The following is a 49,353-nucleotide window of genomic DNA, read 5'->3' as shown; positions in this document are numbered from 1 at the left end:
GATATAAGTCAAGAGTGGATAAACGATTACAATTACAATAGACCACATAAATCACTTAAAAATAAATCACCAATTGAATACAGATTAAATGAATAAAAATTCTATTTTTGAATGGATCGAATTTAAGGGAAGCTTACATTTAAATATTGTACAACTTAAAAATTAAATTTATTTTTAAATTTTCAAGTTCAGTTGTTTTTTTTAATATATTATTACTCAATTAACATTATATTTTGACAATAAAAAAACCCTGAACGAAAACAAAATTGTTCAGGGTTTTTGAATTTCAATTACTAAAAACTAACTACAAACAGCTAATCCTTATTTTGGATCTAAAATCATATCAATACGATCTACCACATCTTGGAAATGGTATTTTGATAAAGTAGTTCCTCTAGTTGCTGCCACTTTTGCATCACGCTGAATGCGTTTCAACTCACCTCTCACCACAGCTTTCACATCTGATTGATTTACAGTGATACCACTTTGTTTTGCATACCCACTATTGATTTCACGTTGGTCTTTTGCCTCGTTCAATAAATAATTCATACGTTCTAAATAGGCTCTTTGCAAGTTTCTTCTATAAGTATCAATACTAGCTGCGTTGTACATTTCTGTCCAAACTCCTGCTCTTAAATCGTTCATCATGCTTACTAAAGTGTAGGCTTTTGCACCATTCAATGTTTCGTTTTCAATCATTCGTGCCATTCTTCCTGCATCCAACAAATTGTTTAGATTTCTTGCTTGTAAACCTCTTACACGCTCAACAGATCCTGAAAATTCAATTTTTCCGAAGATATTTTTATCCAACATCCAAGTAGGTGTTTTGAATAAATTATCAATCAAGAATTTCAAGGCTTCTTGTTGTTTTGCTTTGTTAACATGCGTATAAACAGCTCCTTCTTGGTCTGTAGTTTTGTAGTATTCGTACACACCACCCACATTCGCAGTTACATGACCCATATATCTATTAAACTGACCTAACAATTCGCCATACATCGTGCTCAACTCAGCATACGTTTCACCTTTTTCAGATGTCCATTCTTCCAATTTAGGCAAAATACGTTTCAAGTTTTTGATTCCGTACATAGACGCTTTCATTGCATCATCGCCCAAATCTTCAGTTTGTGAACTTGGGTCCACAACTCCTGATGCTTGCTGATGTCCAAAACGATACATAGGGTCACCTGCATGTTTCAAAATCCAAGAATCTAAAATCTCTTTTTCGCCTTTGGCATCTTTGTCTAAAATAGGTCTGTATCCCCATTCAATCGCATATTTGTCATAAATACCAATGTTTGGCATCAATGCAACTCCTTTGTCTTCTGGTTGTGCCACATAATTGAAACGCGCATAATCCATGATAGATGGTGCTGTTCCGAATTTTTCAGTAAACGATGCTGAACGCAAAGAATCTACAGGATAAGCCACAGAACTTCCCATGTTATGAGGCAATCCTAAGGTATGCCCAACTTCGTGAGAGGATACAAAACGAATCAAACGTCCCATTACATCTGTTTTGAATGAATTGCCACGAGCATCTTCATTGATGGCTGCAGTTTGGATAAAAAACCAATTGTGCAATAAGGTCATTACATTATGATACCAGTTGATGTCCGATTCTAAAATCTCTCCTGAACGTGGGTCACTTACGTGTGGACCATTCGCATTCGGAATTGGAGAAGCCAAATATCTCACAACAGAATAACGAACATCTTCTGGAGACCAATCTGGGTCTTCTTCTTTTGTTGGAGGGTCTTTTGCAATGATGGCTTCTTTGAAACCTGCCGCTTCAAAAGCTACTTTCCAGTCTTCAATTCCTTGTTTGATAAAAGGAACCCATTCTTTTGGAGTTGCTCTGTCAATATAATAAACAATTTGTTTTTTAGGCACTACCAATTCACCTCTCTTGAATTTTTCGATGTCTTCGTCTTTCACTTCCAAGCGCCATCTGTCCAAATAAGTTACTGTTTTACTACGTTGATCTTTCAATCCGTAATCGTATTGACCACGCTCAAACCATCCAACACGCTCATCAAAATAACGACGTTTCATAGGTACTTTTGGCAATAAAATCATAGAATTGCTCATCTCTAAAGAGATAGAACCCACACTTTGGTTGGATGGTGGTGCTCCAGCAACGTATGTTTTTACGTGTCTCAATTCAATATTTTGTGGATAACTGCTCACACGCTCAATGTACGAACGTGCGTTGTCCAATCTTGATACTTTGTAACGAGTTCTGAAAAATTCAGGAAAACCCAATGGTTTCACATCTTCTTTCAATAAAGGAGTTGCATCAATAACAACAGCTGTAGTATCTTTATTGAAAGCTTTGATTGGAAATGCAAATAAAACAGGCTCAAAATTCGAGTTTACCACTGCTTCGTGGATTGGTAAAATAGTATCCGCAACTACATCATGAGAAACCACTCTCAATAATACTTGCTCGCCTTTGCGTTGCCAACGCAACACTTGGGTATTTGTTTTTCCTCCACCAAAACCAATTTCACTCGCCGTTTTTGCAATTCGAGTAACCATCAACATTTCTCTTTCAAAAAGTGAATCTGGAATTTCGAATAAGTAAGAATCATCTTTTGAATGCACATCAAACAGTCCTTTGTCTGTTTTCATGTCTTTAGTAACTACCTTTCCATAAGGCTGAGGACCCGTTTTTTTTGGTTCGGGTTTTGGAGCAGGAGTGACCACTGCTTCTTTGTCGTCTTTTTTCTTTTTTTTGCTTTGGGCAACAGCTTCCGCAGAAAAAGAAAAAACAACTGCAACTGTGAGCAGTTGCAATAGGATTTTTTTTGTCATAATTGTGTGTGATTTGAATTGTTGTCGAAAGTACACAAACCACAAAAGATGATGTCTTAAAATAATGTTAAAGAGAACAGAAAGAGTATTTTCAAATCCCAATCAGACAAAGTTGTATTACAAAAAATACCAAGTAGTCAAAATTTTCAAAGAAAAAACAAGCTCATTGTGAAACTTTTCGAAAACTTTGAATTTTTTGTGTTTACTATTGCGTCTTACCAGTTTACCGAACTGTAAGCAAGAATCGCAATGGTCTTTTAAAAAATTAGTGTATTACTAAAGTACAGTCCAGCATATTTTTCAGGCACGAATCTCACAAATTTCACAAATCTGATGAAGTATAGCAAAACCTCAATTGTTTTATGAATTGACTTTTGTGTAATTCTTGAAATTAGTGTTTTTTTTAATACTCAATGGAAAGACCAATCAATATCTATAAACTATCGCGTTGATATTCATTCCTGCTCCTACAGAAGCTAGGATAATGATATCCCCTTTTTGAATTTCTTGATTGGGAATCAACCCTTTAATTACTAAATCTAACAACGTAGGAACAGTAGCAACAGAACTATTTCCCAATTCATGAATGCTCATTGGCATAATGCCTTCAGGGACTCTTTTTTTATACAATCTGTAAAAACGTTGTATAATCGCTTCGTCCATCTTTTCATTGGCTTGATGTATGAATATTTTCTTCACATCATCAATAGCAACCTCACTTTTTTCCAAAGCAGCTTTCATGGCTAAAGGAACATTAGACAAGGCAAATTCGTAGATTTTACGACCCAACATTTTAATATATCGTGTGTTTTCCTGAATTTGTTTATTGTAAGATGCTCCAAAAAATAAATAATAGGCTTCTTCTTTTGCAAATGTTTGGTCTGCAAATCCCAAAATTCCTGAGGTTTGTTCTTCTGTAGCTTCAACAATACAAGCGCCTGCTCCATCACTATAAATCATAGAATCTCTATCAAATTTATCAACCACTCTTGACAACGTTTCTGCGCCAATCACCAAGCACTTTTTGGCAATGCCAGCTTTGATAAATGCTTGTGCTTGAATTACTCCTTGAATCCACCCTGGACAACCAAAAAGAATGTCATAAGCCACACAATTGGGGTTTTCTATACCCAATTTATATTTTACTCTAGTAGCTAAACTTGGCAACAAATCACTTTGCACACTGTCTTTTTGAACATCTCCAAAATTGTGTGCAAAAATGATATAATCCAACTCTTCTGGATTTATATTAGCATCTTCAATGGCTTTTTGGGAAGCAAAAAAGGCCAAATCTGACGTATTGAAATCATCATTTGCATACCTTCGTTCTTCAATTCCAGTGATGGCTTTGAATTTTTCAATGATTTCTGCATTCTCGGACGCAAAATCCGAACCATCTGCATTTAAAAAAGCTTCGTTTATAAAGTCTGAATTTGTCTTCTTAAACGACGGAATAAACGAACCTATACCCGATATTTTTGAGTGTATCATTTTTAAAAAAAGTTGTAAGGTAAAATTACATCAAAAAATAGAAATAGAAATAACATCAAAAAAAGTACCCGATATCCAAAAGTACTTTTTAGTGTGAAAATTCATTTTAAAAAATTATTAATACAACATCTTTACTTGCATAACTGTACTAATTGACAGGGCTCTTTCTTTCATTTTAGAAGCAATCATTCCTTCAAAATTAGCATCAATTGTTGTTATAAAATACGATGTCCAACGTTCAAAATGTACTTTTTCAAAAGGCATCTCTGCATTTTTATGCAGGTGTTTTTGCATCACATTATTTGCATATAAATGAGTTTCAAATAAAATATCACTCCAAAAATCGGTAATGATTTGAATGTGATGTTCTAATTGATTTTCTTCTAAAATAGACTCAAAAAAAGGCTTCATTTGAACATCAGCCAAGAGTTGTTCATAAAACTTGCTAATAATTCCATGAATATCTTCTTTGGAAGTGATATCAGAGGTCATTTAAAGATAGGAATTGTCAAATGAAAAAGGCAAAAGAGATTTCAAAGAAGGTACTTTTATGACTTCACCAACTTCGCCCATAAACAGAATTTCAAAGGGTTTTTTTTGCTTGAATTCATATTCTGAAAGTGTCTGTCTGCAAGCTCCACAAGGCCCTACAGGTTTATCTACCAAATTTGTAGCAGATTTTGCAGCAATTGCCAATTTCAAAATGCCAATATTTGGAAAAGTAGCGCTTGCTTTCCAAATTGCTACTCTTTCTGCACACATTCCTGAAGGATAAGCTGCACTTTCTTGATTATTTCCATCAACAATTTCACCATTTTCGAGCAATAATGCTGCTCCTACACTGAATTTTGAATAGGGCGCATAGGCATTTGCTCTTGCTTCAATTGCTTTATCCATCAACATTTTATCTTCAAAATCTAACTCTGAAATGTCATTAAAAAGTATTGCTGCTGTAGCTATTTCAATTTTCTTCATAAAATATTTTGTCAAAAAAAGCAGTCTTTTGGACTGCTTTGATGAATTAAAGATACTAAAAAATAATGAGTTTTAGTAATTGTCAAAGATTTCACCCAAATCAAATGATAATGAAAAACGCAATGAGTTTTCTAAAGGGTTGTTTACATCCGAAGAATTGATTAAATAGGATAAATCAATATTCAAAGCATTGGTTCTAAAACCAGCGCCTAAGGTAAAATATTGTCTATTCCCTTTGTTTCGATTTTCGTGAAAATATCCTGTTCTTAATGCAAAAGCATTGTTGTATAAATATTCAGCTCCTACAGCATAGGTAAATTCTTGCAATTCTTCCTTGAAACCTCCTGGGGCATCTCCAAACGAACCAAAAATTCCTTGAATCCAGCCAGTTTCATCTTCAGAACCATCAGGTTGTGGTGTTGGAACCAATAATTTTGTGAATTCAACATTCGCAGAAATGATGTTGTAATCATCCAAAATAAAGTCAAATCCTCCACCCAATTTTAAATTGGTTGGGATAAAATCTTCTTCACCTGGTGTATAAGAAACTTTAGGTCCAATATTCGCAATTTTGAAACCAAATCTGTAACGACCATTGAAACTTCCATAGTTTTCTTCAAAAGATTGATAATATCCAGAAATATCTACTGCAAATGAATTGATAGGTTGCAAAGTGTTTCCTGCAGTTCCGTTAAATGCAAGGTTAGAGCGAATGTATTTCAATCCTACACCCATCGAAAATGTTTCGCTTAGTTTCAATGAATAAGCTCCTGTTGCCACAAATTCATTGGGATTGATAGTCCCATTTGGATTTCCTTGATTGTCTGTCAAATCAATTTGTCCCAAAGAGAAATATTTAAAATCTACTCCCCAAGCAGCGTTTTCGCTAAATCTATTGATATAAGCAGCACTTCCTACAAAAATATCATCGGTCAAATTTCGCAACCAAGGTGAATATGTAATCCCTGTTTTGATTTGTCTATCACTAAATGACATTTTTGCAGCATTGTGAAATAATGACCAGGCATCTGCTGTGGTAGCTACTCCCATATCACCCATTCCTCCTGCTCTAGCATCTGGAACAATTAATAAAAAGGGTGCTGCAGTAGTGATGGCATTTTCTTGTGCATTGATTTTTAAACTTACCAAAGCACAAAGTGCGATACAAATTCCTATTTTTTTCATGTTTGTTTTTTTTGTTAATTGGGCAAATATCTAATTTTTATTGAAGAATTACTAATTTTTCGTATTTCTCTGAGGCTAAATTATGTATGGTTGAACGTACTTTCAATTTGTAAATATACACACCTTTTCCGATTTTATTTCCAAAATCATCCAAACCATTCCACACTATACTTCGTGATAAATTGCCAGTGGTTTGCACGTTTTGATTGATGGTTTTAATCAATTTTCCCGAAACTGTAAATACTTGAACTTGAACTTCCAAAGGCTCATTGGGTTTGTTATGATTGAACCAAAACTCGGTATAATTTACAAATGGATTTGGATAATTCAACACATTTTCAAGGTTTAAAATAGCATCACTGACAACCACAAAATTCAACGTAGTTTCCGAAGAATTATTGTATGTGTCCCACGCTTTTAATTGCAATGTATGAGGTCCTACTTCCAAATCTCGGAGTTTATACGTTACTTTTCCTTTGCTAAAATCGTTCAACTCCGATTGATAAAAATCATTTAAAATGATTGGGTTGGAGGTGTCTCCATCTAAAATCGCCACAATATCATGGTCAACAGCAGTAATAGAAGTATTGATTCCACTAGCATCAGAAAGAACTGCAATCAAGTTTGGTGAAGCGTTTGTATTGCCTCCATCAATAAAAGATTCATCGTTCATAAACAACTTGATTTCAGGACCCACAGTATCATCAGGAGCATTTTGATTGATGCCTCCTATCACAACATCATTGTTAAAACCACCTTTGTCTTCTGTTCCATTATCTGCATAAAAACTCAGTTTTCCTTTTCCAAAAGCGATTCTGATATCTTTGGGTACTATAAAATCAAAACTAAATCTACCATTTTCTACGGTTGATTTTCCTCTAAATAATTTGCTATCTTGAGAATCAAAGGGCATCTTAATCCCAAAACCGTCATTATCTAAAGTGTTTTTATCCAATGTCTTATCAAAAATTGTAGTAGATAAAGTGCCGTTAAAATTTGTCAGCAATGCATTGTTATTATCTGTTACAATTCCTTCAAATTTTATTTTAGACAAGGCTTTGATAGTATCCATAGATTGAGTGATATCAATATCATTCATTTTTGTGATGCGGATATTGGGTTTTGGAACAGCCAATTTTTTTGCTGGGTCACCAAAGGAATAAATAAAGAATTTTTGTGTACTTGAAAACTGATTTTTAGCCCTCATCAACGCTTGTGAAATACTCAAATCTTCATTATTGAATCCCATTAAAATACGAATCAATATTTCATTGAATTGTTGCCCAACAAAAATAAAAACTTCTCTTGTAGTGGTAATCATATTTGCAGCTCCGCCAATTTTACTTTTAAAGAGCAATTCGCCTGCAGTGATTCTATTTGGATTGTCAAAACGTGAAAAATCGCAGGTAACTGTGATGAATAAAGGCAAGGTATTGGGATTGTTAAAAGACTGAATTTGTGGCACATCCAAAATTCGTTCAGAGGCAAAACCATCTTCTCCTCCATGTCCAAAATAGTCAAAAACCAAGGTTCCTTTTTCCATGGCATTGGTAATGGCTTTGTTTACTTCGGGATAACGTTCTCCTCCTGAGGCATTTTGCTGTACAAAAGCGTCTAGATAAATTTTATTGACATTGAAAACAGGTTTGTTGATTTTGATTTCATCGGCAATTTTTTCAACTCCTTGCTGCAACACTTCTTCTCCAGTAGCATCAATATCATCTGCCAATAAAGTGATGGTATTGCGCCAATCGCCTAAGGCATTTTTGCTGTAATATGACAAAATTTTATCAACAACTATAGTAGCTTCATCTAGCGTAGACACTGGAATTCTACTAGAAGCCACATCAATCGTATGCGAAGATGACATTGTTCCTTCGTTGGCATCCAACATGACATAAAAATCATCGGTAACCCAAGAAGAAGCCAAATTGAAACTATCAAAAGCCAATTTTACAGGAACAATATTGTTATTCGTTGGTATTCGGTCTTTGTAATCGTATGAAGCATCTCCAAAAAAACAAACATACTGCAATTTTTTATTGGGTGTTGAATTGGTATCATACACGTTTTTGATGAAATCTCGAATTCCTGTAATGTCTTTAGAACCTGATGAAAACTCGTTATAGATTTCATCCAAAATCACTACTTTGGTAGTTAAATTCGAATTTTCTTGATGATAATCAGCCAAACGTTGTGCTTGTCCTGCCAAAGCAGCATTGGTGATTACCAAGTAATTGATATCACGCAAACTATGCAAATTTTGGTTGATAACTCTGGAAGTTTGCAATCTTGTTGGCGTGTAAAAATCGCGTTCATTCAATACTACATACTCTTTTAGTACGCCAGCAACATCCTTAAAAACAAACTCATTTCCAGTAGCTTCATTGGCTATTTGTTCAGGAGCTATGGAATTCGAAACATCCCAAACTTGAAAAGCTGTATTTCCATTTGATATTTGATATTGAACAATTCCTGAGGCAGTTGCTTGTTGAAAACTTCTAAAACCGAATTGAAAATTGCCAAAAGTCAATTGTTTTTTTCCGATGATTTCAATGTAATCCAAAAAAGCATTGGCTGATGGATTTCCATTATTATTATAGGTGATTGAAATTGCTAAATTTTGTGATGCATTTGGAACAGATTGAGCACGTTCAATGGCAATGGCTTTGGTTAACGATTGTGAATTTACCGCCGGAAAATTGATAGTAAACACATCCTGATTGTTCATTTTTACATCCATAGTTGATGAAACTACCGAATTTGAGACTGCTCTTACTTTTACGGTTATAGGTTCATTGGGCGCTGCATTTGGAAAAGGAATAGTGAATGTTTGGGTGTTTTCTACATTAAAATCGGACTGGTAAAACCACTGCATTCCAGCTGCAAACAAATTGCGTTCGTCTTTTTCAATATAAGTAAACTCATCAAAAACTGTTATTTGAGCAGAAGCAGCTCCAGAAATTGGAGTTTTTTGTGCTATTCTTTTCCCATCAACCTCATTAATAGTGATAAAATAATATGCAAAATCTGAATACGGATTGTGCCTGTGACTTGCAGTTGCGGTTGTAGAGTTTACTTCCCAATCATGTGGCCCTTTGGCATAGAATAAAATATAATCATTAGCATCAAAAGAATTGTCACTTTCCCCTGCAATAAAAATGGCATTTTCTTGCAAGTCATCATATCTAAAATCACTATTGAGCACAGGCAACTGTTGACCTCCATTGCCATAAATATGAATTTTTTTCGGATTGATGCCATTCAACGGAATACCCAATTGTTGTAAAAAATTACGGTCTATTTTAAAAACCCCTGAAGTATCTACTGCAAATTTATACCAAGCACCTTCCGCCAAAACGCTATTTGCCTTTTGCGAGAAGGTAATTCCTGTCAGAAAAAAACCGATAAATAGGAAGTAAAGTCTTTTCATATTTCAGTATTCAAATAACGGAAATAAAAGTTAGATATTTTACAGAAAACAAAGATAACACATACTAAACACAAAAAGAAAGCGTTTTCAAAGCATAGAAAAATAATGATGCGTTAAAATTATCAAATAACTTGTTAGAAATGGATTTTATTGTAAATTGCATCACTATAAAAAAACCTATAAATTTTACATTAGGAAATGAAAAACACCTTTAAAACCGGTCTTATCCTTGCCATCTCATTGATGATTTTTAGTTGTAATAAATCAACAACAAACAAATCTTCGCTCACTGGCTTGTCATTTAACGACCCAAAAAACGGAAATTACGTAAAAGGAAACGCAGGAAATGATCAAAAACCACCTCTTGGGATGGTTGCTGTGGAAGGAGGCTCATTCACCATGGGACAAGTGCAAGATGACGTAATGTTTGATTGGAATACCACTCCGAAAAAATTACATGTTCGCTCTTTCTTTATGGATGAAGCTGAAGTAACCAACTCAGAATACTTTTTGTATGTACAATATACCAAAGACGTGTTTCCTCCATCAGAAGAAAATTACAAAAATATTTATCCATCTGTACTCCCTGACACCTTGGTTTGGAGAAAAAGTTTAGGAAACACAGATATTTTATCTGAAAACTACTTTCGCCATCCAGCATATGCAGATTACCCTTTAGTAGGTGTTAGTTGGTTGCAAGCCAATGAATACTGTAAATGGAGAACCAATGTAGTCAACCTAAAAACATTGATTGACAAAGGCTATATCAAAAATATTTTTGAAATAGATTCTATCAGCAACTTTTTTGATACAGATGTGTTCTTAGCAGATGATTCTCGTTTGTTTGAAGGAGATACGACCGTTTATAAAAGAGGTGTTCCTAGCAGAGTGGTTCGTAAAAGAGGCGAACCAAGACCCGAAAGAGGTGCTTTCCAAGGAAGAAAAATCACTCAAGCTGATGGTGTTTTAACACAGCGTTTTCGCTTGCCAACAGAAGCTGAATGGGAGTTTGCAGCCAAAGCCAATGTTGAAAACAGAGAATACAACAACATTCGTGGTCGTAAAAAATATGCTTGGGACGGAAAATATACCCGTGCTAAAGAAAAACGTTACAAAGGAGACCAATTGGCCAACTTCAAACAAGGAAATGGAGAGTATAGTGGATTATCAGGATGGAGTTCAGATGGTTCTGACATTCCAAACAAAATAAAATCATATCCTCCAAATGCGTTTGGATTGTATGACATGTCTGGTAACGTAGCAGAATGGGTGGCTGATGTATACAGACCAATCATTGATAATGAAGCGAATGATTTCAATTATTTCAGAGGAAATATCTTTACAAAGAAAATGATTGATGCCAATGGAAATTTGGTTTACGCAGCAGATGGTAATGGCGCAAAAGTAGATTATGACACCTTACCAAATGGAAAAATAATTCCTAAGCAATTGCCTGGAACTATCAAATACACTCCTATTACAAAAGATGATGCTGTCATGAGAAGAAACTTCTCCATTGCGGACAACTCGAATATTGGTGATGGTGATATGAATTCTTCACGCCTTTTTGATGCCAATGAAGATGAGTCTACTTTTACGTCTAGCATGTACAATTCTCCTAAATCACCAACAAGAGTGCGTGATTCTATTACAGGAAAAGACATTTTAGTAAACGACGCAAAGAAAAGAACAACCTTAATCAGCGATAATACCCGCGTGTATAAAGGAGGTTCTTGGTCTGACAGAGAATACTGGTTAGACCCAGCACAAAGAAGATATTTGCCAGAATATATGGCAACCAATTATATTGGATTTCGTTGTGTTTCTGATAAGTTAGGCCCGATGTCGACTTCAAAGAAAACAGCAAGAAACCCAAGTAGATAATCATTTTTTATAAATCATTCAAACCTCATTGTAACTTTTATAATGAGGTTTTTTTACATAGAATCCGCAAATATGGACATTCCACAACTCTACGAAATCTATAAAACACACTATTCTGTTAGTACAGATACCAGAGTAATTCCTCAAAACAGCCTTTTTTTTGCTTTGAAAGGAGACAACTTTAATGGAAATGCGTTTGCATCAAAAGCCTTAGATTTAGGCGCTCGTTTTTCCATTATTGATGAGATTGCTTTTCAAACAGATGAACGCATGATTTTGGTGGATAACGCATTACAAACCTTGCAACAATTGGCCAACTATCACCGAAAGCAATTGCAATTGCCCATCATAGGTTTGACAGGTAGCAACGGAAAAACAACTTCGAAAGAATTGATCCATGCTGTGATGCAGCAAAAATTTAAAACAATGGCTACCAAAGGAAACCTCAACAATCATATTGGAGTGCCTTTGACCTTGCTTTCTATGACTCCCGAAACCGAAATGGGGATTGTAGAAATGGGCGCCAATCACCAACAAGAAATTGCTTTTTTAAGCAGCATTTGCGAACCTGATTTTGGCTATATCACCAATTTTGGCAAAGCACATTTAGAAGGTTTTGGAGGAGTTGAAGGCGTTATCAAAGGGAAAAGTGAACTCTATGATTTTCTAAGAGCACATCACAAAATGGCATTTGTCAACTCTTCTGATGCGCTTCAGATGGAAAAAACTACAGCTATTTCACGAGTCCTTTTTGATACCGAAAGAATTCAATATTTGGAAGTGAATCCGTTCATAAAACTTTCGTTAGACGGCAATGTCATTCAAACACAATTGATTGGAAACTACAACTTCCCCAACATTGCAGCTGCCATTACCATGGGCTTGCATTTTGGGGTACCTACCACAGCAATTATCCAAGCTATTGAAAGCTATGTCCCCCAAAACAATCGCTCGCAGATTGTAAAAACAACACACAACACCTTGTTTTTAGATGCCTATAACGCAAATCCAAGCAGCATGAAAGTGGCGTTAGAAAACTTTGGGGCGCTTTCTGCATCTCACAAAATGGTTATTTTAGGAGACATGTTCGAATTGGGTGATGATAGTGCGCATGAGCATCAAGCAATTGCTGATTTAGCTACTTCATTGGCGTTTGAAACGATTCTTTTAGTAGGAAAAAACTTCCATAAAGTTACAACCAACCTCAAGACTTTTGAAGATTTCGAAAGCCTAAAAACATACCTTTCTAAACAAACTTTACAACAGAAAACCATTCTTATCAAAGGCTCTAGAGGCATGAAATTGGAGCGAGTGGTAGAGGTACTCTAGCGTTTTAAACTGGATTTGTTGTTGCCAAAAACTATTTTAGTAATAACTTGATGAAAGACTTTCCATTACCTTTTGGATAAAGAAATTGTTGATTTGTAAACTGTACATTTTTAAATAAAAGTTTACAATCTTGCTCTTTCAATCTTTAAGAAAAACTTTGTATGAAAATAGTTGATAAACCCTTTGGGTGCAATTTTTTATTGGATTATAAAATAGATTTTTTTGCCACGAATTCAAAAATTTTAAGGATTTCATCACAATAATTGTTTTCATCTTTGATGAAAATTTAAATTTATTGGATTCATATTTATAAAAAATCCGTGAATTCGTGGCAAATTAATTTCAAAATTCAATTATATACAACAGGTTTAATAAATAAAAAGGTGAAAAGTTGTTTGATTTTTCGTTTACTTAGTTTTTGATTAGATTTTAGGCAAGAGCGAGACGCTCAAATTAGCGGATATTAATAAATAGGAAAAGCCAATTAAGAAATTTTGAATATCAAATCTTAAACCTTAAACTCCAAACCCTCTCACATTTCATCCCCAAAATTTTACAGTTCAGTACATCCTTTTATTTTTAAAAAAGGAAACTTCCCACATTTGTAACATCAAAAAACAACCATTGATGAGACATCTTCTATTTTTTCTATTCGCTATTCTTCAATTTTCAACTGTGGGGCAAACCACCATCAACGGAATCGTAACTGACTCCAAAAACAATCCTATTGTGGGCGCAAACATTTATTTAGATGGCACGTATGATGGCACTACTACCAATGATGAAGGGAAATTTTCGTTTTCAACATCGCAAAAAGGAGTTCAATCATTGATAGTTTCCTACTTATCTTATGAAACGTTTACCAAAACTGCCGAAGTTTCATCACTCAAAAATTTAATCATAAAATTAAAAGATGATATCAATTCTCTGGATGCTGTAGTCATCAACGCAGGTACTTTTGAAGCCAATGAAAAAGCAAAAGTAACGGTTTTGAAACCTTTAGATATTGTAACTACAGCCAGTGCTGCAGGCGATTTTTTGGGTGCATTGCAAACATTGCCAGGAACCTCAGCAGTTGCCGAAGATGGACGATTGTTTGTGAGAGGTGGAGAAGCTGAAGAAACGCAAATATTTATTGACGGAATTCGTGTGTTCACTCCATACACGCCAACAGCCAATAATATTCCAACACGAGGAAGATATTCTCCGTTTTTGTTCAAAGGAATCACTTTTTCTACAGGCGGTTATTCCGCAGAATATGGTCAGGCGCTTTCAAGTGTGTTGCTTTTAAACACAATTGATGAACCAGATCAAGAAAAAACAGAAGTTTCCTTTATGACAGTAGGTTTGGGAGTTGGAAACACGCAAATTTGGGGTAAAAACTCGTTGAGTATCAATACTTCCTATGTAAACTTAGCTCCTTATTTAGCGGCGTTTCCTGATAGAAATTCATGGTCAAAACCATTTCAATCTGGCAGTGGAGAACTCATTTACAGACATACATTTCAAGACGATTCTATATTGAAAATTTATGGCGCATTCAGCTATTCTGACTTTGATGTGATTCAGGAAGACATCAATTTTGTGGATGGTTTTCGATTTGGATTGCAAAACAGAAACCTATATTTCAATACTTCCTACAAAAATAATTTAGGAAATAATTGGAAAATTGAAACTGGATTGAGTTTTACCAATGACAATTCAACGTTGAAAATAATAGATGATTTGGTGAGAAATAATGAAAACTCCCTACATTTTAAATTGAAAATGAGAAAACAAATCACGAATCGTTTCAAATTTACCCTGGGTTCAGAATATTTTATCACCAATTTTGATGAAAATTACACGCCCATAAACAATCAAAAAATTGATTATGGATTCAACAACCAACTATTGGCAACCTTTGTTGAAACAGATGTTTTTTTCTCGAAAAACTTGGCAGCAAAAATTGGAATTAGAGCAGAAAACTCCCATTTATTAAATGAATTTACGCTTTCTCCAAGAGCGTCTATTTCTTATAAATCAGGGAAAAATTCGCAGTTCTCACTTGCTTATGGTCAGTTTTACCAACAACCAAAAAATGAGTATTTGAAATTTAATCAAGAATTTTCATCAGAAAATACCTCACATTTGATTGCCAATTTTCAATATTCACAACAAAATGAAATTTTCAGAATTGAAGCGTATTTCAAAGACTATCGAAATTTGGTAAAGTTTGATACTGAAATGCCAAATTTTAATTCAGATTTCAATAATGATGGTGTAGGATTTGCAAAAGGAATTGATGTTTTTTGGAGACAAAATCAGAAAATTAAAAACACAGATTATTGGATTTCTTATTCGTTTTTGGATACAGAAAGAGATTACCGAAATTATCCAATGGCTGCAAGACCAAATTTTGCATCAAAACATAATTTTTCGATTGTGGCAAAACATTGGATTGAAAATTTAAAAAGTCAAGTGGGATTCACCTATAGTTTTGCCTCAGGAAGAAGCTATACAAACCCAAATGAGACAGGATTTTTAAACAATGAAACCAAAAATTACAATTCATTGAGTTTGAATTGGGCGTATTTGATTGATCAGCAAAAAATTCTGTATTTCTCTGTCAACAATGCATTAGGAACCAGAAATATATTTGGATATAATTATAAAAACACCCCAGATTTAAACGGATTTTATGACAGACAAGCCATCATTCCAAATGCTGATAGTTTCTTTTTTGTAGGATTCTTTTGGACAATAAGTGATGATAAAAAATCAAATCAATTGAATAATTTGTAGTATTTTACAACTCGGTAATCAAAAATTACAATTCGGTATTATTCTTGAACACATTAAAAATAAACAACAGATATTTGACCTATAAAACAAAAACATCATGAAAAAAAACCTATTAATTATTGCATTTATTTGCTTCGGAATTTTAACAACAAAAGCCCAAGAAGAAGAAACTTTTGATTTGACAATCGAAGTTACTGGAATGAAAAAAACCACTGGAAAAGTTTTTATTGCAGTATATAATAAAAAAGAAAATTTTTTAAAAGACACTGAAAAATCATTAAAAACAAAAGTTGTTATTGAGAATAAAAAGGCAATAGCACAATTCAAAGGTTTGAAAAAAGGAGAATATGCTGTTTCTTTTTTCCATGATGAAAATGACAATAATAAAATGGATACCAAAATTTTTGGCATCCCAAAAGAACCATACGGATTTTCAAATAACGCCACTGGATTTATGGGTCCACCAAAATTTGAAGATGCAAAATTCTTAATAGACAGCAATAAATCTATACAAATTAAGGTCAATTAAACTTTTTTAAAAACTCACAAACAACTCAATATCAATTTATTATGAAAAAAGTATTTTTATTCATAGGGTTATTCTTTGCCCTAAACGCAACTAGCCAAAGCAATTATGAAAAAGGAATGCAACAAGCATTTGCACTTTGGGATGAAGGAAAATTAACAGAAGCATCACAATTATTTGAGAGAATTGCTGCTGCTGAAAAAGAAAATTGGTTGCCACCATTTTATGCAGCTTACATAGAAATTTTAGGAAGTTTTGGAATCAAAGACGAAACAATTTTAAACGCAAAGTTGACAAAAGCACAAAAGCTTTTAGATGATGCAACTTCCATTTCCGAAAATAATCCAGAAATTATCATTACACAAGCATTGCTAAACACAGCATATATAGCATTTGACGGACAAAGATATGGCATGACCATGTCTGGAAAAAATAGTCAATTGTATGCAAAAGCATTGCAAATTGCGCCAAAAAATCCAAGAGTAATTTTAGGAAATGCAGAATGGAATATGGGAGCTGCAAAATTTTTCGGCCAATCAACTAAACCATTTTGTGATGAAATAAAACGCGCCATTGAAATTGGAAAAGAAGAAAAAAATGACATTCCTTTTTATCCAAGATTTCAATTAAAAAGAGCTGAAGATGTTTTGAAAAAATGTGAAGGATAAAATAACATAGTAGTCGCAATCATCAGAAAAAATGATTTTTGCGACTTTTTTATCCTTTTAAAATCTTTTGAATCAAATTTTGTTTTGCTTTTTCATCATTTCCAAATAACCATTGCAACACATTGTCTTCCCAAATTTCCTCTTTTTCGGTTTCAGAAATAATTTTTTTCTCAACCGCTAAATCCAAAATTTTTCCTGGATACGAAGATTGTGCATCACTTTCCATTTCTCCTAAAGGATAAGGATCATCTAAACCCATCAAAACTTGCTTTGTTCCTTGTCTTTTGAACATCAAATTCAAAGAATCTGTATCATGAACCAAAGTATCAAAGAAAATATTTGGATGACCAACTGCTTTTCTTGGATGGTGTTTTCCTTTGAACAAATCAGGTCTGCCATCAAATCCTTGAATGCGTCTTCCCAAATTCATTTGCGCCAATTGTCCTCCATGTGCAAAACAAGTTCTGATATTTGGATAACGTTCTTGCATACCATTCAAAGTGTAAAAATGGTAGGCATCTCCACATTGCGCCAACATCCAAATCAGGTGAAAACGCCAATTTGAATTTTCTAATTTGATCATTTTGTCACCATCATAAGGATGAATTTCGATGGCTAATTTGTAATGGTCTGCCAATTCAAAAATTCGGTCATTTTCTTCATCAAAAATACTTCGCCATTGACCAATAGAATCCATAAAATGAGTTGGTAAACACAAAACTTTCAATTCCAATTCTTCTACACAACGTTTTATTTCATCCAAAGCTCCATAAATAAAACCAGGATGCACCACAAATCCGCACGTAAATTTATTTGGATGATTTTTTTGCACTTTCGCATTGAAATCATTCTGAAAACGAAGCGCTTTTTTCATCTCTTCCAATCGCAAACCATTGCCATACAATTGTGACAAATTCAACACCACTGCATGATCTATTTTGTTGCGCTCCATCCACTTTAGTTTTTCATCTAAGAAAAAACTAGAATCAGTAACAGGTCTTTTCCAACCTTTTTGAAACATGTGTTTGCGTTCATCATCAACCCAAAAAATTTCTTTTTCTTTCATAAACTGAGGAATTTCCTCAGGATAAGGTAACAAATGTGAATGCCCGTTAATACGAAGTTTGCGAGCCCCCTTTCCCCCAAAGGGGGTAACACTTATAGTATCTATTGGAATTGACATAAACTAATTTATTTTATTTTTAGGTTGATTTTTTAAAAAATGGTTTTCTTTCCTTTGGGAAGGTTAGGATGGGATTTTATTGGGTGCTTCCATAAATGTTCCGCAATTGGAACACGTACATTTTTCAACATCTGAATAATAATTGTCAAAAATAATTGGCATATCAGTTTCTATATTATTGAGTGCAAAAGTTTCTCTATACAACTGATTTCCACAGTTTTCACAATACCATTCTAGGGCATCTAACATATTTTTAGAACGAGGATATTCAATCACCAAACCAACAGTATTTGCTTTTCTTTGAGGAGAATGTGGCACTTTTGCAGGCAATAAATAAATATCACCTTCATTAATTTCAACATCAATCATAGTTCCATTTCCATCAATAATTTTCAAAACCATATCACCTTCTAACTGATAAAAAAACTCAGGGGTTTCATTATAATGATAATCTTTACGATTATTTGGGCCACCAACAACCATGACAATATATTCGCCATTTTCCCAAACTTGTTTGTTTCCAACAGGAGGTTTTAACAAATGACGGTGTTCGTCAATCCACTTTTTAAAATTTAAAGGTTGTACTAGATTCATAATTAAAAGCCCATCTAGCCTTCCCAAAGGGAAGGAACTCCAAACTGGGTGAAATTTGGAATTTATTGTTAATATTCTTTTTATTAAATCACTCTTTTTAAATTTTTTACACACACCAGACTTCCTCCCTTTGGGAGGATTGAGGTTGGCTTACAAACTTTTTGTTCTTCCTCCATCAACTGGAAGATTAATTCCATTGATATAACTCGCTTTTTCACTTGCTAAAAACACAATTGCACTAGCTGTTTCTTCTGGTTTTGCGAAACGTTTTGCAGGTGTGTAATTTTTCATCATTTCTGACATTTCTTCAAAACTTCGGTTTTCATTTGCAGCTTTTATATTGATAATTTCATTCAAACGTTCCGTTTCAGTAAAACCAGGCAACACGTTATTGACAGTAATTCCATGATTCCCAACTTCTGACGCTAAGGTTTTTGACCAATTTCCAACTGCAGCTCTAATTGTATTGCTAACTCCTAATCCTTCAATGGGTTCTTTTACTGAGGTTGAAATGATATTGATAATTCTCCCATAACATTGAATTTTCATAAAAGGAATGGTTGCTTGCGCCAAAACATGATTGGATTTTAAATGCTGAGTGAACGTATTTTCAAACTGTTCTAAAGTTGCATCTAAAATGGCGCCACTTCTTGGACCTCCAGTATTGTTTACCAAAATATGAAATCCGTGATTATTTTTAATAAAATCTGAAACTATCTTTTGCAATTCTTCTGGATTCGAAAAATCCGCTACCAAATAATTATGATTTTGTTCATTGCTTTTTGATAATTCTTGTAAAACTGATTTCAGTTTTTCTTCATTTCTTGCAATCAACGTTACGTTTGCACCTTCTTTTGCTAATAAAATGGCGGTTGCTTTTCCTATTCCAGCTGTACTTCCGCAAACAAGTGCGTTTTTATTTTGGATTTCTAAATTCATTTTTATTGAGATTATAGAAAAAAGAGTAGAGAATAAAGACCTGTTTTAATCTCTTTTCTTTTCTCATTTTTCTTAATTCTTATTGATATTTTATACACACATTCTTTGTTTCCGTAAAAAACCGTAAAGCTTCAAATCCGCCTTCACGTCCCAATCCAGAATCTTTTTGTCCACCAAAAGGAGTTCTCAAATCTCGCATCATCCAAGTATTTACCCACACTATTCCTGTTTCTAGTTTCTGAGAAAATTGCATGGTTCTATTCAAATTATTCGTCCATAAAGTTGCAGACAATCCGTATTTTGTTTCGTTTGCTAAAGATAACGCTTCTTCATCATTTTTAAAAGACATCAACGTAACAACAGGTCCAAAAATTTCTTCTTGATTTAATCTGCAATTATTATCAGAAACCTCAATAATTGTGGGTTGTAAATAATAGCCATTTTCACTGTCTTTGACAGTTACAGTTTTTCCTCCGAATAGAATTTTTCCACCTTCTTGTTCTGCAATATCAATATAACTTTTTACCTTTTGTAAATGTGCTGCAGATACTAATGCTCCTATATCTGTATCAGAATCTGAAGGATGTCCTACTTTTAATTCGGATACTTTTTGGATGAAATCTACTTTAAATTTCTCATAAATAGATTCTTGCACCAAAATTCTACTGCCACACAAGCAAATTTGACCTTGATTAGAAAATGATGAACGTACAGTTGTTGCTAACATTTTATCATAATCACAATCTGCAAAAATGATATTTGGATTCTTTCCTCCTAGTTCTAAAGAGAGTTTCTTAAACATTGGTGCAGCTATTTTGGCAATATGGGAGCCTGTTTTTGTGCCACCAGTAAATGAAATGGCTTTGATATTTGGATGAGAAACTATGGCTTCTCCAACTTGATTTCCTAAACCATGAACAATATTCAACACACCTTTTGGAAGGCCTGCTTCATTACAAATTTTTCCTAATAAAAAAGCAGTCATTGGAGTGACTTCGCTTGGTTTTGCAACTACGCAATTCCCAGCTGCAATGGCTGGAGCAATTTTCCAAGTGAATAAATAGAGTGGTAAATTCCAAGGAGAAATACAACCTACCACTCCAATTGGTTGGCGCAACGTAAAATTTATCGCATTGAAACCAACACTTTCGTGTGCTTCAGATGAAAACTGCGTAATTGCATTTGCAAAAAATTGAAAATTACTTGCAGCTCTAGGAATATCAACAGATTTTGCTAAACTGATGGGTTTTCCATTGTCTTTGCTTTCTGCTGCTGCTAAAAAATCTAGCTTTTCTAAAATTAAATTGGCAATTTTTGATAAGATGCTGCTTCTTTCTTCTAAATTGGTGTTACTCCAACTTGGAAAAGCATTTGCTGCTGCTAAATATGCTTTTTCTACATCTTCTGTTGATGAATTCGGAATTTGTCCATAAATCTCGCCATTTGAAGGGTTGTAATTATCTAACCAATTATCTTGAATTGGATTTACAAATTCGCCATTGATGTAGTTTTGGATGTTCATTATCTATTTTGTAATTCAGTGGTCAATAAAATTAGTAATTCTTGAATTTCTTTATCTACATTTTTACGATAATTAATAACATCTTGAGTAAAAGACAGTTTCATTCCTAAAAGATTTCTTGTTTTCTTTTGAGATAAAATCTTTGAATAGTCGTTTGCTTCTTCATTTTCAATATAAACAGTTGGAATATTAAACTTTATCAATGGTATAAAATTGATTTCGTTTTCTACAATTGCATCAATTCTAAGTTGATGAACGTTCAACCTATCTTCTAGAATGTCTTTTAACATATTCAGACGAAATTCAAAATCATTGAATTTTTTATAGATAATTTTATTTTTTATCAAACTTAATTTATTGGTACTTTTTAAATCGTTATAGGTATTTAAAGTGGGTAAATTGGTTTGTAAATCCCAGACTGTAGTCTCAAAAATTGAGTCTGTAATAATGTATTTATTGATTTTTGCCTGATTTGAATTTATTCCAAGAATAAAAATAAGTGAGCTTTTTAAATCTTCTTCTTGCAAAATTAATAGTTCAGATTGTTGCTTGGCAAGTGATAGATTTTCAAATAAATTTTTTAAAACAGCTGTTTCTTCAATGGTTTCTTTTCTGTTTTCATTCCAATTATTAATTTGTAAGGCAATCAAAATACCAATGACTACAAGGATGATTTCGCCAATGGCATATTTAAAATATTTGGAGGTTTTGCCTGCCTGTTCGGCAGACAGGTTTTCCATAAGTAGTCTTTGACGGATTTTTTTAAATAAAGTTATCATGTTAATTTTTGAGATAAGTAATTATCAATTGAATCAAATTTTCGTTTGAGGTAATTAAATCTTCAAAAGAGTTTTTAGCTTCTATTAATTTTAAATTTGATTCTAATAATAGCTGTTGAAATTCTGCGTCATTTGACAGCAAAAACAACTCTTCTTTTTTTATAATCAGAGTATTATTATAATTATTACTAGTTGATTTTAAATTTCTGTTACTCTCAAACCAATCATTTACTCTGTGCAATTTTTTATTTCTAATAAACTCTCTAATTTTAAATACTACATCTTCAAATTCATTTTTACTATCTGAAACTAAATTCATACTTCTAAAATAATTTTGAATTTCTTCTCTAATGATATGATGATTTATTTTGTTGGTAATTTCTGGATCATTTTCGCGAGCTGTTGGAATGTATATCAAAGCACGTCTAATATAAGTGGGGTTTTGAAATGTAATAGTGCTATCTTGTTTTTGACTGTAAGTAAACATTTTAAAATGAAGCGAATCAATGGCATTGATATAGTTTAAATTTGTTTGAAAATTAATAGAATCTGCTTTCAAATCATTTAAAAACCTTTGCAGCGTTGCTTTTTCTTTTTTATTTTCTTTTCTACCCTCATTCCAATTATTAATTTGTAACGCAATTAAAATTCCAATAACCACTAATACAATTTCGCCAATGGCATATTTGAAATATTTGGATGTTTTGCCTGCCTGTTCGGCAGACAGGTTTTCCATAAGTAAGTTTTGACGGATTTTTCGGAAGAATTTGATCATATTAGTAATTGTTTAATTCACTTTTAATTAAAACTCTTAATTTATCATTTTCTCTGATAACTGGCAAAAGTCGAGAGTGAAATTCATTCCATTTCAAATTAATTTCAAATAGAATTTGTTGAAATTCATCTGTTTTTGAAAGTTCAATTAATTTGTTTTTATCAACTAAATTTAATCCGTTTACAATTTTAAAAGTATAGTCATTAAAAAATTTATCTTTCAGTTTAAATAAATTTTTTGTGTTGTAAAGTTTTTTTATTCCTAAATAAGGTCTTAAATCATCAGAAATAATTCGTTCTAATTCCTGTTTATAAGAAGTCTCCATATCTGCAACAAGCTGTGTATAAGCAATTAAAGCTTTTCTAACCTTAGTATTTGAAATTGAAAATGCCTTTTCTTTAAAATCTTTATCTATCAATTGTTTAAAATAAAGACTGCGCCTAATTAACGCAGGTTCGTTAATTGAATCTAAAACCTCATTATTAATTCCTATTTGATATAATTGAAAATGAAGCTTTTCAACACTTTTGAATGTCTCAATATAATATGTAAATTGAATAGAATCAATTACTAAATCATTATAAATATTTGATAAAAACTCTTTTTCGATTTTATTTGATTTTCTATTTTCATTCCAATTATTGATTTGAAGTGCAATTAAAATTCCAATAACCACCAAAACAATTTCGCCAATGGCATATTTAAAATATTTGGATGTTTTGCCTGCCTGTTCGGCAGACAGGTTTTCCATAAGTAGGTTTTGACGGATTTTTCGGAAGAATTTAATCATTTTATTGCTTTTTATAAGCAGTTACTTTAATCTCCACCACCAAATCAGGATGTGGCAATTGATGCACAGCCACTGTAGTTCTTGCAGGACCAGTTTCTTTGTCAAAAAACTCTGCATACGCTTTGTTATAATCTGCAAAATCATTCATATTGACCAAGAATGAAGTAACATCTACTGCATCTTTCAAACTAGCTCCAACAGCTTTTAAGTTGTTGTCAATATTTTGTAAAACTTCTTTTGTTTGGATATAAGCATTCAGCTTTTTAGTACCCATTTCATCAATGATGTCAACGCCCGCAATAGAATTATCTGCTCTTCTAGAACTTGTTCCTGATACAAAAATAAAATCACCCACAACTTTCACGTGTGGATATGCGCCTCTTGGTGTTACTTTTTTATCTGTCATTTTTTATTATTATTTTTTATTGATAAATGAAAAAAACTTTTTTTATAAGTTTGTTCACTCCTTCCCTCTGGGAATCCCGAAACTTCGGGAGGGATGGGCTATAATCCTGCTATTTTATCTTCTTGTAAAATTTCATTTGTTTGTTCAGTTACGGCATCTAAAATAACTTTTAATTCGGTTTTTGTCATATTTACATGTGTGTGAACGGCTTCATCTGAAATCAAATTTAGCAATGCTTTGTCTTGTGCTCTGCCTTTTTTCATGGCTTCTTCATACCCAATATGTTCATTAAATGTCACTAAAGAATATTTGGAAAAATACTGATTTGGAAACGATTTTTCCAAGTCCATTTCAATCTTTCTTTTTTGTTTGAACAATTCATTGGCAACATGATCTCGCATTTCAAAGAAGTTATCAATTGCCAAATCTGCAATGGCATCTGTATCTTTTTTTCTGGCTTTCTGATATTCTTTAAAAACAGCTTCCCAACTTTCCAATTTTTGATCCAAAATTTCATCCAACACCACAACATCTTCAAAAGAAGCATTCATTCCTTGTCCATAAAAAGGTACAATGGCGTGAGCTGCATCACCCAATAAAATTGTTTTCCCTTTATAAAACCAAGGCGAACATTTTACAGTTCCTAAAGGTCCTGTTGGATTGTTCAAAAACTCATCTTTGATATTAGGTATCAACGCCAAAGCATCAGGAAATTCTTGTTCAAAAAAAGCTGTCATTTTTTCTTCGGATGTTAAATTATTGAAATTAAATTCGCCTTCATCAAAACTTAAAAAAAGCGTCACTGTAAAACTTCCATCCCTATTTGGCAATGCAATCAACATAAAATCTCCTCTTGGCCAAATGTGTAAATGATCTTTGCTAATTTGATGATTTCCAGTTGAATCTGTTGGAATTTCTAATTCTTTATACCCATGAGTTAGGTAATTTTGAGAATAGCTGAACAAAAATTTTCGTTCAGAAATATAACTTTTTCGCAAACTTGACCCAGCACCATCCGTTCCAAAAATTACTTCGGAAGTGACTGAAAATTCTTCATTTGTTTCTGAATTTATAAAAAATGCAGTCCCATTTTCGATGTCCACATTTTCACATTTATGGTTAAAATGGATGGTTACGTTTTCATGTTTTTCAGCTTCATCTAGCAACAAAGCATTCAAATCTCCTCGTGAAATAGAATTGATATACTCACCTTCTCTACCTGAATAATTGGATGAAAAAGTATTGCTTTCTTTATCATGCATCAATCTTCCAAACATAGGAATGCAGAGTTTTCTAGCTTTTTCCTCAACACCACACAAACGCAATCCTTTCAAACCTCTGTCTGACAAAGCTAAATTGATAGAACGTCCAGCAGAAATGGCTACTTTTCGCAAATCTGGTCTGCTTTCAAAAACTTCCACCAAAAATCCTCTTTGCGCTAGTCTTAATGCTAATAACGAGCCACATAAGCCTGCTCCAATAATTAATACAGCCCCTCCTAAATCCTCCCCAAAAGGGAGGACTTTTTCAATCTGACTCAAATCATGATCATTTTTTTTCATAATTATTTTTTAATGTATTTAAACCTCCTTTCCTTTGGAAAGGATTGAGGATAGGCTTTCTACCATTCTATAAACATCTTCAAAACTATTATACATTGGAACTGGTGCACAACGAATTACGTTTGGTTCTCGCCAATCTGTAATCACATTTTTTGCTAATAATTGTTGATGTAAACTTTTATTAGCATCTTTAATTTGAATAGAAATTTGACAGCCTCTTTCATTTGGATTGGATGGCGTAATTATTTTTATTTTGTCCGTTTCAATTTGTTGAATTAAAAATTCGAAAAAACCGGTTAATTTTTCTGATTTTTCACGCAAAGCATCCATGCCAACTTCTTCAAACAAATCCAAAGAGGCTAAAATGGCAGCCATTGATAAAATTGGCGGATTTGACAATTGCCAACCTTCTGCACCTTCAATGACATCAAAGGTTATTCGCATGTTGAAACGTGTTTTTTTGTTGTGATTCCACCAACCTGAAAAACGTGGTAGCTCTTTATTTTTCGAATGTTTTTCGTGAACAAAAATTCCTGCCAAACTTCCTGGACCTGAATTCAAATATTTATAGGTACACCAAGCTGCAAAATCCACTCCTGATTCGTGTAAATTTGGCTGAATATTTCCAACTCCATGTGCTAAATCAATTCCTACCAAACAATTTTTTGAATGACCAATAGTAGCTATTCTTTTCAAATCTAAAAACTGACCTGTATAATAATTAACACCTCCAATCAGCAACATTGCAATTTCATTTCCTTGATTTTCAATAATTTGCTCTAAATCATCCATTCTCAACAAATCTTCTCCTTCTCTTGGTTTCCAAAGAATTAAACCTTCTTGAGCATCAAAACCATGAAATTTTAATTGCGATTCTACTGCATATTTATCTGAAGGAAAAGCATCACTTTCAATGACAATTTTGTATTTGGTTTTTGTGGGTTGATAAAAAGAAACCATCAACAAATGCAAATTTGTAGTTAATGTGTTCATCACCACCACTTCAATTGGTTTTGCACCTACGATTTTTGCCATTTTTTCAGTCAAAAATTCATGGTAATTCAACCAAGGTCTTTTTGCTTCAAAATGACCTTCCACACCCAAATTTGCCCAATCTTTCAATTCTTGAAGAATGTAATTTTCAGTTGATTTTGGCTGTAAACCCAAGGAATTTCCTGTAAAATACAGCCATTCATTTCCGTTTATATCTTTGGGAATGTGAAACTGATTTCTAAGATGCGAAAGCACATCTTGGGCATCCAATTGTTTGGCAAATGCCAATGAATTTTGATACTGCATGCAAAAAATATTGGTTGGTTTTCAAAGATAAAACAATACTTTTAAGTTTTCAATTTATGAGCATTTGATTTTTTGTAAATTCGCTAAAAAATACATCAGATGAAATTTTTAAAAATAGTGGTTTGTTTGATTTTAATCGTTTTTATGTCTTGCAAAAATGACGTTCAAACGATTCAAGAGTTGGAAAAAGTGACTTTGGCCATCAAACAAGAATTTGCGCCGGATAAAAGAGTGGAACTTTTTGACATCAAATTTGTTCAGAAAAACAATCTTTTTTCGATTGAAGGAGAAACAACTTCGAAAAATGCGCTTCGCATTTTGATAGACAGTCTCCAAAAAACAAATCTCAAATTTGAAAACAACGTGCGAATTTTGCCTGATTCAGTTGTTGGTAACTTTCAATTTGCCGTTGCAAAAAATTCGGCAATTAATATTCGTTCAGAAGCATCTCATTCAGCAGAATTGGGCACACAAGGTTTGTTGGGAATGTCATTAAAAGTATTGGACAAAAATGGTGACTTTTACAGAATTCAAACTCCTGACAACTACATTTCTTGGGTTGATAAAGGAGGAATTCAATTGATGAATGAAACAGAAATCAATCAATGGAATGCTTCAAAAAAAGTACTTTTTACAGCACTTTTTGGATTTGTGTATGCGCAAAAAGATTTTGAAAAATCGATTATTTCCGATATTTCTTTAGGTGGAATGTTGCAATATATTGCTGAGGATGCTCAATTTTATCAAGTAAAATATCCTGATAATAGAATGGGTTTCATCAAAAAAAGTGACGCTGTTCTCTATGATTCTTGGTTAGAAAATTGGATTCCAACAAAAGAATCTATTGAAGAAATTGCCAAAAAAATGGAAGGTTTTCCCTATTTATGGGGAGGAACTTCTGCAAAAGGAATGGATTGTAGCGGTTTTACAAAAATGGTGTATTTGATGAATGGATTTGTGATTCCAAGAGACGCATCTCAACAAATCAACGCTGGAAAAAGGGTGGATGAACAACTCAATTTTTCAGATTTAGAAAAAGGAGATTTGTTGTTTTTTGGAAAAAAAGCCACTGAAAATTCGAAGCAAAAAGTGACTCATGTAGGCATTTGGTTAGGAAATGACAAACAAGAATTTATTCATGCTTCAGGAAATGTACATATCAGTTCTATGGATAAAACGCAGCCTCATTTTGATGAAATGAATAAAAATAGGTATTTGGGAAGCAAACGATATTTGGGTGAAAAAGACGTGAATATTGTGAATTTGAAAACCATATTTGATGTAAAACAGTAAAATTTCATCTTTAATTAACATCAAAATAGTAAGCTATCCATTTATTATCCATACTTTTGCGCGCTATTTTAATAAAAATACATGAAGCGAATTAAAGAATACAAAAAACTATTCAACATTGAAGGTGCTATCGATTTAAAAGAATTGAAAACAACCTACAGAAATTTAGTAAAAGAATATCATCCTGATAAATTTGTGGATGAAACTGCGAAATTGGAAGCTGAAGAAATCAGTACAAAAATTATTGACGGATACCATTTTTTAGTGAGCATTGCTCCTGAAACGAAAGTAGCCAATTTAGACGAATACAAAATCACCACTTCAGAATGCCAGGTTGTTGATTGGCGTCACAAAAGTATGCTGTTAGAAGTTACTTTTTCTGATGGAAATACCTATGAATATTTTGGAGTTAGTAAAATTCTTTTTGGGAAATTTGTCAACGCAAAATCGATGAACAACTTTGGAAGAAGAAATATTTTTAATTCTTTCTTATACAGAAAAATCAAAAAAGTAGCAGTAAACGCTTAACTTTTTGACATAAAAAAAATCCTTCAAAAAAAATTTGAAGGATTTTTTTATTGATTTTATTTTCCTAATACAACACTCGAAACTTGATAGTTCCTTCTACATTTCGTAATTTTTCAATCACTTCTTTATTATACTCTTTGTCCAAATCAGTAATTACATACCCCACTTTTGGATCTGTAGATAAATATTGACCACTGATATTCAAGTCGTATTTTGCCAAAATCTTATTGATTTTTGCCATTACACCAGGCACATTTTTATGAATATGTAAAAAACGATGCGCATTTACTTGCCTTGGTAAACGAATATTTGGAAAATTTACAGCATCAACTGTATTTCCATTATTGATGTATCCCATGATTTTATTGGGTACAAAATCGGCAATATCTTTTTGAGCTTCCTCAGTACTTCCTCCAACATGTGGTGTTAAAATTACGTTTGGCAAACCTTGTAATTCTGTTTGAAATTCTCCGTTTTTTGCAGGTTCTTTAGGATATACATCTACTGCAGCTCCTGCTAATTTTCCACTTTTCAAAGCCTCTGTCAATGCTTCAATATCCACTACAAAACCTCTTGCCAAATTGATAAAATGTGCGCCATCTTTCATTTGTGAAAATTCCTCTTTTCCAAAGAAATTTCTATTGGTAGGATTGTCATCCACATGTAACGTTACTACATCTGAAATTGCTAATAAATCCTTTAAAGAATACATTTTTGTAGCATTTCCAATGGATAATTTATCTTCAATATCATAATAATACACATCCATTCCAAGTGCTTCTGCCAAAATAGACAATTGTTTTCCAATGTTTCCATAACCAACAATTCCTAATTTTTTACCTCTAACCTCTTTAGAACCATCAGCAGTTTTATTCCATTTTCCATTATGGATTTCAGTACTTCTTTGGAAAGTAGAACGCATCAGCATGATAATTTCACCAATTGCCAATTCCACCACAGAACGTGTATTGCTATAAGGAGCATTAAAAACTACTACTCCATGCTCTTTACAAGCCTCTAAATCAATCTGTTTGGTACCAATACAAAAAGCACTCACCACCATTAATTTTTCAGCTGCTTCAATTACTTTTCTGGTAACATCTGTTTTGGAACGAATTCCTAACACATGAACATCTTTGATTTTTTCAATCAATTCTTCTTCAGACAAACTTTTTGAAATAGATTCTACAGAAAATCCGTCAGTAGATAATTTGTTAAATGCGTCAGGATGAACATTTTCTAATAATAAAATTTTAATCCTGTTTTTTGGGTATGAAATATTTCTTGGCAACTTGTTTATGTATAAAAATTCGTCAAAATTTGGGGCAATATGGTCTGCTTTTTCAGTCGTTTTTTTTCTGGAAACATTCTCAGTATAAGCAAAAAACTTATCTGCAACTCCTGCTTCACGAGTTACATAATCGCTATAACCATCACCAATTACTTGGATTTCTCCTTCTAAATGCATATTTCTCAAACAGTCAATTTTTCCATTGTGATGAGAAAGTACGTTTTTTGAATCAAAACCAACGATTTTACCATTTTCATCAAACTCAAAAGTATTGGCAAAAACACGATGAGAAGGAATGTTATATTCTGCCACAATTGGATCAATAAATTCCTTAAAGCCGCAAGAAATTACATAAATATCATCTTTAAATTCTTGGAAAAACTCTTTATTTCTCTCAATTGATGATGAAACTTGCTTTCTCAATTGTTTGATTAATTCGCTTAAATCTTCTTTGTGAGCATTCAACAAATTGATTCTTCTTCGCAAAGATTCAGTGAAAGAAATTTCTCCATCAATTCCAAGATTTGTGATATCAATAATTTGTTGGATAATCGCTTCTTTTTCAGGATTATTTTGAAGCGTAATTTCAGCTAAAACATCCAAAGCTTCCACACGAGTTAACGTGCTATCAAAATCAAAAACGTAATTTCTTTTGGTGGTCATCATTGTGTAATGAAATCCTTAATTTTAAGGGGCAAATTTACAAATTTCGAAATGAATAAGGGAACTTGTGATGAGTTTTATGAAATCAGTTTTTTTTACTCAATATAACATAAAAGTTCACAAAATATCAATCTTTAATCACTAAAAATTATGAAATCCTAAAAGAAGTAGCCACCAAATGATGGGTAACGCTTCTACCCAAAAAGCACTGTAATATTTTGATTGATTCACTTTTGCTCTCATCAGCATTACAATCACTAAAAAAAATAAAATCATAAAAGCATTTTTTGTTTCAAAATTAACAGAAAGTGCATACGAAATAAGTAAAGAGAAAAGCATTAAAATCAATCCTAATCGTTTTGTTTTTGGAATTCCAATTTTTCTTGGAATGGTTTGTAGTGAAATTGCATCAAATTGCAAATCTCTGATTTCGAAAGGCAAAATAAGAACAATAACTATAAAAAAACGTTGAATAAACAATAAAATAGCTTCATAAGAAAAGCTTTTTGTTGCTTCAAAAACAGGAATAATTACCGAAAATGCAGCCCAAACCAATGCCACAATGATGATTTTTAAATACCCAATATTGCGAAGATTTTTTTCAAATCCGCTTAAAAAAGGAACAGCATATAATATGGTTAAAAAGGTAAAAGGAGTAGTTAACAAAAGCGTGTTTATGGGAAGTGAAAAAGCATAAAAACACATTGCTAAAAAACAAAAAAATGAGAAAATTTGAATGATTTTTAAATTACGTGTCAAACTTCTGTGATGCAACTTTGCAACACCTGCAAATTTCACAAAATTATACCCTGTAATCGTTCCAAAAAAGATGAAATAATTAAGATTTTTCTGATATGGAATCTCTAAATACAGTTCCGTAATTCTTAAAAATGCATACACCGCAAAAGCCACATGAATACTAGCATTGATATAAAAATCAATAATTTTTTTGAATACATTCATATCGCAAAAATAGCATTTCTGTTCATAACCTTATAAAACGGTTGATAATAATTTTATTTTGGGGAAATTCTAACAAAAAATAATCTTATAAAATACGTACTTTTGTGTCGCAAAAATTAAAACTATTTTTTGTGGATTTGGTAACCACTAAATCGTTTGAAATATAGACACTTTAACCTCAATTAATGAATACAAATTCGTTTCAATTTAGACATATTGGTCCTAATAAAAAGGAGCAAGAAATCATGTTATCAACCATAAAAGTTGATAGTTTAGAGCAGTTAATCAACGAAACTGTTCCAGAAAATATTCGTTTAAAAAACGATTTAGATTTAGAACCTGCCATGAGTGAATATGAGTATTTGGCTCATATTAAGGAACTTTCTGAGAAAAACAAAGTCTTCAAAAGTTACATTGGATTGGGTTATCACGAAGCAATTGTGCCAAGTGTTATTCAAAGAAATATTTTAGAAAATCCAGGTTGGTACACAGCATACACACCTTATCAAGCAGAAATTGCTCAAGGAAGATTGGAAGCTTTATTGAATTACCAAACCATGATTTGTGATTTGACGGGGATGGAATTGGCAAATGCTTCTTTATTGGATGAAGGAACTGCTGCTGCTGAAGCAATGGCTTTATTGTTTGATGTGAGAGAAAGGGATAAAAAGAAAATTGATGCTTCAAAGTTTTTTGTTTCTGAAGAAATTTTACCTCAAACATTGTCTGTTTTATTGACGCGTTCAGCACCAATTGGCATTGAATTAGTAGTTGGAAATCATGAAGAATTTGATTTTTCAGAGGAATTTTTTGGAGCCATTTTACAATATCCTGCAAAACACGGACAAATTTTTGACTACACAGATTTTGTTGCAAAAGCAAATGCAAACAACATCAAAGTTGCTGTTGCTGCTGATATTTTATCATTGGTAAAATTAAAAGCACCTGCTGAATTTGGGGTTGATGTTGTTGTTGGAACTTCGCAACGTTTTGGAATTCCACTAGGTTATGGTGGACCTCATGCTGCTTTTTTTGCCACAAAAGAAGCATATAAAAGAAGTATTCCTGGAAGAATTATTGGAGTTACAAAAGATAGAGATGGAAATCGTGCGTTGAGAATGGCTTTGCAAACTCGTGAGCAACACATCAAACGTGAAAAAGCGACCTCAAATATTTGTACAGCACAAGTTTTATTGGCTGTAATGGCAGGAATGTATGCAGTTTTTCATGGAAAAGATGGGATTCAATTTATTGCAGATAGCGTTCATAACAAGACAAAATTAGTAGCTGATTATTTAGAAAAATCAGGATTTACTCAACTAAACTCTTCTTATTTTGATACTTTATTAGTAGAAATTGATTGTTTAAAAGTTAGACCAATTGCAGAATCGCATCATGTAAACTTTAATTACATCAATGAAAATCTATTGTCAATTTCGATAAACGAAGCTACAACTCAGCAAGATTTGATGACTTTATTTACCATTTTCGGTCAATTAAAAAAGCAACAAAATACTGCTGAAGCTGAAGGAAAAGGAGATTTTCATCAAATTTTAACACAAGAATCTTTCTCGGCTAATTTTGAAGTTATTTCAGAAAACCTTCAAAGAAACACACCATTTTTAGAAAATAAAGTATTCAATACGTATCATTCTGAAACAGACATGATGCGTTATATCAAGAAATTAGAGCGCAAAGATTTGGCGTTGAATCATTCAATGATTTCTTTAGGTTCTTGTACAATGAAATTGAATGCAGCCTCTGAAATGTTGCCTTTGAGCAATCCTCAATGGGGAAATATTCATCCATTTGTACCATTGAATCAAGCTGAAGGTTATCAAATTGTTTTGAAAAAATTAGAACATCAATTGAATATTATCACAGGTTTTGCAGGAACTTCTTTGCAACCAAATTCTGGAGCACAAGGAGAATTTGCTGGTTTGATGACTATTAGAGCTTATCATTTGGCAAACGGAAATTCTCACAGAGATATTTGCATCATTCCTGCTTCTGCACATGGAACCAATCCTGCTTCTGCAGTAATGGCTGGAATGAAAGTCGTTGTTACGAAAACTGATGAAAGAGGAAATATTGATGTGGAAGATTTACGCGCAAAAGCCATTGAACATTCTGCAAACTTAGCAGCTTTGATGGTAACCTATCCTTCAACTCATGGGGTTTTTGAAAGTGCTATTCAAGAAATTACACAAATTATTCACGATCATGGAGGTCAAGTGTATATGGATGGTGCCAATATGAACGCTCAAGTGGGATTGACAAATCCTGCAACAATTGGCGCTGACGTTTGTCACCTAAATTTACACAAAACATTTGCAATTCCACATGGAGGTGGAGGTCCTGGAGTTGGTCCAATTTGTGTTGCACCACAATTAGTTCCGTTTTTACCTACAAATCCAATGATTGAAACGGGTGGTGAACAAGCAATCACAGCCATTTCTGCTGCACCTTGGGGTTCTGCGTTGGCTTGTTTGATTTCTTATGGATATATTAAAATGCTCGGTTTTAGTGGATTAACAAATTCTACTAAAAATGCCATTTTAAATGCAAATTATATCAAAGCCCGCTTACAAGGTTCTTTTGACACATTGTATACTGGCGAAAAAGGACGCGCAGCTCACGAAATGATTATTGATTGTAGAGATTTTAAACAAAACGGAATTGAGGTTGTTGACATCGCAAAACGTTTGATGGATTATGGTTTTCATGCGCCCACAGTTTCATTTCCTGTAGCTGGTACAATGATGATTGAACCTACTGAATCTGAAAGTTTATCGGAATTAGATCGTTTTTGTGATGCCATGATTTCCATTAGAAAAGAAATTGATGCTGCCAATAAAGAGAATGAAAACAATCCTTTAAAAAACGCACCACATACGCAATCTATGCTAACTTCTGATGAATGGAATTTACCTTATTCAAGAAAACAAGCTGCTTTTCCTTTGGATTATGTTGCCGAAAATAAATTTTGGCCATCTGTCAGAAGAGTTGATGATGCTTATGGAGACAGAAATTTAATCTGTTCATGCAATCCAATTGAGGATTATGTGTAAGATTATAAATCAATAAAAATTCAAAACCACTTTTTAAATAAAAGTGGTTTTTTTGTGCATAAAAAAACCTCAACAAAATTGTTGAGGTTTTATATCTTTTAAATTCAGAAAAATTATTTACTGAATTTTGAGTATTTATTTTTAAACTTGTCAATACGACCTGCTGTATCAACCAATTTAGATTTACCAGTGTAAAATGGATGAGAAGTTCTAGAAATCTCTAATTTTACTAAAGGATACTCAACACCATCAACTTCAATAGTCTCTTTTGTGTCAACAGTTGAACGTGTAATAAAGACATCTTCATTAGACATGTCTTTAAAAACTACCATTCTATAATTTTCTGGATGAATTCCTTTTTTCATTTTATAATATTTTAATACTTTATTGTTATGTTTGCTTGCGTAAAGTTGGTAAGGTTTTACACGATTTCCGTAAATAGCTATATATTACTATTTTGAGGTTGCAAATTTAAGTTATTTTTTTAATTTACAAATAATAATTTACATTTATTTGTAATGAAAAACTGGTTCATGAAAAACTATGCTATTTTTGAACAAATCATTCATTAATAAAGACAAAAACAATACATATGAAAATTCGTTTGATCATTATTCTCTCAATAATTTCATCACTTTTTATCATTTCTTGCAATGATAATTACAAATTTACTCTGGAAGTTCCTAAAAACACTACTTTGAACAAATCCATAACAGCTATGGTCAAAGAACAAAATGACAAACCTATTGATAGTATTCACTTTTTTATCAACGGAATAAAAAGTATTTCTAAAAAAAATGCAACTACCATTAATACTCAAGATTTTGGTGTGGGAAAACATCAAATTTCTGCATTGATTTTTTATCCCGAAAAAACAAAAAAAATCAACAATTCCTTTGAAGTTTTAGCAAGTAAATCTCCTGAAGTGTATACCTATAAAATTATAAATTCGTATCCTCATGATACAAAAGCATATACGCAAGGATTGGAATATCACAAAGGTTTTTTGTATGAAACAACAGGAAGAAGAGGACAATCTAGCTTGAGAAAAGTTGACATTAGCACTGGAAAAGTAGTAAAAAAAATAGAATTGGATAAGCAATATTTTGGTGAAGGAATGACCATTTTGAATGATAAAATTTTTTGGTTGACATGGCAAGCTAAAAAAGGATTTGTGTATAATTTAGAAACTTTTCAACTTGAAAAAGAGTTTGCTTATGATAATAGTTCAGAAGGTTGGGGATTTACAAATAATTGTGTCGATTTGATAAAATCTGATGGAACACATAAAATTTGGTTTTTGGATAGTGAATCTCAAAAAGAAAAACGATTTATTCAAGTATACACCAATAAATATGCAGTTGATGATTTGAATGAATTGGAATTGATTGATGAAAAATTATACGCAAATAAATACCAACAAAATGCCATCGTAATTATTGATATCAAAACTGGTGAAGTTTTGGGTGTTGCAGATTTGACAGATTTGAAAAAAGAAATGGAAAAAACACAAAAATTAGTTGCAAATGACGAAGTTCTCAATGGAATTGCATATGACAAAGAAAACAACAGACTTTTTGTAACTGGAAAAAACTGGGGAAAACTTTTTGAAATTGAATTGATTAAAAAACAATAATTCACTCAATTAAAAGTTCTATTTTTATAAAAAATTTAGCATGCGTACTTTTTTAGCTTTTTTACTTTTTTTAGTGCTTATTGTTGTTAGCTCTTGCCGAAAAGACTTTTCAACAATTCCAAGTTTTGGAAAGTTAGAATTTTCAAAAGACACTGTTTTTTTAGATACAATTTTTACCAATATTGGTTCTGCAACCTACAATCTAAAAGTCTATAACCGAGGAAATAAAGCGATTACCATTCCTAAAATTTCTTTAGAAAACGGAACTTCATCAAACTATAGATTGAATGTTGACGGAATTCCAGGCAAAGAGTTTTTTAATATTGACATCTTAGCAAAAGATAGTATTTACATTTTTGTTGAAACAACAATCGACATCAATAATGTAACAAATCCTTTATATACTGACCGAATTTTGTTTGATAATGGCAACAATCAGCAAGATGTTGATTTGGTAACTTTAGTGAAAGATGCTCATTTTATTTTTCCAGGAAGAAATCCAATTTCAATGAAAATTGACAGTTTAACAATTGATGGTCAGCCAACTACCATAAAAGGAAGATTTTTAACGGATGCTGAACTTACTTTTTCTACCACAAAACCAACCGTGATTTATGGGTATGCAGCTGTTCCTGAAAACAAAATTCTGACCATAAATGCTGGTGCAAAAGTTCATTTTCACGACAATTCAGGATTGATTATTGATAAAAACGCTTCATTAAAAGTCAATGGAAATTTGAATGAAAAAGTGGTTTTTGAAGGTGACAGATTGGAAAATAGTTTCAGTAAAATTCCTGGACAATGGGGCACCATTTGGATGCGTGCAGGAAGTAAAGACAACGAAATTCATCATGCACAAATAAAAAACGGAGTTATTGGGATTTTAGTTGATAGTCTTGGTTCTGGAACAAGTCCAACTTTACGACTTTCAAATACCGAAATTTATAACCATTCAAATTTTGGAATTTTAGCAAGAGAAACCAATATTGAAGCCCATAATGTGGTGATTGGTTCTGCAGGACAAGCTTCTCTAGCTGCGACTGTTGGTGGTTCGTACAACTTTACACACAGTACTTTTGCGAATTTTTGGAACAATGGAATTCGTCAATTACCAGCAGTTTTGGTAAACAATTTTTTCGTTTATGAAAATTCTTCGGGACAAGAAATTATTGAAACGAGAGATTTAAAAGCCGCAAATTTTACGAATTGTATTTTTGATGGAAATAACAATATCGAATTTTTATTAGATAAAGTTGAAGGAAGTTTGTTCAATTACAACATCCGTAATTGCATGATTTCTTTCATTGATTCCAACAATTCATTTGCTGGAAATGCAGAAATGAATTTCACGAACAATCCTAATTATCAAAATATCATCTTAAATGGTTTGGCTGATTTTAGAAATACCCAGAACGAAGATTTCATTATTGGTGAAAATTCTGTGGGAATTAACAAAGCAATATCAAGCAGTTTTCCATTTGATATTTTAGGCGTTAGCAGAACCAATTCTCCTGATATTGGTGCTTATCAGCATATTATTTTTGATTGATAAAAAAAACCTCACAGGTTTTAAAAATCTGTGAGGTCTGAAAAAATATCAGTTCAACTTTTTTTGGTTAATTCTTGTAAACAATCCCATCTTTCATCACAAAAACAACATTTTCCATAGTGGCAATGTTTTTTGTTGGATCTTCATTCACTGCAATAATATCTGCTAAAAATCCTTTTTGAATTTGTCCTAATTCATTTTCCATTTTCAACAACATGGCATTGGTAATTGTGGCAGATTGAATTGTTTCTATAACTGGCATTCCAGCAGCAACCATAAATCCAAATTCTTTGCCATTATTTCCGTGTTTAAAAACACCAGCATCTGTTCCAAAGGCAATTTTCACTCCTTTTTTGTAGGCTTTTCCAAAAGTTCCTTGAATTTGAGGACCAACAGCCAACGCTTTTGGAACTACAATATCTGGATAAAAACCTTTGATGGTAGCTTTTTCAGCAACTTCTTTCCCAGCAGTAATTGTAGGAACCATATAAACATCATATTTAATCATTAAATCCATCGTTTCATCACTCATATAAGTACCATGTTCTATGGTTTTTACACCACCCAAAATAGCTCTTTTCATGCCTTCATCTCCATGTGCATGTGCAGCCACAAACATTCCATAATCTTTGGCAGTTTCGCAAATAGCTTTGATTTCTTCAATCGTAAATTGAGGATTATCTCCAGATTTTGCAACACTCAACACACCTCCAGTTGCTGTGATTTTTATCCAATCTGCACCATTTTTATAACGCTGTCTTACCGCTTTTTTAGCATCATCAATAGAATTTATAACGCCTTCTTTTGGTCCTGGATCACCAATAAATAATTTATTTCCTCCATTGGTTGGATCAGCATGACCACCAGTAGTAGCCAAAGATTTACCTGCCGTAAAAACTCTTGGTCCAGGAATTTTCCCTTGATCAATGGCGTTTCTGATTGAAATATTAACACCTGTTCCACCTAAATCTCTTACGGTTGTGAAGCCATTTAATAAAGTAGTTTTAGCAAAACCAACAGAATTAAAAGCAACATCTGCTTCATTTAAAATGTATTTTTCTAATTGAGTTTTTGGATTAAATTCCTGCTCAATGTGCACATGAAAGTCGATCAAACCAGGCATTACCACCTTGTTTTTTAAATCAATGGTGGTGATGTTTTTGCTTTTTGCAACCAAAAACCCATCAACAACATCAATAATTTTATTCTTTTCAATAATAATAGTTTTATTGGTTTCAATCTTTCCTGATTTTGTGTCAATCAATTTTCCACATAAAATATGTGTTGTTTGCGAAATGGTATGTTGAATCAAAAAAAGTGCACAGACAAAGAAGAATATTTTTTTCATTTGGGTTGTATTAGTTTCTAAATGTATGAAAAATTGAGTAATTTGCTCAATAATTTTTTGACAGATGAAACACATAATTATAACGGGTACAAGTAGGGGAATTGGATTTGAATTGGCAAAATTATTTGCTGAAAAAGGGCATAAAGTTCTAGCAATTTCAAGAAATGTAAAGCCATTAACTGATATCAATCACCCAAATATCACCACACTTTCTGTGGATGTTTCACAAAACAATGACTTAAAAAAAGTTACCGAATTTGTAGAAAATAATTGGAAAAAAGTTGACATTCTCATTAATAATGCAGGAAAACTCATCAACAAACCATTCACTGCATTGACCACAGAAGACTTTTTAGAAGTGTACAAAGTAAATGTTTTTGGAGTTGCTGAACTCACAAAAAATATGATTCCTTTTTTACAAAAAGGTAGTCATGTGGTAACCATTAGTTCTATGGGAGGCATTCAAGGAAGTATGAAATTTCCTGGATTGGCAGCCTATTCATCTGCAAAAGGAGCAGTAATTACATTATCAGAATTGCTTGCTGAAGAATACAAAGAACAACAAATTGCGTTCAATGTTTTGGCAATTGGAGCTGTTCAAACAGAAATGTTGGCAGAAGCTTTTCCTGATTATAAAGCACCACTTTCTGCGTCTGAAATGGCTGAATATATGTATGAATTTGCTATAAATGGCAACAAATTTTACAACGGAAAAGTATTGCAAGTTTCCTCTTCAACACCATAAAATGATTATTGCATTAGCTTTTATATTAACTTCTTTTCTTCAATTTTATCTATATTATAGAAACTATAAAAAGGAGAATAAGATTAATGAATTTTTAATTACGATAAGTATTTTTTTAATTTACACATTTATTTACCCTTTCTTTTTTTATATTTTTTATGAAAATGATAACTTTATTGGGTTTTCTTTTATTACTCAAGTTGTAATTATTGCAACTATTGGAGCTTCGTTTACACTAATTACATACATTTTTTGGTATTTTAATAAAAAATAATATTGAGCCGTACACTTATAAATTATATTCCTGAAAAGGCCATACCAATTGTTCAATATTTAATTGAACAAAATAATTTTACTCTAAAAATAGTCAATGAAAGAGCGACAAAACATGGAGATTTCAGAAAACTTCCGAATGGAAAATTTCAGATTACCATCAATAATAATTTGAATCAATATCAATTTTTATTAACCTTGATTCATGAAATTGCACATCATGTTGCGCATGAAAAATTTGGAAGGATTCAAGCTCATGGCAAAGAATGGAAAACTGTTTTTCAACATTTGATGCTGCCATTTTTACATCCAGAAATATATCCAAAAGAAATTTTAGGACATTTGGCAAGCTATCTAAAAAATCCAAAAGCAAGCACTGATGCTGATGCTAAATTATCATTGGCATTGAGAGGAAATGAAGCTGAATCAGGAAAATTATTTGTTTTTAACATCTCGAGTGGAGGTTTTTTTGAATTTAAAAATTCCATTTACAAACGTGGAAATCAACGCAGAACACGCATTGAATGCCAAAATATCAAAACAAAAAAAATGTATTTATTTCATCAAAATGCAGAAGTAACTCCTGTTTTTAGCAAATAGATTTTTTAGAATTATCTTTCTCTCTTGATGAATAATGTATCTAATTTCATTTCATTTTGAAGCCAAGCCCGTAATTCAATTTCCTTCAAATTGATTGTTGATTCTAAGGTTTTTGAATTCCATTTTACGGTAGCAATTGGAATGGTATCAATTTTTATGAAATCTTTAGAGAACAGCATTTTTGCAAATCCAATTTGCTCTACTTCATTATATCTTATTTTTACATCTTTTGCAATTCTACTGAAAGCCACCGCTTTTTTGTCTTTTGCAATGGCATCTTGTTCAATTCGTGTATTAAGTTGAAAAATAGTCTGTTGCAAAACTGAAATCTGATTTTCTAGTTCAGTAATCATCTCTTTACTTTCCTGTAACTCCTCTCTTTTTTCCTTATAAGCAGTGGTAATCAACTCAAAACTTTTAGTATCACTTCCTTTAATTTTTAATGTAAAATCGGATAAACTTGCATAAGAAATGTTTTTTGTCAATTCATTTCTTAAGTCATTTTTTGTTGCATCTGATACTTCATTGAAAAAATTCAATAGTATTTCTTTGTTTTCCAAATCCTTCTCCCAATCAATCAAGGTTAATGATTCATTTTCTTTGATTTCATTATTGATAAAATTCGAAATTTGATTGTTGATTTTGTTTTCATTGAACACTTTCACAAATGTAAAAATGGCAGGAATCATCACTAAAACCCCAATGATTGTTGCCAAACTTGCATATCGCTTTCTTTTTTTTGCGTTGGCATATTCATGCATTGGAAAATTTAACAACTTTAACACTAAAAAAGTTGCTAAAGCAATAAAAATAGCATTGATTGTGAACAAATAAATTGCTCCTAAAAAATAGGAAAAATTCCCTTTTGCAAGCCCATATCCAGCTGTGCATAAAGGCGGCATTAAAGCTGTGGCAATGGCAACTCCAAAAATTACGGATGCAATTGTTCCTTTTTTTGTTCTTGCTACCATCAACGCTAAACCACCAAAAAAAGCAATTAAAACATCTCTAATATCAGGACTTACTCTTCCTAATAACTCAGAAGTGTCTTCACTTAAAGGAAAAAGATAAAAAAACATGAACGAAGCAAATAAGCTCAACACAATCATAATTCCTAAATTCTTCACAGATTGTTTCAAAGTATTGACATCATTCAAAGCAAATGACATTCCAATTCCTAAAATTGGACCCATTAAAGGAGAAATCAACATGGCACCAATAACCACTGCTGTTGAATTTGCGTTCAAACCAATAGAGGCCACAAATACAGCAAAAATTAAAATCCAAGCTGTTGCTCCCTTAAAGGCAATATCTGCTTTTATTGCTTCAATTGTGGCTTTATGATCAGTATCTTCTCTAAAATCAAAAAGATTGTTTAAAAATGATTTTACATGAATAAAAACTTTGGAAAAGTCTTCTTTTTTATTTTCAGATGCATTTTTTTCTTCATCAAAATTGTTTTTTTCGATAAACTCTTCTTTCATACTTGAATATTTAAAAAAGTGAAGATACAAAAACTCACTTAAATGCGGTTATTAATAAATTATTCCAAATAAATTTTATCAATCTGTAAAAGAAAATCTTGTGCTTTTTTATTTCCGATTAAAAAAGCAATTTCCTCAAAACTATCGGCTGAAAAATTAGGTAAATTCAATGCTCTTCCTCTAAACTTTGGTTGCATTTCTGTAAGTTGAATTTCAATAGTTTCCCAAGTATTGTTGGTTTGAAAAGTGGCTACATAAGAATAATAATCATTTCTGTTTTCTTTAATTCTCAATTGATAGCTATTTCCATCACCTTTTAACCGAACCTTAATTTTAGTGAAAGAATGTATTTTCTTTTGAGAAAACTGATTTCTTACCGATGAAAATCCTCCGTTATTTTCTAAAGATACTTTTCCATAAAAAATAGCATTTCCTTCATCATTGATTTCGAAATTCCCTACTGATTTCCCTCCCATGACTACATCATCAATTACGTTCCAAGACGAAATGTCTGTATCTTTTGAAAAATCGAAAATAATTTGTTCAGAGTTCATTGTTAAAAAAAGAAATAAAATTGAAATGATTAATTTTTGCATACCTATAAAGAATACAACAAAAATAAGGTTTAAAAGGACGGTAAAATAAAAAAACTCTGCAATAATTGCAGAGTTTTTTTGTGACCGGGCTGGGATTCGAACCCAGGACCCTTTCATTAAAAGTGAAATGCTCTACCAACTGAGCTACCAGGTCTTCTTTTCTTTTTAGCGGGTGCAAATATATGAGTTATATTCTAAAAAACAAACCTATTTTTTATTTTGTTTCATTTAAATATGCCTCTCTTACTTTTTTGAATAAATTAGATGAATACACAAAGTCTACAACTGCCTCATTATCAGTTTTAAAAATGTCTTCACTACTACCTTCCCAAGCTTTTAAACCATTTTTTAAAAAAATAATTTTTTCACCAATTTCCATTACAGAGTTCATATCATGTGTATTTATGACAGTTGTAATGTTATATTCTTCTGTTATTTCTTGAATTAAATTGTCAATAACTATAGCTGTTTGAGGATCCAATCCAGAATTTGGCTCATCACAAAACAAATACTTTGGATTCATTACAATCGCTCTTGCAATGGCAACCCTTTTTTGCATTCCTCCTGATAATTCTGCAGGAATTTTCTTATTGGCATTTTCTAAATTAACTCTTTTTAAAACAAAATTCACACGATCTAACATTTCAGAATTTGTTTTTTTTGTGAACATTTTCAATGGAAACATCACATTTTCTTCCACAGTTTGAGAGTCAAAAAGCGCACTTCCTTGAAAAACCATGCCAATTTCTTGCCTCCATTGTCGTTTTTCTTCGGTTGTGAAATTTGTATTTATTCTTCCATCAAAAGAAATAAATCCCTCTTCTGGAGTGTGTAAACCAATCAATGATTTTAAAAAAACTGTTTTTCCTGAGCCACTTTGTCCGATAATTAGACTTGTTTTACCAGGATAAAATTTGGTAGAAATTCCTTTTAAAATTTTTACATCTCCAAAACCTTTATGCAAATTATTTACCTCTATCATTTTATGTCAACAGCATTTGGGTTAAAAAATAATTAAAAATTACAATCAAAATAGTTGTCCAAACTACTGATTTGGTACTTGCTTTTCCAACTGCGATTGAGCCTCCTTTTACATAATAACCATGATAAGAAGGAACAGTTGCTATCAAAAATGCAAAAACCAAGGTTTTGATCATGGCATACGTTATTAAAAAAGGTTTAAAATCCATTTGCAAACCTTCTATATAATCCAAACCACTGAACAATCCTGAAAGCACACCAGCAACCCATCCTCCAAAAATCCCTAAAACCATCGCTAAGGAAATTAAAAAAGGATAAAAGAAAACAGTTGCTATCACTTTGGGTAAAACCAAATGATTTAATGAGTTAATTCCCATCACTTCAAGTGCATCAATTTGTTCTGTAACTCTCATAGTACCAATACTTGAGGTAATGTACGAACCTACTTTTCCTGCTAAAATAATAGAACAAAAAGTAGGTGCAAATTCTAAAATAATGGAGCGTTTTGCAGCAAAACCAATCAATGATTTTGGAATAAAAGGACTTTCCACATTTAAGGCAGTTTGCAAAGCAATTACTCCACCAATAAAAAATGAAATGAACATAATGATCCCTAAAGATTTCAAACCTAATTCTTCAATTTCTTTAAAAAGTGATTCGTAAAAAAAACGACGTCTTTGAGGTTTTTTAAAAACCTGAAAAAGCATCATAAAATATTTACCAACATGTTCTATGTAGTTCATGGATATAATTTTGTGCTAAAGTATTAAATTTAGGTGAATAGAATGTAAAATTACTAAAATCAAACTATAAAATAATTACTTTTGTTTCTATAAAATTAATCTATATTCAGATGCAAAAAAACATTTTTCTCTTAGGGATTTTTATATTTCTTCTATCATTTCAAAAAGAGATAATAGCACAAGAAAAACCATCGCTTGTGGTAGGAATAGTGGTAGATCAGATGCGTTATGATTATTTGACGAGATATTATGAACGATATGGAAATGATGGTTTTAAACGTCTTTTAAATGAAGGATATTCTCTGGAAAATGCTCATTTTAATTATATTCCAACCTATACTGCTGTTGGTCACACCTCAATTTATACTGGAGCAACTCCTGATCATCATGGCATTATTGGAAATAATTGGTATGATAAATTTTTAAAAAAGTCGATTTATTGTGTTGATGACTCCAATTATTCTTCTGTTGGAACAGATTCAGATTACGGAAAAAAATCACCTTACAGATTAGCCACAACAACAGTTACAGACCAATTATTATTGGCTCAAAATATGCGTGGGAAATCAATTGGAATTGCATTAAAAGATAGATCTGCTATTCTGCCAGTTGGACACACAGCTACAGCTGCTTATTGGTATGAAGGAAAAGACAAAGGGCATTTTATCACAAGTTCTTTTTACAGAAATGATTTGCCAATTTGGGTAACTGATTTTAACAAACAACAAAAAGCACAGTATTACACATCAAAACCTTGGAATACTTTGTATGACATCAAAACATACAAAAACAGTACTGCTGATAATTCTATTTTTGAAGGTGTATTTACAGGTGAAGAATTACCCATTTTTCCTCATGACATTCCAAATTTGAAAAAAGAAAATGGAAATTTAAGTATTATTTCTGAGACTCCTTTTGGAAATTCCATCACATTAGATTTTGCAAAAGCAGCTATTATTGGAGAAAATTTAGGAAAAAACAAAGACACTGATTTTTTAGCTATTAGTTTTTCAAGTACAGATTATGTAGGTCATAAGTATGGTGTTGATGCCATTGAAACGGAAGATACCTATTTACGATTGGATAAAGATTTGGCTGATTTGCTAAAATTTTTAGACAAAGAAGTTGGAAAAGGAAAATATACCGTTTTTTTAACTGCAGATCATGGAGCCATTAGAGTTCCTGCCTATTTGGATTCATTGAAAATTCCTGCAAAATATTTTAATACTCGAAAATTCAAAACTTTCTTAGATTCTGTTTCTACAAAACATTTTAAATCAACAGAATTGGTTGAAAATTTTTCAAATTATCAATTGTTTTTAGACAAAGAAAAAATAACTACTTTAGGTTTAAAATTGGATGATGTTGCTGAAATTTTCGCAAACGAATTGATTAATTTCGAGACAATTAGCAAAACTGTCACTGCAAAAACATTAAGAAACACCAATTTTACAAAAGGAATTTTAAACGTTTTACAAAATGGATTCCATCAAAAATTATCTGGTGATGTATTGTTAATTCCAAATCCCGGAACAATTTCAGGGAAAAGAACAGGAACAACTCATGGTTCTGGATTTTCTTATGACACGCATGTTCCAATCATTTTTTATGGAAATGGTGTCAAAAAAGGAGCTTCAAAAAAGCATTATGAGATTACTGATATTGCTCCAACAATAGCAAATTTGTTGAGGATTGAAGCACCAAATTCAACCACTGGAAAAATTATTGAGGAAGTTTTTAAATAAAAACTATACTTTAAAATGCGAATTTTGTTGATGAATTTTAATCGCTTTTTTGGATAATATAATTCCAACAATCAATGAAACAAATGCTCCAATTGCAATTCCTGGAATGAAATTGATAAACAAGAAAAAGTCATAAGCTCCATGAAAAAAAGTGGCAACTAACAATCCTGTGATATTCAATAACTGCTTATTTTTTGAAAACTTAGCCAATCCCATAAAATAGCCCATCAAAATCCCGAAAGTTGCATGCGCTGGAACTGCTGTAAATGCACGAATAATTCCTGTGGAAACTCCATATTGAAAAACATACATCACATTTTCAAGCGCAGCAAAACCCATTGAAACCAATACTGCATATACAATTCCGTCAAAAGGCTCATTGAATTCATCATTTTTCTGAGCATAAAATTTTACAATGATATATTTCGAAAATTCTTCCACAAAACCCACTACAAAAAAAGCTTTGATGAATTGTTGAAAAATACTGGTTTCATTAGTTAAAGGAAAAAATTGATTGGCAATTATACTTAAAAGTAAAGTAATGATAACACTTACAATTGCGCCCATCAAAAAGTTTTTAACTAAAAAACCAATAGGCTCTTTTTCAAATTTATCTTTGAAATAGATATACAAAATGATGATCATTGCAGGAGCAATTGCCAATAAAAGTAAGCTCATTTTTTATGCTTTTGGTAAAAATATTTCTGCCATCATACAACGTGCACTACCTCCTCCACAAGTTTCAATCGTTTCCAGTGAACTTGAAATTATTTTGCAATGTTTTGTGATTTGTTGAATTTGTGCCGAATTTAAACAATCAAATGCTGCTTGACTCATCACTAAAAAAAGTTCATTATTTGCACCTTCAACTTGCAACATATTTCCTGCAAAATGATTCACTTGATCTTCTGTGATTTCAATAATTTGTTTATTATTTTCCTTCAAATGCTTAACAACATTTTTTCGCTCTTGTTTATCATCAATGGTATCTAAACAAATCACTGCAAAAGTTTTTGCCAAACACATCATCACATTTGTGTGATAAATTGGTTTTCTTTTCCCTTCAACAGTTTGATAAGCAGTAAAAACAACTGGTGTATATTCAAAATCTTCGCAAAATTCAATAAATAATTCCTCATCAGCTCTTGGCGATAATGCACAATACGCTTTTCCATTTGCACGATCTAACAATATACTTCCTGTTCCTTCTAAAAAAATATTTTCTTGCTCCGCACTTGAATAATCCATTACGTTTTCTATCAAAAAACCTCTCTCTTCCAAAATATCTAAAATATCTTCTCGTCTTTCATTTCTCCTATTTTCTGCAAACATAGGGTAAAAAGCAACTGTTCCATATTCATGAAAAGAGATCCAATTGTTTGGAAATAACGAATCTGGTGTATCAAATTCATCAGTATCAGAAACAACGATCACCTCAACTCCATGGCTTTTTAAGGTATCAACATATACATCAAATTCTTTTTGTGCTTTTATATTTATTTCCGAATTTTTTAAATCCAATTCTTCTTGGTAATAGTTATTGACAGCTGTTTGTTCGTTCATCCTAAAATTTATAGGACGAATCATCAAAATAGAATTCGTAGTTTGTTTCATGTAAATTAATCTATAATCTAAAAAAAATTTATTCTCTAATCAAAGGAAGTGTTGAGCATCTTAACAATCCCTCTTGCTTTGCAATTTCGGAATATGGAACTTCTTCCACAATAAAACCTTGATTTCTTAACCAAGAATTCAATCTTGTAAAGTTTTTTTCTGATATAATAACATCTTCTGAAATAGAAAAAATATTGCTATTCATATCATACATTTCCTGCTTTGTAATTTCAAAAATATTTTCTTCGCCAAAATATTGAACCAACCAATGGTATTCCTCTTCAATTAAAAATCCATTTTTATGAAGAATTGCTTTGTTTTTTCCAATTGGCTGAAAACAACAGTCTAAGTGCAACGCATTTTCTTTAGGATCAATATTGTGTTTTCGAAGCTCGAAAGATTTTACTTTTTTATGTGGAAATAATTCTTGTAAAGCCAAAACTGCTTTTTGATTTGTGCGAGCTGTAATAAAGTTTGGATAATCTTCCCCTGAATAGGTTCCTACAAAAATATAATCGTTCCAAGGCATCACATCACCTCCTTCAATATGACAATCTTTAGGAAGTTCAATGATATTTTTCGGATTAATTTGATTGGTAACATGCTCAATTGCGATGTATTCCTTTTCTCTATCAGGTAAAATATTTGCTTTTATCAATTTATCTTCAATCACAAAAGCGATGTCTCTAGAAAAGATTTGATTGTAGTTTTTGATGACTTTTGGTCTAAAAACGGTAATGCCATATTTTTTAAAAACAGCAGCAACAGCTTCCATTTCTTCAATCATGTCTTGTTCTTTTGGATAAGTTCCATTCAAAACATGTTCCCTACTTTTTGGGTCGTAACAATTTTGTAATTCTGGAGTTGGGCCATTACTAGTGGCAATTCCCAGAACTACAGCTCTTAATTTAGAAGTTTCGTTATTTATATTGAGTTGTAACATTCTTTTCAGATAAAAAAAGCTTCATGAATCATGAAGCTTTCGGTTGTAAAAATAACAAAAGTTTTTATCTTTTTTCTATTGATTTGAATGGTCTTAAAGTTTCGCCAACATAAATTTGACGTGGTCTTCCAATTGGTTCGTTATTCAATCGCATTTCTCTCCATTGTGCAATCCAACCTGGCAAACGTCCTAAAGCAAACATCACAGTAAACATATCTGTTGGAATATCCATTGCTCTGTATATAATTCCAGAGTAAAAATCTACATTTGGATATAATTTTCTTTCTACAAAATACGGATCATTCAAAGCTTCTTGCTCCAAACCTTTCGCAATAGCTAAGATTGG

At 32.3% G+C, this 49,353-nt stretch carries 42 protein-coding genes and 1 tRNA gene (1 of these 43 cut by a window edge); 14 read left to right on the top strand and 29 right to left on the bottom strand.

Going from position 1 to position 49,353, the window contains the following annotated elements; genetic code table 11:
- Nucleotides 1–3 precede the first annotated feature (3 nt).
- Nucleotides 4–96: an integrase core domain-containing protein gene (locus IU405_RS15950; RefSeq protein WP_410896734.1), complete on the top strand. Its 93-nt coding sequence runs from the start codon at nt 4–6 to the stop codon at nt 94–96.
- A gap of 225 nt (nt 97–321) precedes the next feature.
- Here the strand turns inward: IU405_RS15950 and IU405_RS15345 are convergent, their stop codons facing one another.
- The 6 genes from IU405_RS15345 to porU all read right to left on the bottom strand — a co-directional run bounded on the left by IU405_RS15345 (nt 322) and on the right by porU (nt 9,901).
- Complete coding sequence (locus IU405_RS15345) at nt 322–2,817, bottom strand: zinc-dependent metalloprotease (protein WP_197439489.1); 2,496 nt, start codon at nt 2,815–2,817, stop codon at nt 322–324.
- Between the two features lie 426 nt (nt 2,818–3,243).
- Entirely contained in the window at nt 3,244–4,308 is a 1,065-nt protein-coding gene (locus tag IU405_RS15340; protein ID WP_197439488.1) for a 3-oxoacyl-ACP synthase III family protein, read from the bottom strand.
- Nucleotides 4,309–4,425: 117 nt separating this feature from the next.
- Nucleotides 4,426–4,800, bottom strand: a complete 375-nt coding sequence (locus IU405_RS15335) for a group III truncated hemoglobin (RefSeq protein WP_197439487.1) — start codon at nt 4,798–4,800, stop codon at nt 4,426–4,428.
- Nucleotides 4,801–5,283, bottom strand: a complete 483-nt coding sequence (cdd, locus tag IU405_RS15330) for a cytidine deaminase (protein ID WP_197439486.1) — start codon at nt 5,281–5,283, stop codon at nt 4,801–4,803.
- Between the two features lie 72 nt (nt 5,284–5,355).
- On the bottom strand, nt 5,356–6,468 hold the full coding sequence (porV, locus tag IU405_RS15325) for a type IX secretion system outer membrane channel protein PorV (RefSeq protein WP_197439485.1): 1,113 nt from the start codon (nt 6,466–6,468) through the stop codon (nt 5,356–5,358).
- 37 nt (nt 6,469–6,505) lie between these two features.
- Nucleotides 6,506–9,901, bottom strand: a complete 3,396-nt coding sequence (porU, locus tag IU405_RS15320) for a type IX secretion system sortase PorU (RefSeq protein WP_197439484.1) — start codon at nt 9,899–9,901, stop codon at nt 6,506–6,508.
- A 198-nt stretch (nt 9,902–10,099) separates the two neighbouring features.
- On the opposite strand from porU, the gene gldJ reads away from it, so the two are divergent.
- The 5 genes from gldJ to IU405_RS15295 all read left to right on the top strand — a co-directional run bounded on the left by gldJ (nt 10,100) and on the right by IU405_RS15295 (nt 17,092).
- Nucleotides 10,100–11,785 (top strand): gliding motility lipoprotein GldJ, encoded by a 1,686-nt coding sequence (gene gldJ, locus IU405_RS15315; RefSeq protein WP_197439483.1) that lies wholly within the window; start codon nt 10,100–10,102, stop codon nt 11,783–11,785.
- A 72-nt stretch (nt 11,786–11,857) separates the two neighbouring features.
- Nucleotides 11,858–13,114 carry a UDP-N-acetylmuramoyl-tripeptide--D-alanyl-D-alanine ligase gene (locus IU405_RS15310; RefSeq protein WP_197439482.1) on the top strand — a complete coding sequence of 419 codons (1,257 nt, stop codon included), beginning with the start codon at nt 11,858–11,860 and terminating at the stop codon, nt 13,112–13,114.
- 627 nt (nt 13,115–13,741) lie between these two features.
- Nucleotides 13,742–15,898: a TonB-dependent receptor gene (locus IU405_RS15305; protein ID WP_197439481.1), complete on the top strand. Its 2,157-nt coding sequence runs from the start codon at nt 13,742–13,744 to the stop codon at nt 15,896–15,898.
- 97 nt (nt 15,899–15,995) lie between these two features.
- Nucleotides 15,996–16,427 (top strand): DUF2141 domain-containing protein, encoded by a 432-nt coding sequence (locus IU405_RS15300; protein ID WP_197439480.1) that lies wholly within the window; start codon nt 15,996–15,998, stop codon nt 16,425–16,427.
- Nucleotides 16,428–16,468: 41 nt separating this feature from the next.
- A complete protein-coding gene (locus tag IU405_RS15295) occupies nt 16,469–17,092 on the top strand; it encodes a hypothetical protein (RefSeq protein WP_197439479.1) in 624 nt (207 codons plus the stop codon).
- Between the two features lie 49 nt (nt 17,093–17,141).
- Here IU405_RS15295 and IU405_RS15290 read toward each other — a convergent pair whose 3' ends face one another.
- The 10 genes from IU405_RS15290 to kynU all read right to left on the bottom strand — a co-directional run bounded on the left by IU405_RS15290 (nt 17,142) and on the right by kynU (nt 26,941).
- Nucleotides 17,142–18,275: an amidohydrolase family protein gene (locus tag IU405_RS15290; RefSeq protein ID WP_197439478.1), complete on the bottom strand. Its 1,134-nt coding sequence runs from the start codon at nt 18,273–18,275 to the stop codon at nt 17,142–17,144.
- 63 nt (nt 18,276–18,338) lie between these two features.
- The gene (locus IU405_RS15285; protein ID WP_197439496.1) at nt 18,339–18,872 is read right to left on the bottom strand and encodes a 3-hydroxyanthranilate 3,4-dioxygenase; all 534 of its coding nucleotides are present in this window, start codon (nt 18,870–18,872) and stop codon (nt 18,339–18,341) included.
- Nucleotides 18,873–19,019: 147 nt separating this feature from the next.
- Nucleotides 19,020–19,808, bottom strand: coding sequence for an SDR family oxidoreductase (locus IU405_RS15280; RefSeq protein WP_197439477.1), 789 nt, complete (start codon nt 19,806–19,808; stop codon nt 19,020–19,022).
- A 79-nt stretch (nt 19,809–19,887) separates the two neighbouring features.
- Nucleotides 19,888–21,330 (bottom strand): aldehyde dehydrogenase, encoded by a 1,443-nt coding sequence (locus IU405_RS15275; protein WP_197439476.1) that lies wholly within the window; start codon nt 21,328–21,330, stop codon nt 19,888–19,890.
- Nucleotides 21,330–22,070 (bottom strand): DUF6090 family protein, encoded by a 741-nt coding sequence (locus IU405_RS15270; RefSeq protein WP_197439499.1) that lies wholly within the window; start codon nt 22,068–22,070, stop codon nt 21,330–21,332. Before IU405_RS15270 ends, IU405_RS15275 begins: the two co-directional genes overlap by 1 nt.
- A gap of 40 nt (nt 22,071–22,110) precedes the next feature.
- The gene (locus IU405_RS15265) at nt 22,111–22,845 is read right to left on the bottom strand and encodes a DUF6090 family protein (protein ID WP_197439498.1); all 735 of its coding nucleotides are present in this window, start codon (nt 22,843–22,845) and stop codon (nt 22,111–22,113) included.
- 40 nt (nt 22,846–22,885) lie between these two features.
- Nucleotides 22,886–23,674, bottom strand: a complete 789-nt coding sequence (locus IU405_RS15260; protein WP_197439497.1) for a DUF6090 family protein — start codon at nt 23,672–23,674, stop codon at nt 22,886–22,888.
- 1 nt (nt 23,675) lies between these two features.
- Complete coding sequence (locus tag IU405_RS15255) at nt 23,676–24,080, bottom strand: RidA family protein (protein ID WP_197439475.1); 405 nt, start codon at nt 24,078–24,080, stop codon at nt 23,676–23,678.
- A 98-nt stretch (nt 24,081–24,178) separates the two neighbouring features.
- Nucleotides 24,179–25,642, bottom strand: a complete 1,464-nt coding sequence (locus IU405_RS15250) for an FAD-dependent oxidoreductase (protein WP_197439474.1) — start codon at nt 25,640–25,642, stop codon at nt 24,179–24,181.
- A gap of 18 nt (nt 25,643–25,660) precedes the next feature.
- Nucleotides 25,661–26,941 carry a kynureninase gene (gene kynU / locus IU405_RS15245; RefSeq protein ID WP_197439473.1) on the bottom strand — a complete coding sequence of 427 codons (1,281 nt, stop codon included), beginning with the start codon at nt 26,939–26,941 and terminating at the stop codon, nt 25,661–25,663.
- A gap of 99 nt (nt 26,942–27,040) precedes the next feature.
- On the opposite strand from kynU, the gene IU405_RS15240 reads away from it, so the two are divergent.
- Nucleotides 27,041–28,234, top strand: a complete 1,194-nt coding sequence (locus IU405_RS15240; RefSeq protein WP_197439472.1) for a C40 family peptidase — start codon at nt 27,041–27,043, stop codon at nt 28,232–28,234.
- Between the two features lie 81 nt (nt 28,235–28,315).
- Entirely contained in the window at nt 28,316–28,762 is a 447-nt protein-coding gene (locus tag IU405_RS15235) for a KTSC domain-containing protein (protein ID WP_197439471.1), read from the top strand.
- Nucleotides 28,763–28,826: 64 nt separating this feature from the next.
- Here the strand turns inward: IU405_RS15235 and serA are convergent, their stop codons facing one another.
- A complete protein-coding gene (gene serA / locus IU405_RS15230) occupies nt 28,827–30,719 on the bottom strand; it encodes a phosphoglycerate dehydrogenase (protein ID WP_197439470.1) in 1,893 nt (630 codons plus the stop codon).
- A gap of 138 nt (nt 30,720–30,857) precedes the next feature.
- Nucleotides 30,858–31,679: a UbiA prenyltransferase family protein gene (locus IU405_RS15225; protein ID WP_197439469.1), complete on the bottom strand. Its 822-nt coding sequence runs from the start codon at nt 31,677–31,679 to the stop codon at nt 30,858–30,860.
- A 185-nt stretch (nt 31,680–31,864) separates the two neighbouring features.
- Here IU405_RS15225 and gcvP point away from each other — a divergent pair, with 185 nt between their 5' ends.
- Nucleotides 31,865–34,750 carry an aminomethyl-transferring glycine dehydrogenase gene (gene gcvP, locus IU405_RS15220; protein WP_197439468.1) on the top strand — a complete coding sequence of 962 codons (2,886 nt, stop codon included), beginning with the start codon at nt 31,865–31,867 and terminating at the stop codon, nt 34,748–34,750.
- A gap of 113 nt (nt 34,751–34,863) precedes the next feature.
- Here the strand turns inward: gcvP and IU405_RS15215 are convergent, their stop codons facing one another.
- Entirely contained in the window at nt 34,864–35,115 is a 252-nt protein-coding gene (locus IU405_RS15215; protein ID WP_197439467.1) for a type B 50S ribosomal protein L31, read from the bottom strand.
- Nucleotides 35,116–35,342: 227 nt separating this feature from the next.
- Between IU405_RS15215 and IU405_RS15210 the strand changes: the two genes are divergently transcribed.
- Entirely contained in the window at nt 35,343–36,386 is a 1,044-nt protein-coding gene (locus tag IU405_RS15210; RefSeq protein ID WP_197439466.1) for a glutaminyl-peptide cyclotransferase, read from the top strand.
- A gap of 40 nt (nt 36,387–36,426) precedes the next feature.
- Complete coding sequence (locus tag IU405_RS15205) at nt 36,427–37,935, top strand: hypothetical protein (RefSeq protein ID WP_197439465.1); 1,509 nt, start codon at nt 36,427–36,429, stop codon at nt 37,933–37,935.
- A 67-nt stretch (nt 37,936–38,002) separates the two neighbouring features.
- Here IU405_RS15205 and IU405_RS15200 read toward each other — a convergent pair whose 3' ends face one another.
- Nucleotides 38,003–39,283, bottom strand: coding sequence for a metal-dependent hydrolase family protein (locus IU405_RS15200; protein WP_197439464.1), 1,281 nt, complete (start codon nt 39,281–39,283; stop codon nt 38,003–38,005).
- Between the two features lie 64 nt (nt 39,284–39,347).
- Between IU405_RS15200 and IU405_RS15195 the strand changes: the two genes are divergently transcribed.
- The gene (locus tag IU405_RS15195; RefSeq protein WP_197439463.1) at nt 39,348–40,028 is read left to right on the top strand and encodes an SDR family NAD(P)-dependent oxidoreductase; all 681 of its coding nucleotides are present in this window, start codon (nt 39,348–39,350) and stop codon (nt 40,026–40,028) included.
- Nucleotides 40,029–40,304: 276 nt separating this feature from the next.
- Nucleotides 40,305–40,901 carry a SprT-like domain-containing protein gene (locus tag IU405_RS15190; RefSeq protein WP_197439462.1) on the top strand — a complete coding sequence of 199 codons (597 nt, stop codon included), beginning with the start codon at nt 40,305–40,307 and terminating at the stop codon, nt 40,899–40,901.
- 11 nt (nt 40,902–40,912) lie between these two features.
- Here IU405_RS15190 and IU405_RS15185 read toward each other — a convergent pair whose 3' ends face one another.
- The 5 genes from IU405_RS15185 to IU405_RS15165 all read right to left on the bottom strand — a co-directional run bounded on the left by IU405_RS15185 (nt 40,913) and on the right by IU405_RS15165 (nt 44,705).
- On the bottom strand, nt 40,913–42,385 hold the full coding sequence (locus IU405_RS15185) for a DUF389 domain-containing protein (RefSeq protein ID WP_197439461.1): 1,473 nt from the start codon (nt 42,383–42,385) through the stop codon (nt 40,913–40,915).
- A gap of 59 nt (nt 42,386–42,444) precedes the next feature.
- Nucleotides 42,445–42,939: a CIA30 family protein gene (locus IU405_RS15180; RefSeq protein WP_197439460.1), complete on the bottom strand. Its 495-nt coding sequence runs from the start codon at nt 42,937–42,939 to the stop codon at nt 42,445–42,447.
- 123 nt (nt 42,940–43,062) lie between these two features.
- Nucleotides 43,063–43,135 (bottom strand) — tRNA-Lys (locus IU405_RS15175).
- A gap of 60 nt (nt 43,136–43,195) precedes the next feature.
- The gene (locus tag IU405_RS15170) at nt 43,196–43,963 is read right to left on the bottom strand and encodes an ABC transporter ATP-binding protein (protein ID WP_197439459.1); all 768 of its coding nucleotides are present in this window, start codon (nt 43,961–43,963) and stop codon (nt 43,196–43,198) included.
- 1 nt (nt 43,964) lies between these two features.
- The gene (locus IU405_RS15165; RefSeq protein ID WP_197439458.1) at nt 43,965–44,705 is read right to left on the bottom strand and encodes an MlaE family ABC transporter permease; all 741 of its coding nucleotides are present in this window, start codon (nt 44,703–44,705) and stop codon (nt 43,965–43,967) included.
- 110 nt (nt 44,706–44,815) lie between these two features.
- On the opposite strand from IU405_RS15165, the gene pafA reads away from it, so the two are divergent.
- The gene (gene pafA, locus IU405_RS15160; protein ID WP_197439457.1) at nt 44,816–46,450 is read left to right on the top strand and encodes an alkaline phosphatase PafA; all 1,635 of its coding nucleotides are present in this window, start codon (nt 44,816–44,818) and stop codon (nt 46,448–46,450) included.
- A 3-nt stretch (nt 46,451–46,453) separates the two neighbouring features.
- Here pafA and IU405_RS15155 read toward each other — a convergent pair whose 3' ends face one another.
- The 4 genes from IU405_RS15155 to IU405_RS15140 form a co-directional block, all read right to left on the bottom strand.
- On the bottom strand, nt 46,454–47,128 hold the full coding sequence (locus tag IU405_RS15155; RefSeq protein WP_197439456.1) for a PrsW family intramembrane metalloprotease: 675 nt from the start codon (nt 47,126–47,128) through the stop codon (nt 46,454–46,456).
- A gap of 3 nt (nt 47,129–47,131) precedes the next feature.
- Nucleotides 47,132–48,064 carry a citrulline utilization hydrolase CtlX gene (gene ctlX / locus IU405_RS15150; RefSeq protein ID WP_197439455.1) on the bottom strand — a complete coding sequence of 311 codons (933 nt, stop codon included), beginning with the start codon at nt 48,062–48,064 and terminating at the stop codon, nt 47,132–47,134.
- Between the two features lie 28 nt (nt 48,065–48,092).
- Complete coding sequence (locus IU405_RS15145) at nt 48,093–49,007, bottom strand: dimethylarginine dimethylaminohydrolase family protein (RefSeq protein WP_197439454.1); 915 nt, start codon at nt 49,005–49,007, stop codon at nt 48,093–48,095.
- 64 nt (nt 49,008–49,071) lie between these two features.
- Nucleotides 49,072–49,353: the 3' end of a citrate synthase gene (locus IU405_RS15140; protein WP_197439453.1), read on the bottom strand. 1,005 nt of this gene lie beyond the right edge of the window; only the last 282 of its 1,287 coding nucleotides appear in the window; its start codon lies beyond the right edge, outside the window; the stop codon is at nt 49,072–49,074.

The sequence above is a fragment of the Polaribacter sp. BAL334 genome (genome assembly GCF_015767435.1).
GTDB lineage: Bacteria > Bacteroidota > Bacteroidia > Flavobacteriales > Flavobacteriaceae > Polaribacter.
Note: the sequence above shows the minus strand (reverse complement) of the source record. Positions and strands in the feature narration are given on the sequence as shown.

Bases quoted from the DNA above. Each gene is read 5' to 3' on its own strand.
- IU405_RS15345 (WP_197439489.1), bottom strand. From the start codon at position 2,817: ATGACAAAAAAAATCCTATTGCAACTGCTCACAGTTGCAGTTGTTTTT.
- IU405_RS15340 (WP_197439488.1), bottom strand. From the start codon at position 4,308: ATGATACACTCAAAAATATCGGGTATAGGTTCGTTTATTCCGTCGTTT.
- IU405_RS15335 (WP_197439487.1), bottom strand. From the start codon at position 4,800: ATGACCTCTGATATCACTTCCAAAGAAGATATTCATGGAATTATTAGC.
- cdd (WP_197439486.1), bottom strand. From the start codon at position 5,283: ATGAAGAAAATTGAAATAGCTACAGCAGCAATACTTTTTAATGACATT.
- porV (WP_197439485.1), bottom strand. From the start codon at position 6,468: ATGAAAAAAATAGGAATTTGTATCGCACTTTGTGCTTTGGTAAGTTTA.
- porU (WP_197439484.1), bottom strand. From the start codon at position 9,901: ATGAAAAGACTTTACTTCCTATTTATCGGTTTTTTTCTGACAGGAATT.
- gldJ (WP_197439483.1), top strand. From the start codon at position 10,100: ATGAAAAACACCTTTAAAACCGGTCTTATCCTTGCCATCTCATTGATG.
- IU405_RS15310 (WP_197439482.1), top strand. From the start codon at position 11,858: ATGGACATTCCACAACTCTACGAAATCTATAAAACACACTATTCTGTT.
- IU405_RS15305 (WP_197439481.1), top strand. From the start codon at position 13,742: ATGAGACATCTTCTATTTTTTCTATTCGCTATTCTTCAATTTTCAACT.
- IU405_RS15300 (WP_197439480.1), top strand. From the start codon at position 15,996: ATGAAAAAAAACCTATTAATTATTGCATTTATTTGCTTCGGAATTTTA.
- IU405_RS15295 (WP_197439479.1), top strand. From the start codon at position 16,469: ATGAAAAAAGTATTTTTATTCATAGGGTTATTCTTTGCCCTAAACGCA.
- IU405_RS15290 (WP_197439478.1), bottom strand. From the start codon at position 18,275: ATGTCAATTCCAATAGATACTATAAGTGTTACCCCCTTTGGGGGAAAG.
- IU405_RS15280 (WP_197439477.1), bottom strand. From the start codon at position 19,808: ATGAATTTAGAAATCCAAAATAAAAACGCACTTGTTTGCGGAAGTACA.
- IU405_RS15275 (WP_197439476.1), bottom strand. From the start codon at position 21,330: ATGAACATCCAAAACTACATCAATGGCGAATTTGTAAATCCAATTCAA.
- IU405_RS15270 (WP_197439499.1), bottom strand. From the start codon at position 22,070: ATGGAAAACCTGTCTGCCGAACAGGCAGGCAAAACCTCCAAATATTTT.
- IU405_RS15265 (WP_197439498.1), bottom strand. From the start codon at position 22,845: ATGGAAAACCTGTCTGCCGAACAGGCAGGCAAAACATCCAAATATTTC.
- IU405_RS15260 (WP_197439497.1), bottom strand. From the start codon at position 23,674: ATGATTAAATTCTTCCGAAAAATCCGTCAAAACCTACTTATGGAAAAC.
- IU405_RS15255 (WP_197439475.1), bottom strand. From the start codon at position 24,080: ATGACAGATAAAAAAGTAACACCAAGAGGCGCATATCCACACGTGAAA.
- IU405_RS15250 (WP_197439474.1), bottom strand. From the start codon at position 25,642: ATGAAAAAAAATGATCATGATTTGAGTCAGATTGAAAAAGTCCTCCCT.
- kynU (WP_197439473.1), bottom strand. From the start codon at position 26,941: ATGCAGTATCAAAATTCATTGGCATTTGCCAAACAATTGGATGCCCAA.
- IU405_RS15240 (WP_197439472.1), top strand. From the start codon at position 27,041: ATGAAATTTTTAAAAATAGTGGTTTGTTTGATTTTAATCGTTTTTATG.
- IU405_RS15235 (WP_197439471.1), top strand. From the start codon at position 28,316: ATGAAGCGAATTAAAGAATACAAAAAACTATTCAACATTGAAGGTGCT.
- serA (WP_197439470.1), bottom strand. From the start codon at position 30,719: ATGATGACCACCAAAAGAAATTACGTTTTTGATTTTGATAGCACGTTA.
- IU405_RS15225 (WP_197439469.1), bottom strand. From the start codon at position 31,679: ATGAATGTATTCAAAAAAATTATTGATTTTTATATCAATGCTAGTATT.
- gcvP (WP_197439468.1), top strand. From the start codon at position 31,865: ATGAATACAAATTCGTTTCAATTTAGACATATTGGTCCTAATAAAAAG.
- IU405_RS15215 (WP_197439467.1), bottom strand. From the start codon at position 35,115: ATGAAAAAAGGAATTCATCCAGAAAATTATAGAATGGTAGTTTTTAAA.
- IU405_RS15210 (WP_197439466.1), top strand. From the start codon at position 35,343: ATGAAAATTCGTTTGATCATTATTCTCTCAATAATTTCATCACTTTTT.
- IU405_RS15205 (WP_197439465.1), top strand. From the start codon at position 36,427: ATGCGTACTTTTTTAGCTTTTTTACTTTTTTTAGTGCTTATTGTTGTT.
- IU405_RS15200 (WP_197439464.1), bottom strand. From the start codon at position 39,283: ATGAAAAAAATATTCTTCTTTGTCTGTGCACTTTTTTTGATTCAACAT.
- IU405_RS15195 (WP_197439463.1), top strand. From the start codon at position 39,348: ATGAAACACATAATTATAACGGGTACAAGTAGGGGAATTGGATTTGAA.
- IU405_RS15185 (WP_197439461.1), bottom strand. From the start codon at position 42,385: ATGAAAGAAGAGTTTATCGAAAAAAACAATTTTGATGAAGAAAAAAAT.
- IU405_RS15180 (WP_197439460.1), bottom strand. From the start codon at position 42,939: ATGAACTCTGAACAAATTATTTTCGATTTTTCAAAAGATACAGACATT.
- IU405_RS15170 (WP_197439459.1), bottom strand. From the start codon at position 43,963: ATGATAGAGGTAAATAATTTGCATAAAGGTTTTGGAGATGTAAAAATT.
- IU405_RS15165 (WP_197439458.1), bottom strand. From the start codon at position 44,705: ATGAACTACATAGAACATGTTGGTAAATATTTTATGATGCTTTTTCAG.
- pafA (WP_197439457.1), top strand. From the start codon at position 44,816: ATGCAAAAAAACATTTTTCTCTTAGGGATTTTTATATTTCTTCTATCA.
- IU405_RS15155 (WP_197439456.1), bottom strand. From the start codon at position 47,128: ATGAGCTTACTTTTATTGGCAATTGCTCCTGCAATGATCATCATTTTG.
- ctlX (WP_197439455.1), bottom strand. From the start codon at position 48,064: ATGAAACAAACTACGAATTCTATTTTGATGATTCGTCCTATAAATTTT.
- IU405_RS15145 (WP_197439454.1), bottom strand. From the start codon at position 49,007: ATGTTACAACTCAATATAAATAACGAAACTTCTAAATTAAGAGCTGTA.